The organism is Arenimonas sp. (assembly GCF_035721105.1).
Lineage (GTDB): Bacteria > Pseudomonadota > Gammaproteobacteria > Xanthomonadales > Xanthomonadaceae > Arenimonas.
The window spans coordinates 1-55,843 of sequence record NZ_DASTNG010000059.1 but is presented as its reverse complement, the minus strand read 5'-3'; the positions used below and the strand labels follow the sequence as shown (position 1 = coordinate 55,843).

50 protein-coding genes and 1 tRNA gene (1 of these 51 cut by a window edge) are annotated in these 55,843 nt (G+C 70.1%); 30 read left to right on the top strand and 21 right to left on the bottom strand.

The features are described from left to right. Together msrP and VFQ84_RS09650 are read left to right on the top strand one after the other, a co-directional pair. Positions 1–939, top strand: the 3' portion of a protein-coding gene (msrP, locus tag VFQ84_RS09655; RefSeq protein ID WP_414637026.1) for a protein-methionine-sulfoxide reductase catalytic subunit MsrP. The gene continues 54 nt to the left of window position 1, outside the view; only the last 939 of its 993 coding nucleotides appear in the window; its start codon lies beyond the left edge, outside the window; its stop codon occupies positions 937–939. Between the two features lie 11 nt (positions 940–950). Further along, positions 951–1,562, top strand: coding sequence for a sulfite oxidase heme-binding subunit YedZ (locus VFQ84_RS09650; protein ID WP_414637027.1), 612 nt, complete (start codon positions 951–953; stop codon positions 1,560–1,562). Here the strand turns inward: VFQ84_RS09650 and VFQ84_RS09645 are convergent. Beyond that, on the bottom strand, positions 1,538–2,407 hold the full coding sequence (locus tag VFQ84_RS09645) for an FHA domain-containing protein (protein WP_325131422.1): 870 nt from the start codon (positions 2,405–2,407) through the stop codon (positions 1,538–1,540). The genes VFQ84_RS09650 and VFQ84_RS09645 overlap by 25 nt on opposite strands. Before the next feature lie 98 nt (positions 2,408–2,505). Here VFQ84_RS09645 and VFQ84_RS09640 point away from each other — a divergent pair, with 98 nt between their 5' ends. Further along, positions 2,506–2,781, top strand: coding sequence for a polyhydroxyalkanoic acid system family protein (locus VFQ84_RS09640; RefSeq protein WP_325131421.1), 276 nt, complete (start codon positions 2,506–2,508; stop codon positions 2,779–2,781). Here VFQ84_RS09640 and VFQ84_RS09635 read toward each other — a convergent pair. After that, complete coding sequence (locus tag VFQ84_RS09635) at positions 2,726–3,496, bottom strand: FFLEELY motif protein (RefSeq protein WP_325131420.1); 771 nt, start codon at positions 3,494–3,496, stop codon at positions 2,726–2,728. The genes VFQ84_RS09640 and VFQ84_RS09635 overlap by 56 nt on opposite strands. A gap of 111 nt (positions 3,497–3,607) precedes the next feature. Between VFQ84_RS09635 and VFQ84_RS09630 the strand changes: the two genes are divergently transcribed. The 3 genes from VFQ84_RS09630 (at position 3,608) to VFQ84_RS09620 (ending at position 6,849) form a co-directional block, all read left to right on the top strand. Next, on the top strand, positions 3,608–4,873 hold the full coding sequence (locus tag VFQ84_RS09630) for a patatin-like phospholipase family protein (protein ID WP_325131419.1): 1,266 nt from the start codon (positions 3,608–3,610) through the stop codon (positions 4,871–4,873). Between the two features lie 110 nt (positions 4,874–4,983). Next, complete coding sequence (locus VFQ84_RS09625) at positions 4,984–5,619, top strand: phasin family protein (protein WP_325131418.1); 636 nt, start codon at positions 4,984–4,986, stop codon at positions 5,617–5,619. A 189-nt stretch (positions 5,620–5,808) separates the two neighbouring features. Beyond that, positions 5,809–6,849 carry a restriction endonuclease gene (locus tag VFQ84_RS09620; protein ID WP_325131417.1) on the top strand — a complete coding sequence of 347 codons (1,041 nt, stop codon included), beginning with the start codon at positions 5,809–5,811 and terminating at the stop codon, positions 6,847–6,849. Between the two features lie 51 nt (positions 6,850–6,900). Here the strand turns inward: VFQ84_RS09620 and VFQ84_RS09615 are convergent, their stop codons facing one another. Continuing rightward, positions 6,901–8,889 carry an SDR family oxidoreductase gene (locus VFQ84_RS09615; RefSeq protein ID WP_325131416.1) on the bottom strand — a complete coding sequence of 663 codons (1,989 nt, stop codon included), beginning with the start codon at positions 8,887–8,889 and terminating at the stop codon, positions 6,901–6,903. Positions 8,890–9,036: 147 nt separating this feature from the next. Between VFQ84_RS09615 and VFQ84_RS09610 the strand changes: the two genes are divergently transcribed. The 7 genes from VFQ84_RS09610 (at position 9,037) to VFQ84_RS09580 (ending at position 13,906) form a co-directional block, all read left to right on the top strand. Continuing rightward, entirely contained in the window at positions 9,037–9,294 is a 258-nt protein-coding gene (locus VFQ84_RS09610) for an acyl-CoA-binding protein (protein WP_325131415.1), read from the top strand. Positions 9,295–9,303: 9 nt separating this feature from the next. Next, positions 9,304–9,930: a TetR/AcrR family transcriptional regulator gene (locus VFQ84_RS09605; protein ID WP_034211078.1), complete on the top strand. Its 627-nt coding sequence runs from the start codon at positions 9,304–9,306 to the stop codon at positions 9,928–9,930. A gap of 217 nt (positions 9,931–10,147) precedes the next feature. Continuing rightward, a complete protein-coding gene (ykgO, locus tag VFQ84_RS09600; protein WP_005913193.1) occupies positions 10,148–10,273 on the top strand; it encodes a type B 50S ribosomal protein L36 in 126 nt (41 codons plus the stop codon). A 149-nt stretch (positions 10,274–10,422) separates the two neighbouring features. Beyond that, positions 10,423–10,752, top strand: coding sequence for a hypothetical protein (locus VFQ84_RS09595; protein WP_325131414.1), 330 nt, complete (start codon positions 10,423–10,425; stop codon positions 10,750–10,752). A gap of 9 nt (positions 10,753–10,761) precedes the next feature. Further along, positions 10,762–11,793, top strand: coding sequence for an agmatine deiminase family protein (locus VFQ84_RS09590; RefSeq protein WP_325131413.1), 1,032 nt, complete (start codon positions 10,762–10,764; stop codon positions 11,791–11,793). Then, positions 11,790–12,695, top strand: coding sequence for a carbon-nitrogen hydrolase (locus tag VFQ84_RS09585; RefSeq protein ID WP_325131412.1), 906 nt, complete (start codon positions 11,790–11,792; stop codon positions 12,693–12,695). The genes VFQ84_RS09590 and VFQ84_RS09585 overlap by 4 nt, the downstream gene beginning before the upstream one ends. Beyond that, complete coding sequence (locus VFQ84_RS09580; RefSeq protein WP_325131411.1) at positions 12,692–13,906, top strand: TraB/GumN family protein; 1,215 nt, start codon at positions 12,692–12,694, stop codon at positions 13,904–13,906. Before VFQ84_RS09585 ends, VFQ84_RS09580 begins: the two co-directional genes overlap by 4 nt. Positions 13,907–13,936: 30 nt before the next feature. On the opposite strand, the gene VFQ84_RS09575 is transcribed toward VFQ84_RS09580, so the two are convergent. Genes VFQ84_RS09575 through VFQ84_RS09565 form a run of 3 tightly spaced genes read right to left on the bottom strand, consistent with a single transcriptional unit; the run spans position 13,937 to position 21,635 of the window. Next, the gene (locus VFQ84_RS09575; protein ID WP_325131410.1) at positions 13,937–17,068 is read right to left on the bottom strand and encodes an efflux RND transporter permease subunit; all 3,132 of its coding nucleotides are present in this window, start codon (positions 17,066–17,068) and stop codon (positions 13,937–13,939) included. Next, entirely contained in the window at positions 17,065–20,496 is a 3,432-nt protein-coding gene (locus tag VFQ84_RS09570) for an efflux RND transporter permease subunit (protein ID WP_325131409.1), read from the bottom strand. The genes VFQ84_RS09575 and VFQ84_RS09570 overlap by 4 nt, the downstream gene beginning before the upstream one ends. Then, entirely contained in the window at positions 20,493–21,635 is a 1,143-nt protein-coding gene (locus VFQ84_RS09565; RefSeq protein WP_325131408.1) for an efflux RND transporter periplasmic adaptor subunit, read from the bottom strand. The genes VFQ84_RS09570 and VFQ84_RS09565 overlap by 4 nt, the downstream gene beginning before the upstream one ends. A 205-nt stretch (positions 21,636–21,840) precedes the next feature. Between VFQ84_RS09565 and VFQ84_RS09560 the strand changes: the two genes are divergently transcribed. Together VFQ84_RS09560 and VFQ84_RS09555 are read left to right on the top strand one after the other, a co-directional pair. Then, complete coding sequence (locus VFQ84_RS09560) at positions 21,841–22,167, top strand: cytochrome c (RefSeq protein ID WP_325131407.1); 327 nt, start codon at positions 21,841–21,843, stop codon at positions 22,165–22,167. An 11-nt stretch (positions 22,168–22,178) separates the two neighbouring features. Continuing rightward, the gene (locus tag VFQ84_RS09555; protein ID WP_325131406.1) at positions 22,179–22,529 is read left to right on the top strand and encodes a cytochrome c; all 351 of its coding nucleotides are present in this window, start codon (positions 22,179–22,181) and stop codon (positions 22,527–22,529) included. A gap of 105 nt (positions 22,530–22,634) precedes the next feature. Here the strand turns inward: VFQ84_RS09555 and VFQ84_RS09550 are convergent, their stop codons facing one another. After that, positions 22,635–24,233, bottom strand: coding sequence for a hypothetical protein (locus VFQ84_RS09550; protein ID WP_325131405.1), 1,599 nt, complete (start codon positions 24,231–24,233; stop codon positions 22,635–22,637). A gap of 89 nt (positions 24,234–24,322) precedes the next feature. After that, positions 24,323–24,910 carry an NfuA family Fe-S biogenesis protein gene (locus VFQ84_RS09545; RefSeq protein WP_325131404.1) on the bottom strand — a complete coding sequence of 196 codons (588 nt, stop codon included), beginning with the start codon at positions 24,908–24,910 and terminating at the stop codon, positions 24,323–24,325. 58 nt (positions 24,911–24,968) lie between these two features. Between VFQ84_RS09545 and VFQ84_RS09540 the strand changes: the two genes are divergently transcribed. Next, the gene (locus VFQ84_RS09540) at positions 24,969–25,307 is read left to right on the top strand and encodes a 4a-hydroxytetrahydrobiopterin dehydratase (RefSeq protein ID WP_325131403.1); all 339 of its coding nucleotides are present in this window, start codon (positions 24,969–24,971) and stop codon (positions 25,305–25,307) included. A 104-nt stretch (positions 25,308–25,411) separates the two neighbouring features. On the opposite strand, the gene VFQ84_RS09535 is transcribed toward VFQ84_RS09540, so the two are convergent. Continuing rightward, complete coding sequence (locus VFQ84_RS09535) at positions 25,412–26,371, bottom strand: RluA family pseudouridine synthase (RefSeq protein WP_325131402.1); 960 nt, start codon at positions 26,369–26,371, stop codon at positions 25,412–25,414. Positions 26,372–26,741: 370 nt separating this feature from the next. On the opposite strand from VFQ84_RS09535, the gene VFQ84_RS09530 reads away from it, so the two are divergent. Beyond that, complete coding sequence (locus tag VFQ84_RS09530; RefSeq protein ID WP_325131401.1) at positions 26,742–29,888, top strand: Rne/Rng family ribonuclease; 3,147 nt, start codon at positions 26,742–26,744, stop codon at positions 29,886–29,888. Positions 29,889–29,927: 39 nt separating this feature from the next. On the opposite strand, the gene VFQ84_RS09525 is transcribed toward VFQ84_RS09530, so the two are convergent. After that, a complete protein-coding gene (locus VFQ84_RS09525) occupies positions 29,928–30,572 on the bottom strand; it encodes a response regulator (RefSeq protein WP_325131400.1) in 645 nt (214 codons plus the stop codon). A gap of 237 nt (positions 30,573–30,809) precedes the next feature. Between VFQ84_RS09525 and VFQ84_RS09520 the strand changes: the two genes are divergently transcribed. Further along, the gene (locus VFQ84_RS09520; protein ID WP_325131399.1) at positions 30,810–31,748 is read left to right on the top strand and encodes a type II CAAX endopeptidase family protein; all 939 of its coding nucleotides are present in this window, start codon (positions 30,810–30,812) and stop codon (positions 31,746–31,748) included. A gap of 73 nt (positions 31,749–31,821) precedes the next feature. Here VFQ84_RS09520 and VFQ84_RS09515 read toward each other — a convergent pair whose 3' ends face one another. The 4 genes from VFQ84_RS09515 to serS all read right to left on the bottom strand — a co-directional run bounded on the left by VFQ84_RS09515 (position 31,822) and on the right by serS (position 35,006). Beyond that, a complete protein-coding gene (locus VFQ84_RS09515) occupies positions 31,822–32,400 on the bottom strand; it encodes a hypothetical protein (protein WP_325131398.1) in 579 nt (192 codons plus the stop codon). Positions 32,401–32,570: 170 nt separating this feature from the next. Further along, positions 32,571–32,660, bottom strand: a tRNA-Ser gene (locus tag VFQ84_RS09510). Between the two features lie 97 nt (positions 32,661–32,757). Continuing rightward, positions 32,758–33,726: a LysR substrate-binding domain-containing protein gene (locus tag VFQ84_RS09505; protein WP_414637025.1), complete on the bottom strand. Its 969-nt coding sequence runs from the start codon at positions 33,724–33,726 to the stop codon at positions 32,758–32,760. Beyond that, complete coding sequence (serS, locus tag VFQ84_RS09500) at positions 33,723–35,006, bottom strand: serine--tRNA ligase (protein WP_325131397.1); 1,284 nt, start codon at positions 35,004–35,006, stop codon at positions 33,723–33,725. The genes VFQ84_RS09505 and serS overlap by 4 nt, the downstream gene beginning before the upstream one ends. A 172-nt stretch (positions 35,007–35,178) precedes the next feature. Between serS and VFQ84_RS09495 the strand changes: the two genes are divergently transcribed. Next, on the top strand, positions 35,179–36,264 hold the full coding sequence (locus VFQ84_RS09495; protein WP_325131396.1) for a hypothetical protein: 1,086 nt from the start codon (positions 35,179–35,181) through the stop codon (positions 36,262–36,264). A gap of 40 nt (positions 36,265–36,304) precedes the next feature. Here the strand turns inward: VFQ84_RS09495 and crcB are convergent, their stop codons facing one another. Then, positions 36,305–36,694, bottom strand: a complete 390-nt coding sequence (gene crcB, locus VFQ84_RS09490) for a fluoride efflux transporter CrcB (RefSeq protein WP_325131395.1) — start codon at positions 36,692–36,694, stop codon at positions 36,305–36,307. A gap of 58 nt (positions 36,695–36,752) precedes the next feature. Here crcB and VFQ84_RS09485 point away from each other — a divergent pair, with 58 nt between their 5' ends. Continuing rightward, positions 36,753–38,504: a M14 family metallopeptidase gene (locus VFQ84_RS09485; protein ID WP_325131394.1), complete on the top strand. Its 1,752-nt coding sequence runs from the start codon at positions 36,753–36,755 to the stop codon at positions 38,502–38,504. Here VFQ84_RS09485 and VFQ84_RS09480 read toward each other — a convergent pair. The 4 genes from VFQ84_RS09480 to VFQ84_RS09465 all read right to left on the bottom strand — a co-directional run bounded on the left by VFQ84_RS09480 (position 38,468) and on the right by VFQ84_RS09465 (position 43,658). Continuing rightward, positions 38,468–39,190 (bottom strand): phytanoyl-CoA dioxygenase family protein, encoded by a 723-nt coding sequence (locus tag VFQ84_RS09480; RefSeq protein WP_325131393.1) that lies wholly within the window; start codon positions 39,188–39,190, stop codon positions 38,468–38,470. The genes VFQ84_RS09485 and VFQ84_RS09480 overlap by 37 nt on opposite strands. Next, positions 39,183–40,457 (bottom strand): replication-associated recombination protein A, encoded by a 1,275-nt coding sequence (locus VFQ84_RS09475; protein ID WP_325131433.1) that lies wholly within the window; start codon positions 40,455–40,457, stop codon positions 39,183–39,185. The genes VFQ84_RS09480 and VFQ84_RS09475 overlap by 8 nt, the downstream gene beginning before the upstream one ends. A gap of 134 nt (positions 40,458–40,591) precedes the next feature. Then, entirely contained in the window at positions 40,592–41,239 is a 648-nt protein-coding gene (gene lolA, locus VFQ84_RS09470) for an outer membrane lipoprotein chaperone LolA (protein ID WP_325131392.1), read from the bottom strand. A 100-nt stretch (positions 41,240–41,339) separates the two neighbouring features. After that, a complete protein-coding gene (locus tag VFQ84_RS09465; protein WP_414637024.1) occupies positions 41,340–43,658 on the bottom strand; it encodes a DNA translocase FtsK in 2,319 nt (772 codons plus the stop codon). 220 nt (positions 43,659–43,878) lie between these two features. Between VFQ84_RS09465 and trxB the strand changes: the two genes are divergently transcribed. The 5 genes from trxB to VFQ84_RS09440 all read left to right on the top strand — a co-directional run bounded on the left by trxB (position 43,879) and on the right by VFQ84_RS09440 (position 47,728). After that, on the top strand, positions 43,879–44,829 hold the full coding sequence (gene trxB, locus VFQ84_RS09460; RefSeq protein WP_325131391.1) for a thioredoxin-disulfide reductase: 951 nt from the start codon (positions 43,879–43,881) through the stop codon (positions 44,827–44,829). A gap of 74 nt (positions 44,830–44,903) precedes the next feature. After that, the gene (locus VFQ84_RS09455) at positions 44,904–46,055 is read left to right on the top strand and encodes a GNAT family N-acetyltransferase (RefSeq protein ID WP_325131390.1); all 1,152 of its coding nucleotides are present in this window, start codon (positions 44,904–44,906) and stop codon (positions 46,053–46,055) included. Next, complete coding sequence (aat, locus tag VFQ84_RS09450) at positions 46,024–46,770, top strand: leucyl/phenylalanyl-tRNA--protein transferase (protein WP_325131389.1); 747 nt, start codon at positions 46,024–46,026, stop codon at positions 46,768–46,770. Before VFQ84_RS09455 ends, aat begins: the two co-directional genes overlap by 32 nt. An 80-nt stretch (positions 46,771–46,850) precedes the next feature. Further along, positions 46,851–47,069 carry a translation initiation factor IF-1 gene (infA, locus tag VFQ84_RS09445; RefSeq protein WP_034211033.1) on the top strand — a complete coding sequence of 73 codons (219 nt, stop codon included), beginning with the start codon at positions 46,851–46,853 and terminating at the stop codon, positions 47,067–47,069. Between the two features lie 155 nt (positions 47,070–47,224). Then, entirely contained in the window at positions 47,225–47,728 is a 504-nt protein-coding gene (locus VFQ84_RS09440) for a hypothetical protein (RefSeq protein ID WP_325131388.1), read from the top strand. 105 nt (positions 47,729–47,833) lie between these two features. Here VFQ84_RS09440 and clpA read toward each other — a convergent pair whose 3' ends face one another. Next, complete coding sequence (gene clpA / locus VFQ84_RS09435; RefSeq protein ID WP_325131387.1) at positions 47,834–50,110, bottom strand: ATP-dependent Clp protease ATP-binding subunit ClpA; 2,277 nt, start codon at positions 50,108–50,110, stop codon at positions 47,834–47,836. 39 nt (positions 50,111–50,149) lie between these two features. Beyond that, positions 50,150–50,476 carry an ATP-dependent Clp protease adapter ClpS gene (gene clpS, locus VFQ84_RS09430; RefSeq protein ID WP_325131386.1) on the bottom strand — a complete coding sequence of 109 codons (327 nt, stop codon included), beginning with the start codon at positions 50,474–50,476 and terminating at the stop codon, positions 50,150–50,152. Between the two features lie 126 nt (positions 50,477–50,602). Here clpS and VFQ84_RS09425 point away from each other — a divergent pair, with 126 nt between their 5' ends. The 5 genes from VFQ84_RS09425 to acnA all read left to right on the top strand — a co-directional run. Next, positions 50,603–51,073 (top strand): hypothetical protein, encoded by a 471-nt coding sequence (locus tag VFQ84_RS09425; protein WP_325131385.1) that lies wholly within the window; start codon positions 50,603–50,605, stop codon positions 51,071–51,073. Further along, positions 51,070–51,534: an NUDIX hydrolase gene (locus VFQ84_RS09420; protein WP_325131384.1), complete on the top strand. Its 465-nt coding sequence runs from the start codon at positions 51,070–51,072 to the stop codon at positions 51,532–51,534. The genes VFQ84_RS09425 and VFQ84_RS09420 overlap by 4 nt, the downstream gene beginning before the upstream one ends. Then, positions 51,531–52,679, top strand: a complete 1,149-nt coding sequence (gene mnmA / locus VFQ84_RS09415) for a tRNA 2-thiouridine(34) synthase MnmA (RefSeq protein ID WP_325131383.1) — start codon at positions 51,531–51,533, stop codon at positions 52,677–52,679. Before VFQ84_RS09420 ends, mnmA begins: the two co-directional genes overlap by 4 nt. Beyond that, positions 52,676–53,287, top strand: coding sequence for a high frequency lysogenization protein HflD (gene hflD / locus VFQ84_RS09410; RefSeq protein WP_325131382.1), 612 nt, complete (start codon positions 52,676–52,678; stop codon positions 53,285–53,287). The genes mnmA and hflD overlap by 4 nt, the downstream gene beginning before the upstream one ends. A 108-nt stretch (positions 53,288–53,395) precedes the next feature. Then, positions 53,396–55,843, top strand: a 2,448-nt coding sequence (acnA, locus tag VFQ84_RS09405) for an aconitate hydratase AcnA (RefSeq protein WP_325131381.1), incomplete at its 3' end; no start/stop codon positions are given.

Sequence of the window (55,843 nt, the reverse complement as noted above, 5' to 3'; positions counted from 1 at the left end):
GCCTCCCAGATCACGCCCGAGCCCGTTTACCGGGCCCGCCGGCAGCTGATGGGCCTGGGCCTGGCCAGTCCGCTGCTGGCCCTGGCCGGCTGTGCCGGCGCCGACGACGGCGGTGATGCCGCGGCACCCGGCGCACCCGCCGGGGCCGGGGCAGCGGGCGGCGGCGCCGAGGAGCTGACCCGCTTCGAGGACGCCACCAGCTACAACAACTTCTACGAGTTCGGCACCGCCAAGACCGACCCCGCCCGCTATGCCAGCTCGCTCGAGCCCGCGCCCTGGTCGGTGGTGGTCGGCGGCGAAGCCGAACTCACGGGCACCTTCCCGCTCGAGGACCTGCTGGCGATCACCGCGGCCCAGGACCGCACCTACCGGCTGCGCTGCGTCGAGGGCTGGTCGATGGTGATTCCGTGGCAGGGCCTGCCGCTGGGCGAGGTGCTGCGCCACTTCAAGCCGACCTCGCGCGCGAAGTACGTCGCCTTCACCACGCTGGCCGACCCGCGGCAGATGCCCGGCCTGCGCTATCCGTCGATCAACTGGCCCTACCGCGAGGGGCTGCGCATCGACGAGGCCATGCACCCGCTGGCGCTGCTGGCGACCGGCATGTACGGCAAGCCGCTGCCGAACCAGAACGGCGCCCCGCTGCGCCTGGTCGTGCCTTGGAAGTACGGCTTCAAGAGCATCAAGTCGATCATCCGCATCGACTTCACCGAAGCGATGCCGCCGACCAGCTGGAACCAGCTGCAGCCCGAGGAATACGGCTTCTACTCCAACGTCAATCCCGACGTCGACCACCCGCGCTGGAGCCAGCGCAGCGAGCGCCGCATCGCCGGCACGGCCAGCAAGCTGTTCGCCGAGCGCATCCCCACCCTGCCCTTCAACGGCTATGGCGAACAGGTCGCCGGCCTGTACGCGGGCATGGACCTGCGCAAGTGGTTCTAACGCGCGGCGGCATCGACTGGCGCTGGGTGGGCCTGAAGGCGCTGGCGCATGCGCTGGCCCTGCTGCCGCTCGCGCTGCTGGTCCAGGGCGTGCTGCAGGACAGCCTGGGCGCCGACCCGGTAGCGGCGCTGACCCACGGCACCGGCGACTGGGCGCTGCGCCTGCTGCTGCTGGGCCTGGCACTGACGCCGCTGCGGCGCCTGACCGGCCAGTCCTGGCCGATCCGGTTCCGGCGCCTGGTCGGGCTGTACGCCTTCTTCTACGCCTGCCTGCACCTCACGGTGTTCCTGGTGCTGGACCTGGGCGGGTACTGGACCCAGATCTTCGAGGACATCGTCAAGCGGCCCTACATCACCGTCGGCTTCGCGGCCTGGCTGCTGCTGGTGCCGCTGGCGCTTACCTCCACCAAGGGCTGGATGCGCCGGCTCGGACGGCGCTGGGCCCGCCTGCACACCCTGGTGTACGCGATCGGCGTGCTGGGCGTGCTGCATTTCCTGTGGCTGGTGAAGTCGGACCTGCGCGAACCGCTGGTGTACGCCGGCGTGCTGGCGCTGCTGCTCGGCCTGCGGCTGTGGTGGCGCCTGCGGCGCCCGAGGCTTCAGGCGCCGGCGCGGGGCGCGTAGACCAGCAGCGCGGTCAGCGCCGCTGCCAGCACGGTGGCGGCGGCGATCAGCCACCACAGCGCACCCGGGTCCTTGCGCGGCAGCTCCGGCGCGACCGGCACGGCCGCCGGCGCCGGGTCGCGGGCGACCGGCACGCGCACCGCCTTCATGGTCTGGGTGTGGGTGGTGGCCACGGGCTTGGCGGCATCCATCTGGCCGCGCAGCGGCAGGCCGGGGGCCTCGAGCTGGAACCGATGCTGGTCGACCACGACCTGGTCGCCGGGCGAAAGCACCGCGTCGCGGACCGGCACGCCGTTGACCTGGCTGGCGTCGTTGCCCATGGCCCGCAGCACGACGCGGTCGCCGTGCAGTTCGACCACGGCGTGGCGTTCGGCCACGCCGGCATCGTCCAGGCGGATGTCGGCCGAGGCCGAGCGGCCGATCAGGCGCGGCTCGGTAAGGGTGTAGCTGCGGCCGTAGTGCAGGCCGGACAGGCCGCGGAGCACGACGCGGGCGGCGGCGACGCGCTGGGCCTCGCTCATGGCCGCGGGCGCGGCCGCGGGGATGCGGCGCTCGATCGCCGGCTCGTCGTCGGCGCGCACCACCACCCGCACCTTGTCCAGGCACACCAGGTCGCCGGGCCGAAGCTGGGCGAGGCGACGCACCGGACGCGCGTTCAAATGCACCCCGGGCACGCCCGCGGGCACCCGCAGCCACAGGCCGCGGCGGTCGCGCAGGAAACTGGCATGGTGCGGCGCCAGCCCCGAGGACGGCAGGCAGACCCGGCTGCCGCTGCGGCTGCCCACGATCACTTCCCCCCGAAGGGCCACGCTTTCATGCTCACCGTTGGGGAACGTCAACTGCATCCGGGATCCTCCGGCCGGGAATCTACCATGGCCGACCCGGGCCACACCCTTGGTGGATACGCCAAACCCAAGCAGAATAGGCCGCCGAGGAGGGCACCATGTCCAATATCGATATTCGCCGCAGCCATGCGCGGCCGCTGAAGGAAGCCCGCGCCGCGATCGAACGCGTCGCCGAACACATCGCCGAGAAATTCGACGTCGAATACGGCTGGAACGGCAACACGATGGAGTTCTCCCGCGGCGGCGTCGATGGCCACATCGCCGTGAGCGCCAAGGAAGTCCACGTCACCGCGACCCTGGGATTCCTGCTCGGCGCCATCAAGGGCCCGATCGAGCGCGAGATCCAGCGCTACCTCGACGAGGAGTTCGGCTGACCCCGATCGCGAACGGATCCGGGTCGCCGGCGAACAGCCGGGCCGAGGCCTCGCGCTCACGGTGCCCGATCGACTCGAGGAACTCGCCGGCGCCGTCGAGAGCCTCGAAGGCGCCGAAGCCGCGCTCGAGGAAACCCTGCAGCTCCGACAGCCCGGCCGCCCGCGCCGGCAGCCGCGACGCGCGCAGCAGCTTGAACACACCGCGCTGGTGCACCGAGGCGTCCAGGGTCCAGCCCACGCCCAGGATCAGTTCGATCTGCAGGCGCCGCAGCCGCGGCTGCCCCACCGCCCGGTACGCGACCCCGTAGTCGGCCAGGGAAATCGGCGCCGTGGGGTTGCGGCGCCGCGCCAGCTGTTCGGCCATGCGCAGGTCGAAGGCGTGGCTCAGCACCGCCAGTCCGATCGCGTCGGCCGCCGCCTCGAGCAGACTGTCGGGCAGCAGCCGCGACATCAGCGGCATGATCCGGGCCACGTCGCGGTCGCGGGCCGAGAAGTCCTTCTCGCCGTACAGGTCGCTGAGGAAGAACTCGGCCGCGGGCCGCATGCGGGCGTTGGCCAGGAAATCCTCGAAGCTGCCCGCCAGCCGCCGGGTCTGCCACGCCCGCAGCAGCGGCAGGGTCGGCAGCCGGTTGCGCGGATCGCGGGCCGCGTCGTGCACGTCGCGCTGCCAGGCCAGGCGCCGGGCCAGCTTCTGGCGCAGGGGCGTCGGGCTCATGACGGGCGCCGCGGCCCGTGAAGGGCGGGTAAGGAACTGCGATGGTTCACACTTGTCCGGGGTCTGGGGCGGGCTACAATCGCCGCGCCTTCGTTGGAGTTCCCCCATAGCATGCTAGTTCTGCAGCCCGCCCGGAAGCGTCGCCAAGCCAGTGAGGGCCGGATCGGCCTCGCCATCGCCGGCGGCGGGCCGATCGGCGGCATGTACGAGCTGGGCGCGCTGCGCGCGCTGGACGTCGCCATCGAGGGCCTGGACCTCACCAAGCTCGAGGTCTACGTGGGCGTGAGTTCGGGCGCCTTCCTGGCCGCGGGCCTGGCCAACCGGCTCGACACGGCCGAGATGTGCCGCATCTTCATCACCGGCGACAGCGACCAGGTGAAGTTCCGGCCCGAGATGTTCCTGCGGCCGGCCTTCCTGGAATACGCACGCCGCGCGGCATCCCTGCCCCGCCTGGCCTTCGACTGGTGGAAGGACGTGCTGACCGACCCGACCGGATCGCACCTGAGCGAGCTGATCAGCCGCTTCGGCGGCGTCATCCCGACCGGGCTGTTCGACAACCGCGGCATCGAGAGTTTCCTGCGCGAAGTCTTCACCATCCGCGGCCGTAGCAACGACTTCCGCGAGCTGGCGGCCAAGCTCTACGTCGTCGCCGTCGACCTCGACAGCGGCGAGGCCGTGCGCTTCGGCAGCCCGGGCTGGGATGACGTGAGCATCTCGCGCGCGGTCCAGGCCAGCTCCGCCCTCCCCGGCCTGTATTCGCCGGTGGACATCCGCGGCCATCATTTCGTCGACGGCGCGCTGCGCCGGACCATGCACGCCTCGGTGGTGCTCGACCACGGCATCGACCTGATGCTGGGCATCAACCCGTTCGTGCCCTTCAACGCCAGCCGCGGCGGCCGGCCGCCGGAAGGCATGGACAAGCTGGCGCAGGGCGGCCTGCCGGTGGTGCTGTCGCAGACCTTCCGCACCATCCTGCAGTCGCGCATGCAGGTGGGCCTGGCCAAGTATGCCCAGCAGTACCCGGACACCGACCAGATCGTGTTCGAGCCCAACGAGGACGACGGCGAGATGTTCTTCACCAACGTCTTCAGCTACTCCTCGCGCCAGCGCGTCTGCGAGCACGCCTTCCACTCGACCCTGTCCGACCTGCGCCGCCGCCGCGAGCAGTTGGCGCCGGTGCTGGCGCGCCACGGGCTGCGCCTGCGCGCGGACGTGCTGGACGACCCCGGCGTCTCGATCATGGATGGCCTGGGCATCGCGCCGACGCGCACCACCGACACCACCGCGCGGCTGCGGGTGGCGCTGGACGACGTCGAGTCGATCGTCAAGGCGCGCCGTCCGAACCGCCGCCGCGCCGCCGCCACGCGCCGGCGCTGATCCTGCCGCACGCGTTCGCGCGCAGTGGTGTGAATGCTCTAGACACGCGGCGCAAATTGGCGCCACTCGGGCGCCATGCCCACCCCTTTACCGAACGGAGTTCCAGCGCGATGGCCAAACTCAAGAAGACCGTGCGTGCCAAGAAGGCCGCCCCGAAGTCGAACGCCGACCTGCAGGCCAAGGCCGAGCAGATGTCGCGCTCGATCGTCGAATCGGCGCAGCAGATCTGGATGGCCGGCGTCGGCGCCTTCACCCGCGCCCAGGGCGAGGGTTCGAAGCTGTTCGAGGCCCTGGTCAAGGAAGGCATGACCATCGAGAAGACCACCCGCCAGCTGGCCACCGGCCGCGTCGACGCCGTGCGTGACGCTGTCGAGGACCGCGTGGGCGTGGTGCGCGAGCGCGCCGTCGACACCTGGGACCGCCTCGAGACCGTGTTCGAGACCCGCGTCCAGCGCGCCCTGAACCGCCTCGGCGTGCCGGCCCGCGAGGACCTGGCCGAGCTCAACGCCCGCGTCAACGAACTCAACGGCGAGCTGCGCAAGCTGGGCGCCAAGCCGGCCGCGAAGAAGGCCGCCAAGAAGGCCCCGGCCCGCAAGCCGGCCAAGGCCGCCAAGCCCGCGAAGGCCGCCAAGCCCGCCGCCCGCAAGGCCAAGCCGGCCGCCAAGCCGGTCGCCCGCAAGCCGCGCGCCGCCCGCAAGCCGGCCCTGCCGAAGGCCCCCAAGCCCGAGGCGCCGCAGGCCGCCTGATCCGGTTCATGTCCGCCAGCCAGTAACTTGAAGTCCGTTCGCTCCCTCCCCTTGCGGCTTCCGGCTGGCGGACATCTTTAGATCCAGGGAAAGGCCCGGCACACGCCGGGCCTTTTTCGTCGGGGTCCTGGCCCCGGGGCTTTCCGCGTTATCCTCTGGCACCCCAGCTATTGAGTTCGGAGCCCCCGGATGTTTGGTGTCAGCCCCTGGATCGCCGCTGCAGGCGCCACCGTTCTCTCGGTACTCGCCAGCACCTGGTGGTTCGGCATCCATCGCCGCCGCCTGGCCGAGAACAGCGCCGGCGTGCGCGCCCTGGCCGGCATGAAATGGCGCGAGTGCGCCGGCCTGGTGCTCCAGGCGATGGAAGACAAGGGCTACACCGAGCTGCCCTCCAGCCGCCAGCCGGGCGACGGCGGCGCCGAGTTCCTGCTGGTCAAGGAAAACGAGCGCTGCCTGCTCGGCTACAAGCACGGCACCGCCTATCGCCTGGGCGAGGCCAACGTCCGCGACTTCGCCAATGCGGTCCAGCTGCAGGGCGCCACCAGCGGCATGCTGGTCACCCTGGGCAGCGCCGAGGGCTTTGCGCGCGACCTGGCGCGCCGGTACGGCGTCGACCTGATCGACGGCCGCAGCCTGTGGCCGCAGGTGGAACCGTTCGCCCCGGCCAGCCTGGTCGAGGACATCCGCCACCAGGCCGCCAGCAGCATCCGTCGTGGCCAGCAGATGGGCCTGGCCGGCAGCGTGCTGCTGGGCCTGGTCGTGTTCGGCCTGGGCCAGCTGGGCGGCGAAGACCCGCCGATCGCCGTCGCGCCGATCGCCCCGGCCGCGCCGGTGGCCGGAACGCCGGCCCCGACGCCCGCCGTCACCCAGGCCGAGGCGATCACGCCCGCGGCGCCGGCCGAGCCGGAGTTCCAGGACGAGGCCTCCCGCCAGGCCAGCGATGCCATGAAGGAACTGGCGGCCGTGGCCCAGCTGACCGACGAAGAGCGCGCCCTGCGCCGCCGCCAGGCCGCGGCCCGGGTCGCGGACCTCAAGCAGGCCGACCGCGCCAACTGGTCCACCCAGTCGACCCTGGTGGTCGGACTGGCGCGCGAGGACGGCATCGACGCCGGCATCGTCAACGAGGCCTGCGCGATCCTGGTCGAGTACGAAGAGCTGCGCTACACCCGGCTGCAGCTCGAGCCACCGCAGGCCTCGAAGGTCCCGGTGCGCTGGAGGCAGTGCCAGTAAACCGTCCGGCACGCGCCTTCCCCGCTCGCGGGCGGGGAAGGCGCCACCCGCTTACCAGTGGACGCCGCGCATCAGCGCCGCGAACGCCACCTGTTCGTTGGTCGGCTTCTCGTCCTTGAGCGCCTTGCGGTCGCCCTTGGCCGCGGCCGAATCCGGGAACATCTCGAACGCCGTGTTCATGATCACCTCGTAGGCCTTCGGCGCCACCGCGTTGAGCGTGGCGGCGAAGATGCCCATGCGGGTGGCGACGCGGCTGGGCCGCTCGATGATGGCCTTGACGATCAGGTCGGCCGCCTCTTCCGGCGTCAGCGTCGGCACCGAGTCGTACATCTTGGTCGGGGCGATCATCGGCGTCTTCACCAGCGGCATGTTGACCGTGGTGAAGGCGATGTTCTTGCCGCTGAACTCGGCCTGGGCGCAGCGGCTGAAGGCATCAAGCGCCGCCTTCGAGGCCACGTAGGCCGAGAACCGGGCCGAGCTGGCCAGCACGCCGATCGAGCTGATGTTGATGACGTGGCCCTTGCGGCGCTGGGTCATGATCGGCAGGAAGCCCATGATCAGGCGCAGGCAGCCGAAGTAGTTGAGCTGCATGGTGCGCTCGTAGTCGTGGAAGCGGTCGTAGCTGAGTTCGACCGAGCGACGGATCGAGCGGCCGGCGTTGTTGACCAGGATGTCGACCACCTTGTGCTCGTCCAGCACCGTCTTGACCAGCGCGTCGCAGCTGGCCAGGTCGGTCAGGTCGCAGGTATAGGCCCAGCACTTGCCGCCGGCGGCGATGATCTCGTCGCGGGTCTTGAACAGCTCTTCCTCGCCGCGGGCGACGATGATGACCTTGGCGCCGGCCTCGGCGACCTTGATGGCCGAGGCGCGGCCGATGCCCGACGAGCCGCCGGTGATCACGACCACCTTGTTGGCGACGTGGCCGCGCAGGGTGCGGTCGACGAACAGGTCCGGGTCGAGGTGGCGCTCCCAGTAGTCCCAGATCCGCCAGGCATAGCCCTCGAGATCGGGCACGCTGATCTTGCTGCCCTTGAGCGCGCGCTCGGCGACGCGGGTGTCGAAGCGCGTCGGGTAGGTGATGAAGGACAGCGTCGCCGGCGGCAGCTTCAGGTCGCGCAGCAGCATGCTGGTGAAGCGCTTGATCGGCGGCAGGTTGGTGACCGCGCTGCGCACCGCGCCGGGCACCACGGCGAGCATGCGCGCGTCCAGGCGCATGGTCATCTCGGGCGCATGGGCGGCGCGGCAGAAGGTGTTCATCAGTTCGCCAAAGCGCATCGGCTCGGGGTCGACCAGGTGGAAGCACTGGCCGTCCAGGCCCTTCTTGTGGGCGATGTGGTCCATGGCGTCGGCGACGAAGTCGACCGGCACCACGTTGATGCGGCCGCCCTCGATGCCCAGCGTGGGCACCCACTGCGGCAGCGTCTGGCGCATCTTCTTGATCAGGGTGAACAGGTAGTAGGGGCCGTCGATCTTGTCCATCTCGCCGGTCTTGGAATGGCCGATGACCATCGACGGACGGTAGATGCGGAACGGCACCTTGCACTCGTTGCGCACGATGCCCTCGGATTCGTGCTTGGTGCGCAGGTACGGATCCTTGAGGCCCTCGGCCTCCTCGAACATGTCCTCGCGGAACACGCCCGGGTACAGGCCGGCGGCGGCGATCGAGCTGGTGTGGTGGAAGCAGCCGGCCTTGATGGCCGCCGCCAGCTCGATGGCGTGGCGGGTGCCGTCGATGTTGGCCACCTGCTGCGAGGCGGCGTCGGCGGACAGGTCGTAGATGGCCGCGAGGTGGAAGAAGTGCTGGACCTTGCCCGACAGCGCCTTCACCTGGGCCGCGCTCATGCCGAGCCTGGGCTTGGACAGGTCGCCCGGCACCGGCACGATGCGCTTGCGGTCCCAGCCCATCTTCAGCGCGATGGCTTCGAGTTTCTTCTCCGAGCCCTTGCGGACCAGGACATGCACGCTGCCCTTGCGCTTGAGCAGGTTGCTGACCAGATAGCGCCCGATGAACCCGGTGGCGCCGGTGACGAAATAGCTCATGACCTCTCCCTGCCCTGTACCCCGGACCGTCCGCATGGACGGCCTCCCTGCGCCTAACTTGCCAGACCGCCCGCGCGCCGGCAAACATCGCGTTGACCGTCCCCGGGGGCCGTGTTATCACCCGGGGCTCAACCCGGGGATCTAGCGATGGCAGACCTGAAAGAACAGTTCCAGAAAGCGGCGCAGGACGTGATGAACCTGGCCGAGCGGCCCGACAACGACACCATGCTCAGGCTCTACGGCCTGTACAAGCAGGGCGCGGAGGGCGACGTCAGCGGCCCCAAGCCCGGCTTCTTCGACTTCGTCGGCACGGCCAAGTACGAGGCCTGGGAAAAGCTGGCCGGCACCAAGCCCGAGGACGCGATGAAGAAATACGTCGACCTCGTGAAGAAACTGCGCGGCTGAGGCCGCCCCATGGCCCGCCAGACCCGCCAGCGGATCCTCGACACCGCCCTGCGCATGTTCAACCAGCAGGGCGAGCCTAACGTCACGACCAACCACATCGCCGACGAGCTGGAGATCAGCCCGGGCAACCTGTACTACCACTTCCGCAACAAGGACGACATCATCGAGCAGCTGTTCCAGCGCTACGAAGAGCGCATGGACACGGCCCTGGTGTCGCCCGACAGCCGGCTGCGGGACCTGGAGGACATCTGGCTGCAGCTGCACCTGGTGTTCGAGTGCATCTGGGAATACCGCTTCCTGTACCGGGACCTGGTGGACATCCTGAGCCGCAACCGGCGCCTGCGCCTGCGTTTCGCCCGGATCCTGAAACGGGCCGCGGACGGCGCCTCGTCGGGCATGAAGGGCCTGGTCCAGGCCGGCGTGATGCGGGCCTCGGCCGCCGAGGTCGAGGCCACGGCCACCAACATCCTGGTCATCGCCACCTTCTGGATGAACTACGCCAGCGTGCGCGGCGACAAGGACGAGGACGAGGCCATCCGCAGCGGCATCGTCCAGGTGATGATGCTGCTCTCGCCCCTGCTGCGGGACGCCGAGCGGGTCCACCTCAACACCCTCACCCAAGCCTACCTCCGCTAACCCCCCTTGTAGGAGCGCCTTCAGGCGCGAATCTTTAGGGCCTGACGGCGCCAAGTCCGTTTGAGGCGACAGCCCGCCGCAAGGCGGCGAAAGATTCGCGCCTGAAAGCGCTCCTACAAGGGGCGGGCGTGGGGGCAACGGGTTGTATTGCAAGCGGTTTTGGACTGGGCTATACTCCCGCTTCTTTATCGCCCCAACCCCATCCCAAGGAACTGCCATGAAAGTGCTCTCGTCCCTGAAGTCGGCGAAGACCCGCCATCGCGACTGCAAGGTCGTGCGCCGTCGCGGCAAGGTCTTCGTGATCTGCAAGTCCAACCCGCGTTTCAAGGCCCGCCAGCGCTAAGCGCAGGCCGCCAGGGTTGACCGAAGCGCCGGCGAAAGCCGGCGTTTTCGTTTCCTCGCCGCCGGGCCCGGCCGGACATGGCGCCATCGCGCGGGTTTTGCGATGATCCCGGGCCTACCCGTCATCCCGACGACCCGTGGAGGTGGACCATGAAGGCCCTGACCCTTTCCCTTGCCCTGACCGCCGGCCTGCTGCTGCAGGCGCCCGCCCAGGCCGACACCCTGCTGGTCGATCGCGTGCAGGCGGAATCGCAGCCGATGCCGGCCCGCGGCCAGACCATGGCCCAGGTCGAAGCCAAGTTCGGCGCCCCGCAGCAGAAGCACGCGCCGGTTGCCGGCCCGGGCGACCGCCAGCACAACCCGCCGATCACCCGATGGGACTACGCCGGCTACTCGGTCTATTTCGAGAACAGCCACGTGGTCGACGCCGTGGCCAAGCGCGCCACCCCGACCGAGGCCGGCCCCAAGCCCGTCCAGTAAAGACCGAAGATGTCCGATACCCTGCGTTTCCCGGCGGAATGGGAGCCCCAGTCCGCCGTCCTGCTCGCTTGGCCGCATGAAGGGACCGACTGGGCCGAGCGCCTGGACGGCGTCGAGAGGACCTACGTCGCCCTGGTGGCGGCCATCACCCGGTTCCAGCCGGCCCTGGTCTGCGTCGCCGATGGCGCCCTGAAGGCCCGCGCCGCCGCCCTGCTCGCCGCCGCCGGCGTCGATGCCGCGCGGCTGCGCTTCTTCGAAGTGCCCTACGACGACACCTGGCTGCGCGACTCCGGCCCGATCACCCTGCGCGAGGGTGGCGGTTTCCGGCTGCTCGACTTCCATTTCACCGCCTGGGGCGGCAAGTTCGAGGCCGGCCTGGACGACCAGCTGGTCGGCAAGCTGCACGCCTCGGGCCTGCTGGCGCCGGCGGCGCACCAGCGGATCGACTTCGCGCTCGAGGGCGGCGGCATCGAGACCGACGGCGCCGGCACCCTGCTCAGCACCTGGACCTGCCTGCACGAGCGGCACCCGGACAAGACGCGCGAGGACGTCACCGCCACGCTCGAGCAATCGCTGCGGCAGACGCGCACGCTCTGGCTCGACCACGGCTACCTCGAGGGCGACGACACCGACGCCCACATCGACACCCTGGCCCGCTTCGCGGCGCCGGACGCGATCGTGTTCCAGGCCTGCGACGATCCCGGCGACAACCACTTCACCGAACTGCAGGCGATGGCCGCCGAGATCGCCGCGCTGCGCCAGGCCAACGGCCAGCCCTACCGCCTGTTCCCGCTGCCCTGGGCCCAGCCCATCCTCGACGACGGGCGCCGCCTGGCGGCGTCCTACGCCAACTTCCTGATCGTCAACGGCGCCGTGCTGATGCCGGCCTACGGCGATGCCGCCGACACCGCGGCCGCCGCGGTGCTCGCCGCCGCCTTCCCCGGCCGCGAGATCGTCCCGATCGACTGCCGTCCGCTGATCTGGCAGAACGGCAGCCTGCACTGCGTCACCATGCAACTTCCCGAAGGCCTGCTGGCATGAACACGAAATCCCTGACCGTCGCCCTGGTGCAGGACCGCGACCACGGCAGCGTCGAGGCCAACCTCGCCAACATCGAAGCCCGCGTCGCCGAAGCCGCGGCGTGCGGTGCGAAGCTGGTGCTGCTGCAGGAACTGCACAACGGCGCCTATTTCTGCCAGCACGAGTCGACCGAGGAATTCGACCGCGCCGAGCCGATCCCCGGCCCCAGCACGCAGCGCCTGGGCGCGCTGGCGAAGAAGCACGGCGTGGTGCTCGTGTCCTCGCTGTTCGAGCGCCGCGCCGCCGGGCTGTACCACAACACCGCGGTGGTGTTCGAAGCCGACGGCTCGATCGCCGGCAAGTACCGCAAGATGCACATCCCCGACGACCCGGGCTTCTACGAGAAGTTCTACTTCACGCCGGGCGACCTGGGCTTCGAACCGATCAACACCTCGGTCGGCCGCCTGGGCGTGCTGGTGTGCTGGGACCAGTGGTATCCGGAAGCCGCGCGCCTGATGGCGCTGGCCGGCGCCGACCTGCTGCTCTACCCCACCGCCATCGGCTGGGACCCGGGCGATGCGCAGGACGAGAAGGATCGGCAGCGCGGCGCCTGGCTGCTCAGCCACCGCGGCCACGCGGTCGCCAACGGCCTGCCGGTACTCAGCTGCAACCGCATCGGCCACGAACCCTCCCCGCTTGCGTCCGAAAAGCCCGTTGGCGCGTCGGGCATCCGCTTCTGGGGCTCGAGCCACGTGCTCGGCCCGCAGGGTGAATTCATCGCCGAGGCCGGCACCGACGGCGCCGAGGTCCTGGTGGCCGAGGTCGACCTGGGCCGCAGCGAGCAGGTGCGCCGCATCTGGCCCTTCCTGCGCGACCGCCGCATCGATGCCTACCAGGACCTTCTGAGGCGGTACCGCGATTGAACATCTCCACGGAGGCCGGCTACGACGGCCTGCATGACCAGCCCCACGCCATCGTCGAACGCGAGGGCGTGCGCTACACCCTGCTGGGCACCGCCCACGTCTCGCGCGCCAGCGTCGATGCGGTGGAAGCCGCGCTCGCCACCGGCCGCTACGACACCATCGCGGTCGAGCTCGACGCCCAGCGCCACCGGGCGATGACCGATCCGGACGCGCTGTCGAAGCTGGACCTGTTCCAGATCCTGCGCGAGGGCAAGACCGGCCTGGTCGCCGGCAACCTGGCGCTGGCCGCCTACCAGCGCCGCCTGGCCGAGCAGCTGGGCGTGGAGCCCGGCGCCGAGCTCAAGGCCGCCGCCCAGGGCGCCGAGGCGCGGGGCCTGCGGCTGTCGCTGATCGATCGCGACGTCGGCACCACCCTCAAGCGCGCTTTCGCCGGCCTGGGCTTCTGGGGCCGCGCCAAGCTGATGGCCGGCCTGGGCGCCAGCCTGCTGGCCGACGACGAAGTCGACGCCGGCGAGATCGAGAAGCTCAAGCAGGGCGACTACCTGGAATCAAGCTTCGGCGAATTCGCAGCCGGCAGTCCGCCGCTGTACCGCGCGGTGATCGCCGAGCGCGACGTCTACATGGCCAACCGGCTGCGCCAGGTCGGCGCCGGGGGCGCCCGGGAGGTGCTGGCGGTGGTCGGCGCCGGCCACCTCAAGGGCCTCGAGCAGCACCTGCGCGAGGACGTCGGGTCGCCAGCCCCCTTGCTGTCCTCGCTCGACAGCGTGCCCGAAGGCAGCAAGATCCCCTGGTTCACGATCCTGCTGGTGGTGTTCCTGTTCGGCGGCTTCGCCTGGGGCTTCTGGCAGGGCGGCGCCGAACTGGGCGGCGAGCTGGTCCTGCAGTGGGCCCTGATCACCGGCATCGGCGGCGCCATCGGCTGCATCGCGGCCGGCGGCCATCCGCTGAGCGTGCTGGCCGCCTTCATCTCGTCGCCGCTGACGCCGCTGCACCCTGCCCTCGCCTCCGGCACCGTCAGTGCCGCGGTCGAGGCCTGGGTGCGCAAGCCCACCTACGCCGACTTCCTGCGGCTGCGGGACGACACCGGCAAACTGTCGGGCTGGTGGCGCAACCGCGTGGCGCGGGTGCTGGTGAACTTCTTCCTCACCAGCTTCGGCACCGCGATCGGCGTCTGGATCGCCGGCGCCAACATCATCGGCAAGCTGGGCTGAGGCCCGGGCCGGACGGCCCGGGCCCGCGCCTCATTCGGCCGCCGCGGACCGCGGCGCCAGCGGCGCCCAGCGCCAGCCGCGGCGCAGGGTGGCCGCCGTCCATTCGCGCATGTCGTCCATCACCGCGTAGATCGTCGGCAGGAACAGCAGGCTGACGATGGTCGAGAACACCAGGCCACCCGCGATCGCACGCGCCATCGGGTAGTAGGCCGGGCCGTCGCCGCCCAGCTGGGTGCCGCCGATGCACAGCGGCAGCATGGCCAGCACCGTGGTGCAGGTGGTCATCAGGATCGGGCGCAGGCGCTCCTTGCAGCCGTGCACCAGGGCCTCGGTGCGGCCCAGGCCGCTGCGCCGCTGCGCGTTGATGTGCTCGAACAGCACGATGCCGTTGTTGACCACCACGCCCATCAGCACCAGGCAGCCGATGAAGGCCATGATGGTGAAACTGGTCCCGGTGAAGGCGAACAGCCAGAACACGCCCAACGCCGAGAACAGGATCGAGCTGATGATCGCGGCCGGGAACAGCATCGACTCGAACACCGCCGCCATCACCAGGTAGACCATCACCAGCGCCAGCCCCAGGTTGAACATCATCTGCATGCCGGCGTCGGCTTCCTGCTGGAAGGAGCCGCCGAAGTTGAAGCGGTAGCCGGGCGGGAACTTCGTCGACGCCAGCACCTCCTCCATCGCCTTGCGGGCGTCGGGCACGGTGACGTCCTTGGCCAGGTTGGCCTCGATGGCCAGCGAGGTCTGGCGGCTCTCGCGGCTGATCTGCGAGGCGCCCTGGCGCACGTCCACGTCCACCACCGACAGCAGCGGCACGCTGGTTCCGTCGGCCCGGCGCAGGGTCAGCGAAGACATGTCCTGGACCCGGAAGTCCTGCGAGCCGGCGAAGCGCACCCAGACCGGCAGCTCGGCGTCGCCGGAGCGGAACTCGCGCAGCGGCGTGCCGCGCAGGGCGATGCCGAGGTAACTGGCCACTTCCTGGGCGCTGAAGCCCAGGGCGGCGGCGCGCTCGCGGTTCACGCTGACCTGCACCTCGCTGTTCTCGTCGCCGGTGTCCACGCGGACGTCGCGGAACTCCTTGCGCAGCGCCAGTATCGGCACCAGCTCGTCCGCCAGCTCGGCCAGCGTCGCCGAAGAGTCGCCCTGCAGGAACACGCGGACGCCCTGCTCGCCATCATTGCCACCGCCGCCGTCGCTGCCGCTGAAGCCGATCTCGGCGCGGGCGGTGCGCGGCAGGTCCTTGCGGATCATTTCCTGCACTTCCTCGGCCGACATCAGGCCGGGCTCCTGCTTGCGCAGCAGCAGCTTGTCCCAGAGGCTGGGGTTCGGGTCGACCAAGGTCACCTGCATGCCGGCCCAGCCGCGCTCGCTGAACCAGGAGTAGAGCTGCTTGATCTGGTACTTCTCGCGATTCTGGTCCAGGAACTGCTCGACCCGCAGCACTTCGTCGGAGACCTGCTCGAGGCTGTAGGCGCCCTTCCAGTCGAAGTACATCTCGATCCGGCGACCGACGTCGTTCTTGAAGAAGTCGAACTTGGTCATGCCGACCGGCACCAGGCTCACCAGCACCAGCAGCAGCATCGAGAGGATGGACTTGGCGCGATTGGCCAGCATCCAGCGCAGCAGCGAGGCATAGCCGCGGGTCAGGCGCGGCACGAAGCCGTGTTCGGCGGTGACCGCCGGCGGCGTGCGCAGGCGCGCCGAGATCATCGGGATCAGGCTGACCGCGACGATCCAGGACGCCAGCAGCGACATGGTGATCGTCATCGCCACCTGGCCCAGGTAGATCGAGATGAAGTTGCGCTCGCCGAACAGGTTCGGCATGAACACGATGATGCTGGTCAGGGTGCCGGCGCTGATCGCCACCTGCACGCCGCGCGTGCCCTCGATGGCGCAGCGCATCGGGTCGTTGGGGTACTTCTCGCGATACTGGTAGATGCTCTCGACCACCACCACGGCGTTGTCGACCAGCATGCCGACGCCGATCAGCAGGCCCATCATCGACAGGATGTTCAGGGTCATGCCAAAGAAGTACATCGCGCCCAGGGTCATCACGATGCAGATCGGGATCGCCAGCGTCACCATCAGCGTCGACGGCCAGTGGCGCAGGAAGTAGAACAGCACCAGCAGCGACAGCAGCGAACCGATCAGGCCGGCCTCGATCAGGCCATCGATGGAGCTGGTGACGCCGACGGCCTGGTCGTCGATGATGTTGAGCTGCAGGTCGCGGAACTCGGGCTCCTGGTTGATCAGGGCCAGCTCCGCCATCACCTGCCGGGATACGTCGACCAGGTTGGCATTGCGCTCGCGGAAGATGTCCAGGCCCACCGCCGGGCGACCGTCCAGGCGCCGCCCGTAGTCCACTTCCTGCGGCCGCTGGCGGATGACGGCGATGTCGCCCAGGCGCAGGCCGGTGTCGTTGAGCACCAGCTCCCGCATCTCCTGCAGGCTGGCGGTCTCGCCGATCGGCTGCACGCGCAGGCGCTGCCGGCCTTCGTTGATCTGGCCGGCCGAGACCGAGAAGTTGACGGCGCGCAGGCGTGCCGCCAGCTCGTTCAGGCCCAGGTTGTGCGCGCTGAGCCGCTCGGCGGAAATCGCGATCTCGACCTCGGGCGGCGAGGCGCCGGAGATGTCCACCCGCGCCACGCCCGGCACCCGCTCGAGGCGGCGCTGGAACTGCTGCTGGATCAGGGTGTACTCACCGGTGAAATCGCGGTCGCCGGCGAAGCGCACCCGGATCACCGGCTGGTCGCTGGGCGAGAACTTGAAGACGAAGTAGCGCTGCAGGTCGTCGGGCAGTTCGCCGCGGATGGCGTCGAGGCGATCACGCGCCTCGCTGGCCGTGATCTCGATGTCCCGGTTCCAGTCCGAGAACAGGATCTGGACGCTGGCGCCGTCCGGCCGGCTGCTCGAGCGCATGCGGCTGATGCCGGTCAGGGTCGCCAGCGCCTCTTCCGCCGGGCGGGTGATGGTCCGTTCGACCTCCTCCGGCGTCGACCCCGGGTAAGGCAGGTCGACGAAGATGAAAGGCACGTTGACGTCCGGGAACTGTTCCAGCGGCAGCCGGAAGGCGGCGATCAGGCCGATCACCACCAGCGAGACGTAGAACATCACCGCCGTCACCGGACGGCGCAGGCTCAGCTCCGCCAGGCTCATGTCGCGTCTCCCATCGCGGTCGCCGCGCGCAGCCGCTCCAGCGCACTGGCCCGCTGGCCGCGCTCGACGTAGGACGCGTCCGACTTGCGGTCCATCAGTTTGTACATCACCGGGATCACCACCAGGGTCAGCAGCGTCGACACGGCCAGGCCGCCGATCACGGTGATCGCCATCGGGGCGCGGACCTCGGCGCCTTCGCCGCCGAAGAACGCCAGCGGCGCGAAGCCGAACAGCGTGGTGGCCGTGGTCATGATGATCGGGCGCAGGCGCGAGTAGGCACCCTGCATGATCGCCTCGTCCTTGGCCACGCCCTGCTCGCGCAGCTGGTTGACCTTGTCGATCAGGATGATGGCGTTCTTGACCACGATGCCGACCAGCAGGATCAGGCCGATGAAGACCACCACCGACACCGGCGAGCCGCTCAGCCACAGCGCCATCACCGCGCCGACCATGGCCAGCGGGATGGTGAACATGATCACGAACGGATGCAGCAGCGACTCGAACTGCGAGGCCATCACCAGGTAGACCAGGAAGATGGCCAGCGACAGCGCGAAGATCAGCGAGCTGATCGAGGCGTCGAGCTCTTCGCCCTGGCCACCGATGTGCATGCGCACCTCGGCACCCAGCGGATCGGCCGCCACCATGTCGCGCACCTGCTGCACGGCCGTGCCCAGGTCGATGTCGCGCAGGTTGGCGGACACGATGGCGACGCGGATCTGGTCGACGCGGTTGATCTCGCTGGGCCCGACCGTGGCCACCACGTCGGCGACGGCGTCCAGGGTCACCGGGCGGTCGCTCTGCGGGTTGACGATGATCTTGCGGATGCTCTCCAGCGACTCGCGGTCGGCTTCCTGCGCCCGCACCAGCACGTCGATCTTGCGGTCACGGAAACTGTAGCGGGTGGCGACCTCGCCCCGGACCTTGCGCACCACCTGGTCCGCGATCTGGCGGCTGGTCAGCCCCAGCGCCGCGGCCCGTTCCTGGTCGAAGCGGATCTGGATCTCGGGGAAGCCCTGCTCCACCGTCGACTTGACGTCGGCGAAGCTGTCCGAGCCCTCCATCATCGCCGCCAGCTTGCGGCCGGCCTGCTCGACCGCGACCAGGTCCTGGCCGCGCAGCTCGATCTCGAGCGGCGTCGAGAAGCTGAACAGCTGCGGCCGGCCGAACTTCACCTGCACGTCGGGGTACTGCGCCATGGTGGCGCGCATCCGCTCGGTCTGGCGCGCCTCGGAATCGCGTCCGAAGTCGCCGCCCATCACCACCGTGAGCTTGGCGATGTTCTCGCCCGACTCGGTCGGATTGGCATCGAGCCGGGTGCCGCTGCCGCTGACGCCATACAGCGCCTGCACGCCCTCGTCCTCGCCGTGGACGAGCTGGACCTGCTTCACCAGCGCGTCGGTATCGCGCAGCTGGGTGCCCGGCGGCAGCTTGGCCGTCATCTCGAAGCGGTCCTGGGCGAACTGCGGGATCAGGTCGGTGCCCAGCGTGGAGGCCACGAACAGCGCCAGCCCGAACGCGATGCCGGCGCTGCCCAGCACCGGCAGCGGATTCGAAAGCGCCTTGGGCAGCAGGCGGTGGTAGCCGGCTTCGGCCCAGTCATACGGCTTGAGCACCCAGCCGCCGACCCAGCCCAGGCCGCGTCCACCGATCGCCAACACGCGCGCCACCAGCACCACCAGCCAGGACAGCGCCGACAGCGCCCAGGGCAGCAGGAAAGCGACCGGCACCGCCAGCAGGAGCAAGACCAGGCAGAACACCCAGACCACCGCCAGCACCAGGGCCACGAGGCTGGCGACGACACCGCGCAGGCCGCTGCGCCCAAAGGCCGCGCCGATCTTCTGGAAGGGCAGGAAGAACAGCTCTCGCACCTGAGCGAGCATCAGGCGCCAGGGCGGCGTGGCCGGCGAATCGCCACCCGGCGTCGCCGCGAAGGCCATCGGCGACTTGGCCTTGAGCGCCGACAGCATCGGGATCAGGGTGAGCGACACCACCAGGGAAATCACCAGCGCGATCGACACCGTCAGCGCCTGGTCCTTGAACAGCTGGCCCGCCACGCCCTGCACGAACACCAGCGGGAAGAACACCGCCACCGTCGTCAGCGTCGAGGCGACCACCGCCATGCTCACTTCCTGGGTGCCGACCACGGCCGCTTCGAGCACGCCCAGGCCGCGTTCGCGCGCCTTGGCGATGCTCTCGAGCACCACGATCGAGTCGTCCACCACCATGCCGGTGGCCAGCGCCAGGCCGGCCAGCGACATCACGTTGAGGTTCAGGCCGAACTGGCCCATGAAGAAGAAGGTGGCGATGATCGACACCGGCAGCGACAGGCCGATCACGAAGGTGCTCCAGCCGTCGCGCAGGAAGAAGAAGATGAGCAGGATGGCGAACACGCCGCCCATCAGCGCTTCCTTCTTGACCTCGGACAGCGCCGCCTCGATGAAGACCGACTGGTCCTCGATCGTGGTCAGCGTGGAGCCTGCGGGCAGTTCGTCCCTCAGGCGTTCGAGCGCAGCCTTGATCGCGTCGGCCACGGCGACGGTGTTGGCGTCGCCCTCCTTGTAGATCGCCAGCTCGACGGCTTCACCACCGCCCAGGCGGATGATGGCCTCGCGCTCCTTGTAGCCCTGGGTGACCGTGGCCACGTCGCGCAGGCGCACCGGCACGCCGTCGACGTTGGCGACCAGCAGCTCGCGCATCTGGTCCAGGCCGGTGAACTGGTTCACCGTGCGCACCAGGTAACGCTGCGAGCCTTCCTCGATGCGGCCGCCGGAGATGTTGACGTTCTCCAGGCGCAGGCGCTCAATCACGGTGTTGACGTCGAGGTTGAGCTGGGCCAGGCGGTCCTGGTCGATCAGCACCTGCACCTCGTCTTCCAGGCCGCCGGCGACCTTGACCGCGGCGACGCCGGACACGGGCTCCAGGCGTTTCTTGAGCTCTTCCTCGGCGTGGCGGCGCAGGCGCATCAGCCCGGCCTGCTCGCTGCCCGGGGTGGTCTCGGTGGAGGCCAGCACGAGGCGCATCACCGGCTCGGTGGAGGGATTGAAGCGCAGCAGCACCGGCTGCTTGGCCTCCAGCGGCAGGCGCAGGACCTCGAGTTTGTCGCGCACCTCCAGGCTGGCCTGGTCCATGTCGGTGCCCCAGGCGAACTCGAGCACCACGTCGCTCTGGCCGGTGCGCGAGACCGAACGCAGCTTGCGCAGGTTCTTGACCACGCCCACGGCCTCTTCGACCGGCTCGCTGATCAGGGTCTCGATCTCCATCGGTGCCGCGCCGGTGTACTCGGTGCGGACCGTGAGCGTCGGATAGCTCAGGTCGGGCAGCAGGTTGACCTTGAGGTTGAACAGCGCGATCACGCCGAAGATCACGAAGGTAACCGTGACCATCGCCACCGTGACCCGCCGGCGGGTGGAGAACTCGACCAGGCTCATTCGGAGACGGCCTGCGCGACGGCGGTTTCGGCGGCGGCCGGAGCGGCCGGATTGATGACCTCGACCTCGGAGCCATCGCGGATCGCCACCTTGCCGGCGGTGACCACGTCCTCGCCTTCCTTCAGGCCCGCGCGCACTTCGGCCAGCTCTCCGTTGACGTAGCCCAGCTCCACCGGCACGCGCACGGCCTTGTTCTCGCGGACCACGAACACGGCCGGCTCGCCCTCATCCTCGAGCAAGGCCACGCGCGGCATCGTCAGCGCATCCACGCGCTCGTCGTAGACCACCTCGATGCGGCCGAACATGCCCGGGCGCAGCGTGCCGCCGCCTTCGAAGGCGCAGACCACGCGGAAGGTGCCGCTGCCGGAGTCGACCACGGGGCTGATGCGATCAACCCGTCCCTCGAACACCTGGCCGGGCACCGCGTCGACCACCATGCGCAGCGGCATGCCGGGGCGCAGGGTGGCCAGCTCGCGCTCGGGCACGTTCAGCACGCCCTCGAGCTGGGAAATGTCCACGACCCGGAAGGCCGGCATGTTCAGGCCGATCAGGTTGCCGACCTTGACCATGCGCTGGGCGACCACGCCGGTGATCGGCGCGACGATGTTGGTGTTGGACAGTTCGAGCTGGGCGAGCTCGTAGCTGGCCTTGGCCGATTCGAGGTCGAAGCGGATCTGCTCGACCGACTCCGCGCTGACCAGCTTCGAGGCCAGCAGCTCCTGGGCGCGGCGGAAATTGTTCTCGAGCTTGCGCACCGTGGCGCGCGAGCGCTCCATCTCCAGGCGCGGACGATCGGGATCGATGCGCGCCAACACCTGGCCGGCGCTGACCTGGTCACCCTCTTCCACCAGCACCTGCAGGACCACGCCCGAGGACTTGGCCACGACCTGCGCCTCGGCCGGCGCCTCCAGGCTGGCGGTGCCGCTGTAGCTGGCCGAGATCACCTGCTTGGTCACGCGGGCGACCTCCACCGGCACGGCCGGGGCCTTCTTTTCCTCGGGCTTGCCGTCGGCACCCACGGTCGTGGCGGCCTGCCCCTCGGGCGTCGTGCCGCCCGAGCAGCCCGCCAGGGCCAGGGCGATGGCGAGGGCCAGGACGGCCGTCGTGCGGGCCAGCGGGGTCTTGCGGGAAGTCTTCATAGTCGGGGCTTCTGGCGGGGGTGTTGTAGTTGAATAGAACAGTACAGTAGGGGCGTGAAGACCCGCATATGCCGGAAGTCTGGATGCCCACCGGTGACGGTCGCATGCGCGTCCATGCATTGCCCCCTGTCTGGCTTGGGATGCGCAGGCTATAATTTCCGTTTAGTGCGCCCCGCCCGACCCTTCGAGCCGGAAAAAAAGACCGATGAAGCGAAACCTGTTGCCCGCCGCCAGCCTCGTGCTCGCCCTCGCCACCGCGCCCGCGTTCGCCAAGGGCGATCCGGAAAAGGGCAAGGCCCTGTTCTACACCTGCACCGGCTGCCACGGCATCGCCGACTACAAGAACGCCTACCCGACCTACCGCGTGCCCAAGGTCGGCGGCCAGAACGAGGCCTACCTGGTCGCGGCCCTCACCGGCTACAAGACCGGCGATCGCTCGCACCCGACCATGCAGGCCCAGGCCCAGAGCTTCTCCGACCAGGAGATCGCCGACATCGCCGCCTATCTCTCCAGCCTCAAGCCGGCCAAGTGAGGACCGACCCCATGACCCTTCGCCTGCTCGCCGCCTCCACCCTCCTCGCCCTGGCTGCGCCGGCCTTCGCCGCCGGCCCGGTCGGCAATGTCGCCGCCGGCCAGGAGAAGTCCAAGACCTGCGCGTCCTGCCACGGCGCCAACGGCAATGAAACGCTGGACGAAACCTATCCGAAGCTGGCCGGCCAGCATCCCGAGTACCTGGCCCGTGCCCTGCACGAGTACAAGTCCGGCCAGCGCAAGAACGCCATCATGGCCGGCTTCGCCGGTGGCCTCAGCGACGAGGACATCGACGACCTCGCCGCCTTCTATGCCAGCCAGGCCGGCGACCTGCACGACCTGAGCAAGATCGACGAGCGCTGATCGCGCCCGCGGTCCACGAAAAAAGCCCGGCCTGCGCCGGGCTTTTTTTTCATCCCCCGTCGCCGGCATGGCGACCGCGGCCATGGACGGGATGCGCCGGGAAATTCAGCCGGCTTTCGGCACCGGGACCTCGGTGGGCTTGGCCAGGGGCTTGCGGCAGTGGAAGTCGTACAGCTCGCGCGTGTTCTTCCAGGCGGTCTGGCTGCCGGTGCTGGTGATCTGGTCCCACCAGGCGGCGCACTGCGCGGCTTCCTGCGGGTTGAGCGTATCGGGATCGTCGAGTTCGACCACGTAGCCGTCGTTGTTGTGGCGAATGCCGCAGGCGCCGCCCGCGGCGAGCACGGACACCGTGCACACCAGCTTCGACCCCGGCTTGCCGGGCACCGGGATCTCGACCGTGCCGGTGGTGGCCTCGACCGCCTTCTCCAGCACCTGCGTCAGGATGTTCTTCTCGGGGATCCAGTACTCGTCGAAGCGCGTCGGCTCGTACACCAGGGCCGGCTGCCGCCGCATGAAGCTGCCCGAATCGAGCAACCCCGGCTGCTGGAAACTGAACTCGCGGCTGTCGTCGGTGGCGCCCTTGAGCTGGTCGCGCAGTTCGTCCGGCAGGTCGATGGAGCCGTCGGGGTTGTACAGCTGCAGTGAGCCGCCGGCCGGCGCCAGGTCGATGGCCTGCATCGCGCCCGGCGCGCCGCCCGGCGCGGCACCGGGCGGCGGAGCCAGGAAGTCATCAGCCCGCGCCGGCGCGGCCGCGGGCGACGTGGTCGTCGCGACCGAATCCGGGACCGGCGCGGTGGCCACGGGCGCCGGGGCCGCTTCGTCCTCGGCGGCGACCAGGGGCAATTCGCCGAAATCGATGTCCGGCGCCGGCTGGGTAACGCGCTGCGGCTCGGGGCGCAACGCGTCAACCGTCGGTGCGGCCGGGCGCTCGACCGACACTGCCACCGGATCGAGCACCGGCGCCAGCGACGGGCCGGCGACTTCGATGCGGCCCGGCGCCGGCGGCGCGTCGGGCGTCGGTTCGGACACCGGCATCCGCTCGCGCGCCACCGCCACTTCGGGCAGCGGTTCGACGGCGATCTCGCGCGACGCCGGCAGCTCGCGCTCGGCGAGCGGCGCCGGCTCGGGGTCTTCCACGGGCACGAACACCAGGGTCGAGTCGATCTGCGGCTCGACGTCCGAGGGCAGGTCGACCTCCTCGGACGGATTGGGGTCGGTGGCGGGCTCGACCGCGGGCTCGGGGTCGGGTAGCGGCTCGGGCGTGGGTTCCGGCTCCGGAAGCGGCTCGGGTTCGGGCTCGGGAACCGGTTCCGGCACGGGCTCGGGTTCCGGCACGGGCTCGGGTTCGGGCAAGGGTTCGGGGGCCGGCGCCGGGGCGGGCGCGGGCTGCGGTTCGGGCGCCGGGTCCGGCTCGGGCGTTGGCCGGATGATGATTTCCGGCTCGGGCTCCGGCCGGATGATGATCTCGGGCTCCGGCTCCGGGAAGATCAGGATCGTGGTGACCTGGCGATCCGGTTCGGGGCCGACCACGAAGCTGCTGCTGTCGAACACCCAGAACACCACGGCATGCCCGACCGTGATCAGGCCCAGCAGCACCAGGCGAAGCCCCACCGGCATGTCTTCCGGCGCACGCGGCGGCCGCCAGCGATGTCCGGACGCGTTGAGTGCCTCTGCGGGATCGAAGGTCTCGCGGGGATCGGTCACGGGCACCGCGTCGTCGGGAAGGGCCGGGCGAGATTAACCGCCGGCCCCGGGAAAATTCGGTTAAGCGGCGCGGGCGCGGCGCGCACCATTCAGCCGCGGGCTATGTACGGCGCACTGCCGGTGCTGTGGTCGGTGGCATCGCGCACCGCCGTCACTTCCGGGATCTTCGCCATCATCGACTTCTCGATGCCCTGCTTCAAGGTCACGTCGACCATGCCGCAGCCGTGGCAGCCGCCGCCGAAGCGCAGGTAGACCACGCCGTCGGCGTCGATCGAATCGAGCGCGACACGGCCCTTGTGCGAGGCCAGCTGCGGATTCACTTCCGAGTCGATCAGCCACTGCACGCGCTCGACCAGCGAGGCGTCGCCGGCCGGCTGGTCGCCCTTGATGCGCGGCGCCTTGATCGTGAGCTGGCCGCCGGTGGCGTTGGCCGAGTAGTCGATGTCGGCCGAGTCCAGGAACGGCGCGCTGGGTGCATCGACGTAAAGCGTGAAGCCCGCGCACTCGATCGCCCACTCGTCGCCCAGCAGGTCGCCGTGCTCGCAGAACTCCAGGCGCGCATCGGCGCGCGGCGTGCCGGGATTGACGGCCGAGAGGCGGATCCCGATGGCGTCGCCACCCTGGGACTGCAGCAGGCGCTGGAAATAGGCTTGGGCGGATTCGGTGATGTTGATCATGGGCCGCATTGTAAACCCGCCGGCCTATACTTCGGCCCAACCGCCCAGGAACACTGACATGACCAAGATCAATGAACTCGCCGGCCGCCACTGCACCCCGCTCAAGGGCGAACAGCACCGGCTGCCGCCCGCCGACGTGAAGGCCCTCCTCACGTCCCTGCCCGGCTGGGAGCTGGTCGAGGACGGCATCGCGATCCGCAAGACCTTCAAGTTCCCGGACTACTACAGGACGATGGCCTTCGTGAACGCGCTCGCCTACGTGGCCCACGCCCAGGACCACCACCCGGACCTCGGCGTGCACTACGACCGGGCCGTCGTGCGCTTCTCCACCCACGACGTGGGCGGCCTGAGCACGAACGACTTCATCTGCGCCGCCAAGGCCGAACAGCTGGCTTGAGCAGGAAAAGCGGTACCAGGTTCATTTATCCGGAGAGGGTTCCGCCATGGCGCGGACGACCCTCTCCGGATAAATGAACCTGGTACCGCTTTCCCTGGCGACGCTCAGCCGAGGCGGTCGAGGACCGCGGCCAGCTCCTCGCTCAGGGGCGCATTGATCAGGTAGGGCGTCTTGCCCTGCTCGAGCGAGAACTCGATCGAGGCCGCGTGCAGGAACAGGCGCTTGAGGCCAACCTGCTGGGCCAGGCGCTTGTTCACCTCGGGATCGCCGTACTTGTCGTCGCCGGCGATCGGGTGGCCCAGGTGCGCGGCATGGACGCGGATCTGGTGGGTGCGGCCGGTCTCGATGCGCACTTCGCAGTAGCTGTGGCCGCCGCGGCGCTCGAGCACCTTGAAGTGGCTGACCGAGGGCTTGCCTGCCGGGTCCACCCGCACCTGCCGCTCGCCGCCCTGCATCACCGACTTCTGCAGCGGCGCGTCCACGGTCAGCGTGCCGTTCGGGACCCGCCCGACCAGCAGCGCCAGGTAGCGCTTGCCCGGGCCCTCGTCGTCCTCGCCGGCGCGCATCAGGGCCTGCAGCTCCAGCAGGGCCGAGCGCTTCTTGGCGATGATGATCACGCCCGAGGTGTCCCGGTCGAGCCGGTGCACCAGCTCCAGCGGCTCGCCCGGGCGCAGCGCCCGCAGCGACTCGATCAGGCCGTGGCTGATGCCGCTGCCGCCGTGGGTGGCCAGGCCGCTGGGCTTGTTCACGGCCAGGATGGCCTTGTCCTCGAACACGATGCTGGCCGCCAGCCGGTCCAGCAGCCCCTTGGGCACCGGCCGGGCCTCCCCCGCCTCGTTCAGCTTCACGGGCGGGATGCGGACCTCGTCGCCCCCGGCCAGGCGGCTGTCGGCCTTGGCCCGCTTGCCGTTGATCCGGACCTGGCCGCTGCGCACGAGCTTGTAGACCAGGCTCCGGGGCGCCCCCTTGAGCTGCAGCAGCAGGAAATTGTCCAGCCGCTGGCCGTCCCGGTCCTCGGGGACCTTGACCATCTTCACGCCCGTCGAGACTTCATTTGCCGCCATGGGGGTTACACCTATACAATCGCTTCGCGAGATAACGTCCTGATTTCCCTGGGGTGCCGGCCGAAAGCCGATCCCAGTTGAATCCTGAGGAACCGCTACCACACCCCACGGGGGTGACCATGTTAGCCGGTCCCGAAGGCGGACGGATATCGCCGTACACCTTACAAGTGCACGACAGACCGGAAAACGCTCGGCGGTTTCCGGCCCCAATGACCGAACACAAGTACAACAAGCGCTCCCGCGGGTTCGCCCAAGGTTCGTAGCGCTGGAAGTTCCTGCCAGGCCCGGGTGCGCGGTGCGCCCCTAGCCGGAAACATCGGGCGCGGACCCCGGCGTTCCTCGCGGTAAGAGCGCGTGAGGACACCAGACAATGAAGCGTATGTTGATCAATGCCACGCAGGCCGAAGAGCTGCGCGTGGCGATCGTCGATGGCCAGAACCTGTACGACATCGACATCGAGCAACCCTCGAAGGAACAGAAGAAGTCCAACATCTACAAGGGCCGCATCGTGCGGCTGGAACCGTCCCTCGAGGCGGCCTTCGTGGAGTACGGCGGTGAACGCCACGGCTTCCTTCCGCTCAAGGAAATCTCCCGCGACTACTTCGTCCCCGGCGTCGACCCGAACAAGGCCGGCCTGAAGGAATTCCTGCGCGAAGGCCAGGAAGTGGTGGTGCAGGTCGACAAGGAAGAGCGCGGCAACAAGGGCGCTGCCCTGACCACGTTCATCTCGCTGGCCGGCCGCTACATGGTGCTGATGCCGAACTCGCCCACCGCCGGCGGCGTCTCGCGCCGGGTCGAGGGCGACGACCGCCAGGCCCTGAAAGAGGCCATGGACGCGCTGACCATCCCCGACGACATGGGCGTGATCATCCGCACCGCCGGCGTCGGCCGCGCCGCCGACGAGCTGCAGTGGGACCTGGACTACCTGCTCCAGGTCTGGAAGTCGATCACCGATGCCGCCCTGGCCAAGCCCTCGCCCTTCCTGATCTACCAGGAATCGCGCCTGATCATCCGCGCCCTGCGCGACTACCTGCGCGCCGACATCGGCGAGATCCTGGTCGACACCCGCGAGATGTACGACGAGTCGCGCGAGTTCATGGCCTCGGTGATGCCGCAGAACCTGCGCAAGCTCAAGTTCTACGAAGACCCGACGCCGCTGTTCAACCGCTACCAGATCGAGTCCCAGATCGAGGGCGCGTACGAGCGCCAGGTGCGCCTGCCCTCGGGCGGCAGCATCGTGGTCGACCAGACCGAAGCGCTGACCGCCATCGACGTCAACTCCTCGCGCGCCACCAAGGGCAGCGACATCGAGGAAACCGCGTTCAACACCAACCTCGAGGCCGCCGACGAAGTGGCCCGCCAGATGCGCCTGCGCGACCTGGGCGGCCTGGTGGTCATCGACTTCATCGACATGAGCTCGGGCAAGCACCAGCGCATGGTCGAAGAGCGCCTGCAGAATGCGCTCAAGCAGGACCGCGCCCGGGTGCAGATCGGCCGCATCTCGCGCTTCGGCCTGCTGGAAATGAGCCGCCAGCGCCTGCGTCCGTCGCTGGGCGAGTCCAGCCAGATCGTCTGCCCGCGCTGCGAGGGCCACGGCCGCATGCGCAGCGTCGAATCGCTGTCGCTGAGCATCCTGCGCCTGGCCGAAGAGCACGCGATGAAGGAGAACACCGGACAGGTGCTGGTTCAGGCCCCGCCGGAAATCGCCAACTACCTGCTCAACGAGAAGCGCCGCGCCCTGATCGAGATCGAGCAGCGCCACGACGCGCCGGTGGTCATCGTCGCCGACGACCAGCTCGAGACGCCGCACTTCAACATCAGCCGCCTGCGCGACAACGAGCTGGGCGAAGAGTCCGGCAAGCCCAGCTACCACCGCACCACCCCGCGCAAGCTGGCGGTGCACTCGCTGACCAAGGCGCACATCAACGTGCCCGACCTGCCGGCCGTCACCGCCGTGCGCCCGCCGAACCCGGCGCCCGCGCGCGAGGAAGTCGAGCAGGAAGTCGCGCCGGCGCCGGTGTTCTCGAACAAGGTCGCCGAGCCCAAGCGCGGCTTCTTCGCGCGCGTCGCGGCGTTCTTCACCGGCGGCGAGTCCTCCGGTGAGGCCGCCCCGGCCAAGCAGGCCCGCGCCGAGCGTGCCGACCGCGGTGATCGCGGCGGCGAGCGCGGTTCGCGCAACGGCGGGGGCGACGGTCGTCGCGACCGCAGCGGCCGTGGCCGCGACCGCGGCGAGCGCGGTTCACGCGGTGGCGAGCGCGGCGAGCGTGGCGAGAAGTCGCCGAACGCCGCCAAGCCGCAGGCCGCGGCCCAGGCGCCCCGCCCGCCCAAGGCCGAGCGCACCGAGGAACAGAAGAAGCAGGACGAGCAGCGTCGCCTGGAGGGCCAGCAGCGCCGCGAGGAAAACCAGAAGAAGGAAGCCGAACGCCGCGAACAGCAGCGCCAGGAAAACCTGAAGCGCGAAGCCGAGCGTCGCGAAGCCCGCGCCGCCAAGCTGGCCGCCCAGGCTGCCGCCGGTGGTGTCGCCGTGGCCGAGGATGACGCCGCGGTCCCCGCCGAAGCCATCGAAGGCCAGGTCGCGCCGGGCGTCGAGAACCCCGAGGCCGCCGGCGATGCCGCTGGCGCCGAGGGCACCGGCCGCCGTCGCCGTGGCCGTCGCGGCGGTCGCCGCCGTCGTCGTCCGGAAGATGCCGCGAACGAGGGCAACGCCCAGGACGGCTCGCAGGACAGCGAGTCCGATTTCGATGACGAAGAGTCCGGCCAGGACGCCGGCGCCCGCCCGGCCGCGACGGCAGCCACGGTCAGCGCCGCCGAGTCCGACTTCGACGACCTGGGTCCCGCACCGACCCCGGCGCCGCGCCCCGTGCCGGTGTCTGCGCCGGTCGCGGCGATGGCGTCGGCACCGGTCGTCGTGGCGGCGCCTGCGCCGGCCGCGGCGCCCCAGGCCGAGCCGGTGCCTGCGGCCGCCTCGTCGGAAGCGCGTGAGGTCCCGACGCCGGCCGTTGCTCCGATCGCCGCGGCTCCCGCGGCGGAAGCGCCGGTCGCCGCCGAAGCGGCCCCGATCGTCGCCGCGCCTGCGGCGGTGGTGGCGCCGGTGAGCGCGCCGACGCCGGTCGCGCCGGTCATCGTGGCCGAGCCGACGCCGGTCGCCGAGCCGGTGGCGCCTGCGCCGACCCGCCCGGCGCCGGTGCAGGCCAGCCTGATCCCGGCCGAGCCCGCCCCGGCGGCGCCGACCCCGGTCGCGGCCGCGCCCGAAGTCGCGCCGACGCCCGCGGCCCCGGCCTCGAGCGCCGCGCCGGTCAATCCCTTCCTGCGCACCCAGCCGGCCGTGTTCGACGCGCCGCCGGTGGCGGAAGCCAAGCCGGTGCTGGCCGAGAACCTGCCCGAGCCGGTCGCGACGCCCGCCGATGCAGCGGCCGACGCCCCGGAAAGCGACGAGGCACCGCCTGCGCTGCCGCCGGCGCCGAACTGGTCGCTGGAAGAGCCGGGTGAGACCAAGCCCGGCGGCAATCCGAACTAAGGAAAAGGGCGCCGCAAGGCGCCCTTCTTCTTTGCGGCCTCAGATCGCGTAGATCGGATCGGACACACCGTGCTGCCCGGCCATCCGCGCCAGCGCCACCGTGTCCTTGATGCCCAGCTTGTCGTAGAGCCGGTACTTGTGGGTGGCCACGGTCTTGCCGCTCAGGCTGAGCCGGCGTCCGATCTCTTCCATGCGCAGGCCCTGGCACAGCATGCGCGCGACCTCGAGCTCGCGCGGCGACAGCAGGTCGAAGGGCGACTCGTCGCCGCCAAGGCGCGAGAGCGCCATCCGCTGCGCCACGTGGCTGGCCAGGTAGCGCCGGCCGCGCGCCACTTCGCGCAGGGCACGCAGCAGTTCGTGCGCGTCGCAGCCCTTGCCCAGGTAGCCGCTGGCGCCGGCCTCGATCAGGCGGCGCGGCATCGGCCCGTCCTCCTGCACCGAAACGATGAGCACGCGCGTGCCGTATTCGCCGCGGACGATGCGCTCGGTGATGTCCAGGCCGCTGATGCCCGGCAGGTGCAGGTCGCAGATCACGACGTGCGGCTTGAGGCTGCGGATGGCCGGCAGGCCCTCTTCGCCGCTGCCCGCCTCGCCCACCACCTGGAACTCGGCCTCGCGCTCCAGGATCAGCCGGTAGCCGGTGCGGACCAGGGCATGGTCGTCCAACAGGAATACTCGGATCATCGCGCTCTCCCCAGGGCGTTTTGTCCAACCTACGCCGGCCGGCCGCGGCGGCGGCATCGCCATCCGCCACGACGGCTGGTAGGAAATCAACTCGTGCAGGGAAAACTAGCGGAGCCCCGCGCGCTTTTGCAGATCGGCGGCAATTACGCCCCGAATCACTAACCAGGTAAGAAGTCCGGGCGCGCGCCGCGCCGCTATCCTTCCCTCGCACCGGGGAGGTGCGAACCGGGAGCGCGCATGACCCTGCCTCGCCGCACGCTGCTGCTGGTCCTGGCGCTTTGCCTGCCGCTGGTCTACGCCGTCGCGCTGCGCGGCTTCATGCTGGCCGAGATGCGTACCGCCGGCGCCGATCGCGCCCTGGTCTGGGTGGAAGGCACGCCCGCGCAGCTAAACGCCCTGGCCGAGCAGGTCGACGCCCGCCACGGCCGCGTGCCCGCCGGCCGCGTGCGCGAGGCCAGCGCCACCCTGCCCCCGCCCAGGCCCTGCGGCCCACAGGCGCGCGAGTATTCGATCGGCGCGCTCAACCACGACCAGAACCACCCGGCCCGGAAACTGCTGGAACAGCTCGCCGCCGAAACCGGCGCCACGGTCTGCCGCAGCAACATGTTCGTCTTCAACGAACTGCACGTGCCCGCCGAACGCAGCCCCGGGGAAATCGCCGCCTCGATCGGCATGCAGTCGCTGCTGCTGCCGGCGGGCTTCGTCATCGCTGGCTACTGGGCCTTCGCCCGCCAGCTGTCGCTGCCGGCACCCGGCGCCGGCCTGCTGCCGCGCGGGAAAGCCGTGGCCTGCGGCCTGGCCGTGGCGCTCGTGCTCTGGTGCGGCCTGAAACTGCTGGGCCTGTGGATTCCCGACGCCGGCATCGACAGCGGCTACCGCGTCGCCGCCATCGGGCTCCCGATCGCGGTTTCGCTGGTCCTGTTCGAACCGCTGATGCAGGAACTGTCGCTGCGGCTGTGGCTGGTCACCCTCGCCGAGCGCGCCGTCGGCACCTGGCCGGCCGTGCTGATGTCCGGCCTGGCGATGGTTCCGATGTACTACTCGCTGGGCTGGGCCACCAGCCTGTCTTCCGCGGCCGTGGGCTGCGCGCTCGCGGCGCTGTACGCCCGCACCCGCTCGCTGTGGGCCACGCTCGCCGCGAATTCGGCGCTGGGCTTTGCGCTGTTCCTGCCGTGAAGCGGCCCTGGCGACCAACCGGCGCCGCGCACCTGCCGGAGGCGGCGCCGCTCCCCGCGATACCCCTTGGCCGTCAGCGTCGGCTTCCGGGGAAGGTGTTGGGCTCGTTGTCCCATGAGAAGTTGTTCACCCAGTCCATCAAGCCCGCCGGCGCCACGTCGCTGCAGGCTCGCTCGCGGCTGTAGTCCGGCCGCCAGTAGGCCACGCCCATGCGCAGCGACTGCGATTCGGCGCCCAACCCATGGACCACGGCGGAGATGTGGGACTCGCCCGCCGGCAGGGTGTAGTTGCCCGGCTCCGGCGCCTGGATCCTGTCGTACTGCTGGCCCGGCTCGAAGGCGTACACGGTCCGGACGCAATACTCGATGCCGCTCAGGTTGCGGAGCAGTGCGACGAAGCCGCCGTAGCCTGTCCCCGGCGCCTCGCCATCGGCGATGTCCATCTCAAGACCATTCCATGGCTCGCCCGTCGCCGGATCGCGGACGAAGAAACGGCCGTCCGAGTTGTAGACCATCCTGGACCCATGGCCGCTCGACTGCACGATGGTCCGATAGAACTGCTCTGCCGTTTGCTGCGCCATCGCCCCGGGGGACGTGAGCGATCCCCAGGCGAGGGCCAGGCACGCGATCAGCATCGTGCTGTGTTTCTTCACGACGAACTCCTCCAGATAACCCGTTCTGACTTCGCCCGCGCGGGGCGTCCCCTTGGCCGGGACCCGGTCAGGCCCGACCGCCGAAGAGTGCCGTCGGCCGGCGTAGAAGGCACGTGAATACAGACGTCGGCCTGGCCGCCGGCGTGGATCGTGTGGAGAGGGTCCGCGGGTGGCGGAGAGAGTGGGATTCGAACCCACGGAAGGTTTGACCCTTCGGCGGTTTTCAAGACCGCTGCCTTAAACCACTCGGCCATCTCTCCGTATTTTGGAGGCGTGTTGCGAAAAGATTCGCGGCTGAAGCCGCTCCTACATTAGGGGGCGCCGCCGTCGGGCATCAAGGGGCGCCACGGCCGGGCATCAAGGGGCGCCGCCCGGGGGGCATGGGACGCCGCCCTTGGTGCCGCATTTGAGGCGGCTGTCCTCGATGATGCCGGGCAGGCGCTCGGCGAGGAAGTCGATGAACACGCGCACGGCCGGCAGCAGGCCGCGGCGGCTGGGGTAGATGGCGTGGCAGATGCCCTGGGGCAGGCTCCATTGCGGCAGCACGACCTCGAGTTCGCCGCGGCGGATGGCTTCGGCGCAGGTCAGTTCGGGCAGCAGCACCACGCCCAGGCCGTCGCGGGCGGCGGCCATCAGCAGCGGGAAATCGTGGGCCATCAGCAGCGGCTGCAGCTCGACCTTCTGCACCTGGCCCTCGGGGCCGTGCAGGGTCCAGCGCTGGCGGCTGTCGTCCTCGCTCATGCTCAGCGTGGTGTGGCCGGCCAGGTCGGACGGCTGCGCGGGGCGGCCGATGCGGTCGAGGTACTTCGGGCTGGCCACCAGCAGCTCGCGCAGCTGGCCGAAGCTGCGGGCGACCATCTCACCGTCGTCGGTGAGCTGGCTGCGCACGCGGACGGCGACGTCGAAGCCTTCCTGGATCACGTCCACCCGGCGGTTGCTGACGTGCAGCTGCAGGCGCACCTGCGGATGCTTCTTCATGAACTCGGGGAGGATGGGGCCCAGCACTTCCTGGGCGATCGACACCGGGCAGCTGACCTTGATGCTGCCGCGCGGCGCGGCGCTGACGCGGTCGACCGCCTCGCGCGCGGCCTGGGCCTCGGCCAGCATGGTCTGGGCGTGGCGGTACACGCTCTGGCCGACGTCGGTGACGGCGAACTTGCGGGTGCTTCGCTGCAGCAGGCGCACGCCCAGTTCGTTCTCGAGCTGGGCGATGCGGCGGCTCAGGCGACTCTTGGGGATGCCCAGCGCGCGCTCGGCCGCGGCGAAGCCGCCGTGCTCGACCACCATGGCGTAGAACTGCAGGTCGTTCAGATCCGGGTGGTTCATGCGCCGATCCTTTCCAGTCCGCCCAGGTAGGGCCGCAGCGCCTCGGGCACGGTGATGCTGCCGTCGGCCTGCTGGTAGTTTTCCATCACCGCGATCAGGCAGCGGCCCACGGCCACGCCCGAACCGTTGAGCGTGTGCACCGGCTCGGGCTTGCCCGTGGCCGGGTTGCGCCAGCGCGCCTGCATGCGCCGGGCCTGGAAATCGCCGCAGTTCGAGCAGCTGCTGATCTCGCGGTAGGTGTCCTGGCTGGGCAGCCAGACCTCCAGGTCGTAGGTCTTGATGGCGCCGAAGCCCATGTCGCCGGTGCACAGCAGCACCTTGCGGTACGGCAGCCCCAGCGTCTCCAGGACGACTTCCGCACAGCGGGTCATCCGCTCGTGCTCTTCCGCGGATTCGTGCGGCCGGGCGATGGAGACCAGCTCCACCTTTTCGAACTGGTGCTGGCGGATCATGCCGCGGGTGTCGCGGCCGTGGCTGCCGGCCTCGGCGCGGAAGCACAGCGAGTGCGCGGCCATGCGCAGCGGCAGCTGGGCGTCGTCGACGATCACGTCGCGCACGATGTTGGTCAGCGGCACTTCGCTGGTGGGGATCAGGTAGCGCTTGCTGTCGCCGAAATCGGTGGCGAACAGGTCCTCCTCGAACTTCGGCAGCTGGCCGGTGCCGCGCAGGCTGTCGGCATTGACGATCAGCGGCACGTTCACTTCCAGGTAGCCGTGCTGCTGCGTGTGCAGGTCCAGCATGAACTGCGCCAGCGCCCGGTGCAGGCGGGCCAGTTGGCCGCGCAGCACGGTGAAGCGCGCGCCGCTGAGCTTGGCGGCGGTGTCGCCGTCCAGCCAGCCGTCGCGGGCGCCCAGCTCCACGTGATCCTTCACCGGGAAGTCGAACGCGCGCGGCACGCCGAAGCGGCGCACTTCCTGGTTGTCGTGCTCGTCCTTGCCGGCCGGCACGCTGGCGTCGGGCAGGTTTGGCACGGCCAGGGCGATGGCGTCGATCTCGGCGCGGATGGTTTCCAGCCGCGCTTCACCGGCCTTGAGCTCGTCGGCGATGCCGGCGACCTCGGCCATGAGGGCGCGGGTGTCCTCGCCCTTCCCCTTCGCCATGCCGATCGCCTTGGACCGGGTGTTGCGCAGGTTCTGCAGCTCTTGCGTGCGGGTCTGGATCTGCTTGCGCTCGGCCTCCAGGCGCTCCAGCGCGGCCACGTCCAGGGCGAACCCCCGGGTGGCCTGCAGGCGCGCGGCGGTGTCGGCGAGCTGGCCGCGCAGCAGGGTCGGGTCGAGCATGGGTCATTCCAATAATGAAACGGGTCGCCGGATTATCCTCCGCCGACCTCCAGCGGCGCAACGATTTGCTGCGGCCGGGCGGCCGTCGGTCCGGACTGGCCGTGCCGCTCGCCCCGACGCGTTCATCCGGCTGCGTGCCATCCGGCCCGCCGACCTCCCGGAGCTTCCCCGTATGTCCAGCCGAATCCGCTTCTTCGTTCCTCTCGCGAGCGCCCTGTTGATCGGACTGGGCGGCGCCGCCGCCGCGGCCCCCCGGGCGCCGGGCGCCCCCCAGGCACCGGCCGGCCTGCTGGCGCCGGCGGACACTTCGCCGCTGACGCCCGCCGAGCGCGGCGAACTCGCGCGCCAGCTGGTGCTCAAGTGGGGTTACTACGTCCAGCGCGTGCACGGCGTGCCGATCGACGCCTGGGCCGAGCGCATGGTGCCCAGCCTGATCCAGGCCGATCCCGCCAATTTCCGCGCCGCCCTGCAGCGCGACACCTTCGAGGGTGCGATGGCGGAGCTGGGCGGCGTCGGGCAGCGGCTAGACGACGACGCGGTGATCACGAAACTGGCCCTGGCCGACGGTGACGGCACCCAGGCCCTGGGCGCGCTGGCCAACGACCTGGTCTATACGCCGGTCGCCCCGTGCCGGATCCTCGACACCCGCAGCACGGCCGCCGGTGCGATCAGCGGCAACAGCACGCGCAACTTCATCGCCATCAATGCGTCCAACTTCACCTCGCAGGGCGGCAGCGCGACCAACTGCGGCACGCTGGGCCTGAACGCGACGGCGGTGGCGGTCAACCTCACCGCGGTCACCCCCGACGGCGCGGGCTACGCCACGGCCTATCCCTTCGGCACCGCGCAGCCGGTGGCGGCCAGCATCAACTACACCGGCGGCGCCATCGTCAACAACGCCCTGATCGTCCAGATCCCGAACCCGCTGTCGTCGTTCGACTTCACCGTCTACACGTTCGCGCGCTCGCACTTCGTCGCGGACATCGTCGGCTACTTCGCGCCGCCGCTGGCCACCGCCGTGCAGTGCGTGGACACGGCCAACACCACGGTGAGCGGCATCCCGGCCGGCGGCACGGCCAATGCCAGTGCGCCGGCCTGCCCGGCCGGCTACACCGCCACCGCGACCAACTGCGAGGCCTCGGACTGGCAGGTGCCGTTCGTGTTCTTCCACGCGGGCACGTGCTCGGCGCGCAACAACAGCGCCAGCCCGCAGGATATCCGCGCCTCCCGGACCTGCTGCCGCGTCCCCGGCCGCTGATCGCCGGCCCGTCGGGGCCGGGCGTCGTTGACGCCCGGCCTCAGGCGGCGCGCAGTGCCTCGGCCAGGCGCGCGCCGGCCCACACCAGCGCAAAACCGGCGACCAGGGTGGTGCCGAGGTAAACCATGAGCATGCCGGGTCGCCCGCTTCGCGCGTACAGCAGGCACTCGAGCATCAGCGCGGAATACGTGGTCAGGCCGCCCAACACGCCGACGATGAGGAAGGCGCGCAGGTAAAGCGCGCCCGGCCCGCGCCCTTCCAGCCAGGCCAGCAGGAAACCGGCGGCGAAGCTGCCCAGCAGGTTCACTGCCAGCGTGCCCCAGGGCAGGCCGTCCCCGGCCTGGCGAAGCAGCCAGCCGCCGAGCAGGTGGCGACCGCCGGCCCCCAGGGCGCCGCCGGCCATCACCAGCCAAAGCAGGGTCCAGTTCATGGCGGAAGCCTAACCGAAACTTGTAGGCTTCGGCTTTCCATGCCGCCCCGAGAGTGCCATGCGCCTGCTGATCCCGCTGCTCCTCGCCGCCCTGCCCGTCCTTGCGGCGCCACCCCTCGTCACTGTTTCCGAACAGTCCGGCTTCACCCGCACCGGCCGCTACCAGGAGGTGGTGGAACTTTGCGATGCCTTCGCTGCCCGCTACCCGAAGGCGGTGCGCTGCCTGGACTTCGGCACCACGCCGCAGGGCCGGCCGATGAAGGCGCTGGTGGCCTCCACGTCGGGCGCCCTCGATCCCGCGTCGGCCCGCCAGCGCGGGCTGCCGGTGGTGCTGGTGCAGGGCGGCATCCATGCCGGCGAGATCGACGGCAAGGACGCCGGCTTCCTGGCCCTGCGCCAGGTCCTCGAGGGCGAGGCCGCCGTGGCTGCGCTGGACAAGCTGGTGCTGGTGTTCGTGCCGGTCTTCAACGTCGACGGCCACGAGCGCTTCGGCGCCTGGAACCGCCCCAACCAGCGCGGCCCGGTGGAAATGGGCTGGCGCACCACGGCGCAGAACTACAACCTCAACCGCGATTACCTCAAGGCGGACGCGCCCGAGATGCAGGCCATGCTGGCCCTGGTGAACGCCTGGGATCCGCTGGCCGTGGTCGACCTGCATGCCACCGACGGCGCCCAGTTCGAGCACGACATCGCCATCCAGGTCGAACCGGTGCATGCCGGCCCGGCCGCGCTGCGCGCGATCGGCAAGCAGTGGCGCGACGGCGTGATCGCCGACCTGGCCGAACAGGGCTCGCTGCCCCTGCCCTTCTACCCGTCCTTCGTCGTCGACGACGATCCGAGCTCGGGCTTCGCCGACTCGGTGGCGCCGCCGCGCTTTTCCACCGGCTATTTCTGGCTGCGCAACCGGCTGTCGATGCTGGTCGAGACGCACTCCTGGCGCCCCTACCCGGAGCGCGTGCGCAGCACCCGCAACACGGTCGTGTCGGTGCTCGAGCACCTCGCCGAACACGGCCAGGACTGGCAGCGCATCGTCCGCGACGCGGACGTGGCGGCCAGCCAGCCCGACACCGCCCCGGTGCCGCTGGCCTTCGCGCCCGGCGACGCGGTGCGCATGATCGAATTCCGCGGCTACGCCTACACGCGCGAGCCCTCGGACGTCTCCGGCGCACTGATGACCCGCTACGACGAATCCACCCCGCAGGTCTGGACCGTGCCGATGCGCGACGACGTGCAGCCTTCGCTGTCGGTGCCGATGCCCGGCGCAGGCTACCTGGTGCCGGCCGAACACGCGGCTGGCGTCGCCGCGAAGCTGCGCGTGCACGGCGTGGCGTTCCGCGAGCTGGCCGACCCGGGCGAGTTCGACGTCCAAGCCTTCCGCGCCGACAGCCAGGCGCTTTCGGCCGGTTCGGTCGAGGGCCACCAGACGCTGGCGGTCAACGGCACCTGGGCGCCGGAGCGGCGCACGCTGGGTGCGGGCGCGCTGTTCGTGCCCATCCGCCAGCCCAAGTCGCGCCTGGTGATGGCCATGCTGGAGCCGCAGGCGCCGGATTCGCTGCTGGCCTGGGGCGCGTTCAACAACCAGTTCGAGCGCAAGGAATACATGGAGGCCTACGTGGCCGAGGACGTGGCGCGCGACATGCTGGCCAAGGATCCGGCGCTCCGGGCCGAGTTCCAGCGGCGGCTGGCCGACGATGCGGCCTTCGCGGCCAACCCGTCCGCGCGGCTGGAGTTCTTCTACCGCCGGCATCCGTCCTGGGACGCGCAGCTGGGGCTTTACCCGGTGCTGCGGGTGGATACCGCGCCACGCTGACCGGCGCCCGGCGGCGGCTCGAACCAGGCCGCCGGCATGCGGATGTTGCGCAGGTGCGCGGTGGCCAGGTGCGACGCGTGGACCGGTTCGGCGAAAAAGCTCATCAGCAGGCTCCGGCGCCGGCCGCCGGTGACGTTCAGGCTGCCGGCGTGCACGAGGTCGGCGGTGAACACCAGGATGTCGCCCGCGCGACCTTCCAGCTGCACGGCCGCGGAGGTGTCGGCGAAGTCGAAGGACGCCAGGCGGTGGCTGCCCGGCACGACCCGGGTGGCGCCGTTGCCGGGGCCGTAGTCGTCCAGGAACGCGATCGCCAGCGCCGTATCGTCCGGCCGGTACGCCGAGAAATCGCGGTGCAGCCCCTGGTGGCCACCGCCGGGCAGCGGCTCGCGTCCCTCGACCTGGGCCAGGAAGAAGCGCTCGCCGATCAGCGCGCCCGCCGCCGCCAGCACCTCGGGCAGCCGGCAAACGGCCTGCACGCGCGGCGAGTCATCCAGCCAGGCATGGCGCCAGTCCGCCCCGCGCGGCACCGGCCACTGCGCGTTGGGCAGCACCGCGGCATCGAAGCCCGCCCGCAGCGCTTCGCACCAGTCCGCCGGGATCACGCCCCGCAGCAGCACGAAACCGTCGGCCTGCAGCTGCCCGGCGCGGTCGAAGCCGGCGACCGCGGTGGCCTCGCGCTCAGTCAAGGGATGGCCTCGCGGCGGCGCGCGCTGCGCGCAGGCGATCGAGCTTGTCCTTGAGCTTGATTTCCAGTCCCCGGTCGACGGGCTGGTAGTACACGCGTTCGCCCATCGCCTCCGGGAACGCGGTCTGGTCGAGCGCGATGCCGTCGGGGGCGTCGTGGTCGTATTGGTAGCCGCTGCCGTAGCCGAGCTGCTTCATGAGCCGGGTGGGCGCATTGCGCAGGTGGATCGGCACCTCCTGGGTGCCGCCCTCGTGCACGTCGGCCTGGGCCGCCTTGAACGCCACGTAGGCGGCGTTCGACTTGGCGCAGCTGGCGAGGTAGATCACCACCTGCGCCAGCGCCAGGTCGCCTTCGGGGCTGCCCAGGCGCTCGTAGGCGTCCCAGGCTTCGATCGCCATCTGAAGGGCGCGCGGGTCGGCCAGGCCGACGTCCTCGACCGCCATCCGGGTCAGGCGCCGCGCCAGGTAGACCGGGTCGCAGCCGCCGTCGAGCATGCGCGCGAACCAGTACAGCGCGCCGTCCGGGTTCGAGCTGCGGACCGATTTGTGCAGGGCCGAGATCTGGTCGTAGAACTGCTCGCCCTGCTTGTCGAAACGACGCCTGCGGTCGGCCAGCACCTGCACCAGGGTGGCCTCGGTGATGCGGCCGCCTTCGTCGGCGGCCAGTTCGGCGGCGATCTCGAGCAGGGTCAGCGCGCGCCGGACGTCGCCGTCGGCGGCCCCGGCGATCTCGCGCAGGCGCTCGTCGTCGACCGCGATGCCCTGCCCGCCCAGGCCGCGGACCGCGTCGGCGAGGGCGCGGCGCAGGGCCTCGGCGATGTCGTCGGGCGACACCGCCTCGAGCACGTGCACGCGGCAGCGCGAGAGCAGCGCGGAGTTGAGTTCGAAGCTGGGGTTCTCGGTGGTGGCGCCGACGAACAGGATGCTGCCGCGCTCGATGTGCGGCAGGAAGGCGTCCTGCTGGGTCTTGTTGAAGCGGTGCACCTCGTCCACGAACAGCACCGTGCGGCGGCCCTCCGCGAAGCGCTGCTCGGCCGCGGCCAGCACCTCGCGCACCTGCGGCAGGCCCGACAGCACGGCGGAAATGGCGACGAACTCGGCCTCGGCGTAGCGCGCCAGCAGCAGCGCCAGCGTGGTCTTGCCGCAGCCGGGCGGGCCCCAGAGGATCATCGAATGCACGCGGCCCGATTCCACCGCACGGCGCAGCGCGGAGCCCGGCGCCAGCAGCCGGCGCTGGCCCACCATGTCGTCCAGCGCGGCCGGCCGCATGCGTTCGGCCAGCGGCTTCAGGCCTTCCGGGGGCTGGAACAGCGGGTCACTGGCGGGCTTGGCCTTGCGCACCCGGCCATTCTACGAGAACGGGGCCCCGGGTCGCCGCAGGCGGGCGCGCGCCGGGCCGGACCTCAGTCCCGGAGCGGGATGACCTCGGCCGACTCGGCGACTTCGCCGATCTGGTCGACGCCCTCGGGCTTGACGAACACGAAGGTGCCCGCCGCGAAGGCCGGGTTGCGCTTCCAGGCCGAGAAGCCCATCACCGTGCGCTGGCCCAGGCCGTCGAACATCTCCATCCGCACCAGCCCGGCCGGGCCAAAGCCCAGGCGGGCGCGGTCGAACGGCGCCTCCTCGGGCTTGCGCGGCGCCAGCTCCAGCCACGACAGGCCCTGGCCCTGGCCGCCCTCGGTGACCTTGAACTGCCGCTCCATCTGGCCGATGTCGATCAGCATCGCCAGCGGGCTGTTCTGCTCTTCCAGGCTCTGCTGGCGGACGGTGACCTGCTCCATGTCCGGGTCGTAGATCCAGATGTGGTCGCCGTCGGCCACGATCAGCTGCGGATAGGGCTTGAGGTATTCCCAGCGGAACTGCCGCGGCGCCTGCAGCTGCACCGTGCCCGACGAGGTTTCCCGGAGCGCGCCGCCGGCGTCGTAGACGCGCTGCTCGAAGGTCGCCGCGAGGCCCTGCACGCCGTTGCTGAAGACATCGAGCTGCTCGCGCGCGCCGGCGTGGGCGATGCCCGCGACGAGGACCAGGGACAGGACGAGGAGCTTGCGCATGGCGGGGTTCACCGGAAGGTCGTTGCAGGGAGTCTGGCGCCCGCCAGCTGAACGGAACGGGACGCGGCCGGGCCGACCGGCCCGCGCCGTTTCCCGCGGTTCAGCGGGGCGGCGGCGGGGCGATGACGGTGCGGTCGCCGTTGTGCTCGGGGCCGGAGACGATGCCGGCCGCCTCCATCGCCTCGATCAGGCGGGCGGCGCGGTTGTAGCCGATCTTGAGGCGGCGCTGCACGCCGGAAATGGACGCGCGCCGGGTCTCGGTGACCACCTTCACCGCCTCGTCGTACAGCGGATCGGACTCGTCGCCCGAACTGCTGGCCTCGGGCAGGCCGCCGGGGCCGACCACGACGCCGTCGCCCATGGTCTGCACTTCCTCCAGCACGCCCTCGATGTAGTCGGGGCCGCCGCCGTTGGCGCGCAGGTGCGCCACCACGCGGTGCACCTCGTCGTCGCTGACGAAGGCGCCGTGCACGCGCTCGGGCATGGCGGTGCCGGGCGGCAGGTACAGCATGTCGCCGTTGCCGAGCAGTGTTTCGGCGCCGGACTGGTCCAGGATCGTGCGCGAGTCGATCTTGCTCGAGACCTGGAAGGCGATGCGGGTCGGGATGTTGGCCTTGATCAGGCCGGTGATCACGTCCACCGAGGGGCGCTGCGTGGCCAGGATCAGGTGGATGCCGGCGGCGCGGGCCTTCTGCGCCAGGCGGGCGATCAGCTCCTCCACCTTCTTGCCGACGATCATCATCATGTCGGCGAATTCGTCGATGAAGACGACGATGAAGGGCAGCTCCTCGAGCACCCGCGGCGCCTCGCCCAGGTCCGGGTTCGGGCGGAACAGCGGATCCATCAGCGGCTGGCCGGCGTCGCGGGCGTCCTTGACCTTGCGGTTGAAGCCGGCCAGGTTGCGCACGCCGACCGCGCTCATCAGCTTGTAGCGGCGCTCCATCTCGGCCACGCACCAGCGCAGGCCGTTGGCGGCCTCCTTCATGTCGGTGACCACCGGCGCCAGCAGGTGCGGGATGTTCTGGTAGACCGAGAGCTCGAGCATCTTCGGGTCGATCATCAGCATCCGCACTTCCTTGGCGGTGGCCTTGTACAGCAGGCTCAGCACCATGGCGTTCACGCCCACCGACTTGCCCGAGCCCGTGGTGCCGGCCACCAGCAGGTGCGGCATGCGCGCCAGGTCGACCACGATCGGCCGGCCGGCGATGTCCTTGCCCAGGGCCATCGCCAGCGGCGAGGCGACCTTGTCGTATTCCTTCGAGCGCAGGATCTCGCTGAGGTAGATGGTTTCACGGTGCGAGTTCGGGATCTCCAGGCCGACCACCGACTTGCCCGGGATCACGTCGACCACGCGCACCGACTTCACGCTCAGGCCGCGGGCGATGTCCTTGTCCAGCGAGCTGATCTGGCTGCCCTTGACGCCCGGCGCCGGCTCCATCTCGAAGCGGGTGATCACCGGGCCCGGGTAGGCACCGACCACCTGCACTTCGACGCGGAAGTCCTTGAGCTTGAACTCGATCTGGCGCGACAGCGTTTCCAGCGTTTCCTCGGAATAGCCCTTGGGCTGCTCCTTCGGGTCGTCGAGCAGGGACAGCGGCGGCAGGCCTTCGCCGCCGCCGGCGTTGAACAGCGGGATCTGCTGCTCGCGCTGGGCGCGCTCGGACTTCTCGATGACGGGCTTGGGCGGCGGCTCGATGTAGACCGGCTCGCGCTTGGCGCGCTTGACGGTCTCGACCTTGCGCACTTCCTCGCGCTCCTCGCGCATGACCCGGGCGCGCTGCCACTCGGCGGCCTGGCGGGTGCCCTTGCCCAGGCGCGACGCCAGCGCCAGCACCTTGCCGCCGATCCAGTCCATCAGCGCGAACCAGCTCAGGCCGGTGGCCAGGGTGACCGACATCAGCACCAGCGACAGCAGGAACAGGTTGCCCCCCATTACGCCGAACACGCTGCGCATGGACGCGCCCACCACCTCGCCGAGCACGCCGCCGGAGCCGGCGGGCAGGTTCGGCATGGGGCCGCCGAGGTTGTGGACCAGGCCGCAGGCGCTGACCAGGAAGCCGACGATGCCGATCAGCCGGAGCGCCGGACCGAAGTCCACCCGTCCGTCGCCGTCGGAGTCGAGCCCGAACAGCGCGATCCAGGCGACGCCGCCCAGCACCAGCGGGACGGTGTAGGACACGTAGCCGAAGAAACCGAAGGCCAGGTCCGCGAGCTTGGCGCCCACGAAGCCGCCGAAATTGTTGATCTGGCCGGTGACGCTGCCGGTGGTGGACCAGCCCGGATCGTCCGAGTGGTAGCTGAGCAGGCTGGCCAGCAGGTACAGCAGCAGCGGGGAAATCGCGACCAGCGCGAGCTCGCGCCAGAGTTTCTGGCGGCGGTCGAGGCCGGCGGTGGTGCTACGGTCTGGAGTTCGCGCCACTGAGAGAAAAGACCTCAGGAAACCTTTATAGACGGCTGTTTATACAGCAATTCACACCAACAAGCCCGTTTCTTCACGGACCCCGCCCGCAACACAGCGACCGGCCGGCCCGCCTTGATTTGGCCTGCCCCGCCCGCCAAGCTAGCCCCCTCCGCGACACGCCCCGGACCCTTTGCCGGCCGGTGCCCGCGCGCCCCCTTCAACGGACGAAGAATCATACATGACCGCCCCCAAGCACTGCCGCCTGCTCATCCTCGGCTCCGGCCCCGCCGGCTATTCGGCCGCCGTCTACGCCGCCCGCGCCAACCTCAAGCCGGTGCTGGTGACCGGCCTGCAGCAGGGCGGCCAGCTGATGACCACCACCGAGGTCGACAACTGGCCCGGTGACGCCCACGGCCTTATGGGCCCGGACCTGATGGCGCGGATGCAGGCCCACGCCGAGCGCTTCGAGACCGAGATCATCTTCGACCACATCCATACCGTGGAGCTGGGCCGCCGGCCCTTCCGCCTGGTCGGCGACAGCGGCGAGTACACGGCCGACGGCCTGATCATCGCCACCGGCGCCAGCGCCAAGTACCTGGGCCTGGCTTCCGAGCAGCGGTTCATGGGCAAGGGCGTGTCGGCCTGCGCCACCTGCGACGGTTTCTTCTTCCGCGACCAGGACGTGGCGGTGATCGGCGGCGGCAACACGGCCGTCGAAGAAGCGCTGTACCTGTCCAACATCGCCCGCAAGGTCTACCTGGTGCACCGCCGCGACAAGCTGCGCTCGGAGAAGATCCTGCAGGACAAGCTGTTCGCCAAGGCCCAGGCCGGCAAGGTCGAGATCATCTGGGACCATAGCGTCGACGAAGTGCTGGGCGACGATTCCGGCGTGACCGGCATGCGCATCCGCTCGACCAAGGACGAATCCACCCGCGAGATCGCGGTGCAGGGCTTCTTCGTGGCCATCGGCCACACCCCGAACACCTCGCTGTTCGAGGGCCAGCTGGACATGCGCAACGGTTACCTGACCATCAAGTCGGGCCTGGACGGCAACGCCACCGCCACCTCGGTGCCGGGCGTGTTCGCCGCCGGCGACGTGGCCGACCAGGTCTACCGCCAGGCCATCACCTCGGCCGGCTTCGGCTGCATGGCGGCGCTGGACGCCGAGAAGTTCCTCGACAAGGAATAAGCCCGGCACGTTCTGCGCGGGGCCCCGGGCCACTCCCACGGCCCCGTCACGAACGCGTCGCGTAAGCTGGCGGCATGACCGAACTGCGCCTGCACGCCGCCCTCGATGAACTGCCTGCGGCGGCCTGGGACGCCCTGCACGACCGCCGCCATCCCTTCCTCGCGCACGCCTTCCTGGCCGGCCTGGAGCGCGAGGGCTGCCTGCGCCCGCGCTGGGGCTGGACGCCGCGGCATGCCTCGCTCTGGCGCGACGGCGAACTGGTGGCCGCCGCGCCGGCCTACCTCAAGACCAATTCGCACGGCGAGTTCGTGTTCGACCACGCCTGGGCCAACGCCTACGCCCGCTTCGGCCGCGACTATTTCCCGAAGTGGCTGGTCGGCGTGCCCTACACCCCGGTCACCGGCCCCCGGCTGCTGGCCCGCGACGCTGCGGACCGGCACGCGCTGCTGGCGGCGATGGCCGACCGGGCGCGGCGGGACGGGCTGTCCTCGATCCACGTCAACTTCCACCCCGGGGACGAGGCGCCGGCCTTCGGCGCCGACTGGCTGGCGCGCGAGGACGTGCAGTTCCACTGGCACAACCGCGGCTGGGCCGGCTTCGACGACTTCCTGGCGGCGCTGCAGCCCAAGAAGCGAAAGAACCTGCGCCAGGAGCGCGACAAGGTCCGCCGCGCCGGCTACGGCTTCCGCACCGTGCACGGCGACGAGGCCACCGAGGACGAGCTCGCGGCCATGCACTTCTTCTACTGCCGCACCTTCGCCGACTACGGCAACCATCCGGCGCTGACGCTGGAGTTCTTCCGGCACCTGGCGACGGCGATGCCGCGGCAGCTGGTGCTGTTCCTGGCCGACCGGGACGGCGAGACGGTGGCCGGCGCCCTGTGCCTGCGCGGCGGCGACACGCTTTACGGCCGCTACTGGGGCAGCAGCGAACCGGAGCCGTCGCCGGGCCTGCACTTCGAGACCTGCTACTACCAAGGCATCGACTACTGCCTGCGCGAAGGCCTGCGGGTGTTCGAGCCCGGCGCCCAGGGCGAGCACAAGATCGCCCGCGGCTTCCTGCCGGTCGCCACCCACAGCCACCACTGGCTGGCCGACCCGGAATTCGCGCGGGCCATCGACGGCTGGTGCGCACAGGAGCGCGCCGGCACGGCAAGCTATCGGCAGTCCGTCCTGGCGCACAGCCCCTATCGCGATGCCGATCCGCCTGCCCCTGCTGCCGGCTGACCCCGAGGCGCCGTTCCCGCCGGCGGCGCGCGCGCACCCGGACCCGAACGGCCTGCTCGCCATGGGCGGCGACCTGTCGCCGACGCGGCTGCTCAATGCCTACCGGCACGGCATCTTCCCGTGGTTTTCCGAGGGCGACCCGATCCTGTGGTGGTGCCCGGACCCGCGCATGGTGTTCGACACGGCCGGGTTCCGGCTGCCGTCGCGGTTCCGGCGCAGCCTGCGCGGCAGCGGGTGGCAGGTCCGGGCCGACACGGCGTTCGACCGGGTGGTGCTGGCCTGCGCGCTGCAGCCCCGGCCCGGGCAGGACGGCACCTGGATCACGCAGGACATGATGGACGCCTATGGCGCGCTGCACCGGCTGGGCCATGCGCATTCGGTCGAGGTGTACGACGGCCGGCGCCTGGTCGGCGGCATCTACGGCGTGGGCATCGGCCGGATGTTCTTCGGCGAAAGCATGTTCAGCGGCGTCTCGGGCGGCTCGAAGGCGGCGCTGGCCGGCCTGTGCCGGATCCTGGCCGGCGCCGGCTGCCCCCTGCTCGACGCCCAGGTCGAGAATGCACACCTGGCCTCGCTGGGCGGACAGCGCCTGCCCCGCCCCGACTTCCTGGCCCAAGTGGCCCGCCTGGCCGCAGCGCCCGCCCCGCCGGGCCTCTGGGCCCCCGATCGCACGGATTTCCAGGCGGCACGCCTGGCCGGCCCCGCCGGCGATTAACCAAATTTTTGCAAGCCCGGCAGGGACATGGCAGAATGCGCGGCTTCCAAGGCCGGCTTCCCCGTCCAGCGAAACCAAGAATGTCCAAAGACGATTCCATCGAATTCGAAGGCACGGTGCTCGAGACCCTCCCGAACACCATGTTCCGGGTCAAGCTCGAGAACGGCCACGTCATCACCGCCCACATCTCCGGTCGCATGCGCAAGAACTACATCCGCATCCTCACCGGCGACAAGGTCAAGGTCGAGATGACGCCCTACGACCTCACCAAGGGCCGCATCACCTACCGCATGAAGTAATGCGGGGGTTCTGGCAACAAGAACGGCGGCCCAGGGCCGCCGTTTTGTTTGGCCTGGCGCCCGGCCGGTCCCCGGGCCGCAGCCGCACCGTATTGTGCCGCCCGCGGCCTCCCGCCTAGACTCCCGGCTCTTCATTCGATGACCAGGGGATGGGCATGGCGACTTGCGCGTGCTGCGGCACCACCGTTTTCTTCGGCAAGCGCGCCGGGCCCGACCAGTACTGCAATGACAATTGCCTCGGGCGCGGGCCGATCCTCAGCGTCGGCAAGACGGTGCCGGACTACCTGGTCCAGGCCGAGGCCGAAAAGATCTTCAAGGCCCCCTGCCCCGTCTGCCGCGGCGCCGGCCCCACCGACGTGCATACGTCCCACACGATCTGGTCCGCCGTGCTGGTCACGTCCTGGAACAGCAAGTCGCAGTTTTCCTGCAAGCCCTGCGGGGTGAAGCGCCAGTTGCTGGCGACCCTGCAGTCGGGACTGCTGGGCTGGTGGGGATTCCCCTGGGGCATCCTGGGTACGCCGGTCACCATCATGCGCAACCTCTTCGGCATGGGCACCAAGATCGGCGCGGCCCGGCCGTCCAGCGACCTGCTCAGCCAGACCCGGTCGCTGATCGCGATGCAAAGCATCGAGCAGTCGCGCCGCACGCCGGCGGCCTGACCCCGCGCGCAGGTCCGTGGCGCGCTGCCTGCCGACGGGCCAGGCCTGGATGCGAAATGCCCGCCTCGACGGCGGGCATTTCGCTGGACACGCCGAGGCCGGTGATCAGACCGTGGCGGGCAGCAGCTTCTCGGGCTCGGCCTGGGTGACCACGACCAGCTCGCCGTCCTTGACGTCGACCAGGACCCGGCCGCCATGGGCGAGGTCGCCGAACAGCAGCGCGTCGGCCAGCGGGCGCTTGATCTTGTCCTGCAGCAGGCGCGACATCGGGCGGGCACCCATCTGCGGGTCGAAGCCGTGTTCGGCCAGCCACTGCCGCGCCTCGGCCGTCGCCGACAGGCTGACGTGCTTCTCGTGCAGCTGCGCCTCGAGCTCGATCAGGAACTTGTCCACCACCCGCAGGATGTGGTCGATGCCCAGCGCGCCGAACTGGATGATGGCGTCCAGGCGGTTGCGGAACTCCGGCGTGAAGGCCTTGCGGATCACTTCCATCGCGTCGCTGGTGTGGTTCTGCTCGACGAAGCCCATGGTGCGGCGGGCCGCCTGCGAAGCGCCGGCATTGGTGGTCATCACCAGCACGACGTTGCGGAAGTTCGCCTCGCGGCCGTTGGTGTCGGTCAGCACGCCGCGGTCCATGACCTGCAGCAGGATGTTGAACACGTCCGGATGCGCCTTCTCGATCTCGTCGAGCAGCAGCACGCAGTGCGGGGTCTTGACGATCTTCTCGGTCAGCAGGCCGCCCTGGTCGAAGCCGACGTAGCCCGGGGGCGCGCCGATCAGGCGGCTGACCGAATGCGACTCCATGTACTCGGACATGTCGAAGCGCACCAGCTCGATGCCCAGCTGCATCGCCAGCTGCTTGGTGACCTCGGTCTTGCCCACGCCGGTGGGGCCGGCGAACAGGAAGTTGCCGATCGGCTTGTCCGGGTTGGACAGGCCCGAGCGCGCCAGCTTGATCGCCGACACCAGCGTCTCGATGGACGGGTCCTGGCCGAAGATGACCATCTTGAGGTTGCGCTCGAGGTTCTTGAGCACGTCCTTGTCGGAGGCGCTGACCTGCTTGGCCGGGATGCGCGCCATCTTCGAGACGATCAGCTCGATTTCCTCGACGTCGACCACCTTCTTGCGCTTGTCCTCGTCGAGCAGGCGCTGGCGGGCGCCGGCCTCGTCGATGACGTCGATGGCCTTGTCGGGCAGCAGGCGGTCGTTGATGTGCTTGACCGAGAGGTCGACCGCGGCCTGGAGGGCGTCGGAGGCGTACTCCACGTCGTGGTGGGCCTCGAACCGGGTCTTGAGGCCGTTGAGGATGGCCACCGCCTCGGCGATGGTCGGCTCGACCACGTCGATCTTCTGGAAGCGACGGGCCAGCGCGCGGTCCTTCTCGAACACGCCGCGGTACTCCTGGAACGTGGTCGAGCCGATGCAGCGCAGCTCGCCGTTCTGGAGCACCGGCTTGATCAGGTTGGAGGCGTCCATGGTGCCGCCCGAGGCCGAGCCGGCGCCGATGATGGTGTGGATCTCGTCCACGAACAGGATCGCACCCGGCTCCTTCTTGATCTGCTGGATGACGGCCTTGAGCCGCTTCTCGAAGTCGCCGCGGTACTTGGTGCCGGCCACCAGCGCGCCCAGGTCGAGCGAGTAGATCACGGCGTCCTTGAGCACGGCCGGCACCCGGCCCTCGACGATGCGCCAGGCCAGGCCCTCGGCCAGCGCGGTCTTGCCCACGCCGGCTTCGCCGACGTAGAGCGGATTGTTCTTGCGGCGGCGGCAGAGCACCTGGATGGTGCGCTCGACTTCGTCCTCGCGGCCGATCAGCGGGTCGATCTTGCCTTCCTTCGCCAGCTCGTTGAGGTTGGCGGCGAACTCCTGCAGCGGGTTGCCCTTCGGCTCGCCTCCCTCCTCGCCTTCGGGCTTGGCCTCGGGCGCGGGCTTGTCCTCGGGGCCGTCGCCGATCTTGGCGATGCCGTGCGAGAGGTAATTGACGACGTCGAGCCGGGTGATCTCCTGCTGGTTGAGGAAATACACCGCGTGCGAGTCTTTCTCGCCGAAGATCGCCACCAGCACGTTGGCGCCGGTCACTTCCTTCTTGCCCGAGGACTGCACGTGGTAGACGGCGCGCTGGAGCACGCGCTGGAAGCCCAGCGTGGGCTGGGTGTCGCGCGGGTCGTCGGCCGGCAGCACCGGCACGGTGTCGGCGATGATCTGGCGCAAGCCCGTGGCCAGCTTGGGCTGGTCGGCGCCGCAGGCCTTGAGCACGCCGGCCGCCGAGGGGTTGTCCAGCAGGGCCAGCAGCAGGTGCTCGACCGTCATGAACTCATGCCGGGCTTCGCGGGCCTGCTTGTAGCACTGGCCGATGGTGTACTCGAGATCCTTGCTGAACATTTGGCGTCTCCGGAACGTTTGCTCCGTTATGGGGCCAGCCTAGGTCTTTTCCATGGTGCACAACAGGGGGTGCTGGTGTTCGCGGGAAAAGTCGTTGACCTGCGTCACCTTCGATTCAGCCACCTCGCGCGTGTAGACGCCGCAAACGCCCTTGCCCCGGGTGTGGACCTGGAGCATGACCTGGGTGGCTTTCTCGCGGTTCATGGCAAAGAAGGTCTGCAGGACCTCGACCACGAAGTCCATGGGCGTGAAGTCGTCGTTCAGCAGCAGCACCTGGTAGAGCGGCGGGCGCACCACTTCGGGCCGCGAGGCTTCGACGGCCAGGCCGCGGTCGTGTTCGAATTCGGGATGGGGGTCTTGGGGCATGCCGGCAGTATAAATCGGGGCGGGCGACGGCGTTGGCAAGACCACGCGACGGCGTGGACGCCGCGCGGGCTTTGCGCCGACAATGCCCGGGCCGGACCGCCGGCGCCCACGCCCCGAGGAATCCCCATGATCCTGCGCCCCGCCCTGCTCGTCCTCGCCCTGCTCGCGCTGTCCTTCACGGCCGCCGCGGCCGAGCCCGACCCGGTCGTGAAGGCCCAGCTCGAAAGCAAGGGCACCCCGTTCGAGATCGACGACGACGGCGACTTCCAGATCGTGGTGCGGCTCGATGACGACCGCACCCAGCTGGTCTGGGTCCGCACCGTCACCAGCGAGACCACGCACCACAAGGTCCGCGAGATCTGGTCGCCCGGCTACCAGTCGGCCACCGACAACTTCCCAGCCTCGGTCGCCAACGACCTGCTGGCGCGCAGCCAGGAGATGATCCTGGGCGCCTGGGTGAAGCAGGACCGGGTGGCCATGTTCGTCACCAAGATCGACGCCGATGCCGACGCCGATACGCTGGACGAGGCGATCGACCTCACCGCGCTGGCCGCCGACGAGGTCGAGAAGGACCTGACCGGCAAGGACGACCTTTGAGCTATCGCAGCGGACGCTTCTGGCAGCCCGACGTCACCGTCGCCACCGTCGTGGTGCGCGACGGCCGGCTGCTGATGGTGGAAGAGCAGGTGCGCGGCGAGCGGGTGATCAACCAGCCCGCCGGCCACCTCGAGCCCGACGAGACCCTGCTGGAAGCCGCCCGCCGCGAAACGCTCGAGGAAACCGGCTGGGACGTGACGCTGACCGCCTTCATCGGCGCCTACCAGTGGAAGGCGCCGGCGGATGGCCGCCATTTCCTGCGCATGGCCTTCGCCGCCGAGCCCCTGCGCCACCATCCCGACCGCGCCCTGGACGAGGGCATCCTGCAGGCCCTGTGGCTGACGCCGGCCGAGCTGTCCGCGGAAGCCGCCCGGCACCGCAGCCCGCTGGTCTGGCAGGTGGTCGAGGATTTCCTTGGCGGCCGCCGCTTCCCGCTCCAGGCCATGAACCACACGGCATGAGCCCGGCGCGCGTCATCGTCGGGATGTCCGGCGGCGTCGATTCCTCGGTCGCCGCCCTGCTGCTGCAGCGGCAGGGCGAGTCGATCGCCGGACTGTTCATGCAGAACTGGGACGACGACGCCCCGGGCGGTGCCGACGGACGCGCGCCCGGTGCGACCAGCGACTGCCGCGCCGAGGACGACCGCCGCGATGCCCTGGGCATCTGCGGCCGCCTCGGCATCCCCTTCCACGCCCGCAACTTCGCCCGCGAGTACTGGGCCGGCGTGTTCGAACACTTCCTGGCCGAGTACCGCGCCGGCCGCACGCCCAACCCCGACGTGCTGTGCAACCGCGAGATCAAGTTCAAGACCTTCTTGGACGAGGCGCGGGCGCTGGGCGCCGAGAAGATCGCCACCGGCCACTACGCCCGCGTCGCCCATCGCGACGGCCGCTGGCAGCTGCTGCGCGGCGTCGACCAGGACAAGGACCAGAGCTATTTCCTGCACCAGCTGGGCCAGGCGCAGCTGGCCGCCACCCTGTTCCCGGTCGGCGACCTGCCCAAGGCCGAGGTCCGCCGGCTGGCGGCCGAGGCCGGGCTGCCGACCGCGACCAAGAAGGACTCCACCGGCATCTGCTTCATCGGCGAGCGCGACTTCCGCGAATTCCTGGGCCAGTACCTGCCGGCCCAGCCGGGCGAGATCCGCAGCGTCGACGGCGCCGTGGTGGGCCGCCACGCCGGCGTCTGGTACTACACGCTGGGCCAGCGCGAAGGCCTGCAGGTCGGCGGCGTGCGCGGCCGGCCGGCGGCGCCCTGGTTCGTGGTGGGCAAGGACGTCGCCCGCAACCTGCTGTTCGTCGACCAGGGCAGCGACAGTCCCTGGCTGCTGTCCGACCGGCTGCAGACCGAGCCCGCGCACTGGATCGCCGGCGCGCCGCCCGCCGCGGCCTTCGCCTGCACCGCCAAGACCCGCTACCGGCAGCCCGACCAGGCCTGCGAGGTCCGGGTGGACGCCGACGGCTCGCTTTCCGTAGCCTTCGCGGTCCCGCAGCGCGCGGTCACCCCCGGCCAGTCCCTGGTCCTGTACCGTGGCGACGAATGCCTGGGCGGTGCCGTGATCGCCCGCACCAACGCCCCCACGATCGAATTGAAGACCCCCGACGCATGAAGGATCGCGCCCTCGCCCTCGCCGGCCTGCTCCAGGCCGTGCAGCTCGTCCAGCAGATGGCCCAGAACGGCCAGGCCGAAACGCAGCCGCTGTCGGCCTGCATCGAAAGCCTGTTCCGGTTCGACGCCGAATCGCCCGAGGCGGTGTTCGACGGCGCCGGCAAGCTCGGCCCCGGCCTGCGCCGCCTGGTCGGCCAGCTCGAGGGCGGCGCCGGCCGCGACCCGGCCATCACCCGCATGGCGATGACCGTGCTGCACCTCGAGCGCAGCTTCATCCGCCACCGCAGCGCGCCGCAGGCGGTGCACGACGGGCTGGAGGACATCGCCCGCCAGCGCGAGCACTTCGGCCCGACCCACGCCACCGTGCTGGGCCGCCTGGGCGAGCTGTACGCCCGCGAAGTCAGCCCGGTCGGGCCGCGCGTGCTGGTGCAGGGCAACCCGGTCTACCTGGGGCAGCCGGCGCTGGTCGGCGAAGTCCGCGCCACCCTGCTCGCCGCGCTGCGCGCGGCGGTGCTGTGGCGCCAGCTGGGCGGCAGCTACTGGGACTTCCTGTTCGGCCGCCGCGCGATGGTGCAAGCGGCCCGGGACTGGCTCGACGCGACGCACTGAGCGGGCGCCGCGAGCGGACGGCGGGGTATGGTTTGGGGCATAATACGGGGCTGACGCGGCCGCCCTGCGCGCCTCCCAGCCCCCTCTTCCAAAGCCCGGAGCCTGTCCATGAGCGACTCCTTCGCCACCCGCGACCAACTGGTCGTCAACGGCACGTCCTACACCTACTTCAGCCTGGCCAAGCTGGGCCAGCGCTTCGACCTGGCGCGCCTGCCGTACTCGATGAAGATCCTGCTCGAGAACCTGCTGCGCTGCGAGGACGGCGGCATGACCGTCGGCAAGGAGCACATCGAAGCGGTCGCGACCTGGAACGCCAAGGCCGAGCCCGACACCGAGATCGCCTTCATGCCGGCGCGCGTCGTGCTGCAGGACTTCACCGGCGTGCCCTGCGTGGTCGACCTGGCCGCGATGCGCGACGCCGTGGTCAAGCTCGGCGGCAACGCCGACCAGATCAACCCGCTGATCCCCTCCGAGCTGGTCATCGACCACTCGGTGCAGGTCGACGTGTTCGGCAAGCCCGAGGCCCTCGACCTCAACGGCAAGATCGAGTTCGAGCGCAACCAGGAGCGCTATAGCTTCCTGCGCTGGGGCCAGAAGGCCTTCGACAACTTCAAGGTGGTGCCGCCCAACACCGGCATCGTCCACCAGGTCAACCTCGAGCACCTGGCCCGCGTGGTGATGGCGCGCGACATCGACGGCGTCAAGTACGCCTTCCCGGACACCGTGTTCGGCACCGACTCGCACACCACCATGATCAACGGCATCGGCGTGCTGGGCTGGGGCGTCGGCGGCATCGAGGCCGAGGCCGCGATGCTCGGCCAGCCGAGCTCGATGCTGATCCCGCAGGTCGTCGGCTTCAGGCTGACCGGCAAGCTGCCCGAGGGCGCCACCGCCACCGACCTGGTGCTCACCGTCACCCAGATGCTGCGCAAGCACGGCGTGGTCGGCAAGTTCGTCGAGTTCTTCGGCGAGGGCCTGGACCACCTGCCGCTGGCCGACCGCGCCACCATCGCCAACATGGCCCCGGAATACGGCGCCACCTGCGGCATCTTCCCGATCGATGCCGAGTCGCTGAACTACCTGCGCCTGTCGGGCCGCGACGACGGCCAGATCGCCCTGGTCGAAGCCTACGCCAAGGCCCAGGGCCTGTGGCGCGACCCGTCGGTCGAAGCCGAGTACAGCGCCGTGCTGTCGCTGGACATGGGCGAAGTGAAGCCCTCGCTGGCCGGCCCGAAGCGTCCGCAGGACCGCGTGCTGCTGAGCGACATGAAGGCCAACTTCAACGCCAACCTCGGCGCACTCACCGCCAACCGCAAGCAGAAGAACGGCGACGTGGCGCGCATGGACGCCGAAGGCGGCCACCAGCCGCAGGCCGGCCACCTGGCCGCCAAGCCGAAGTCGAAGATCCGCATCAAGGACCAGGACGCGCACCTCACCGACGGCTCGGTCGTCATCGCCGCCATCACGTCCTGCACCAACACCTCCAACCCGGCGGTGATGCTGGGCGCCGGCCTGCTGGCGCGCAACGCCGTGGCCAAGGGCCTCACCGCCGCGCCGTGGGTCAAGACCTCGCTCGGCCCGGGCTCGCTGGTGGTCACCGACTACCTCAAGAAGGCCGGCGTGCTCGACGACCTCGAGCAGCTCGGCTTCCACGTGGTCGGCTACGGCTGCACCACCTGCATCGGCAACTCCGGCCCGCTGCCCGAGGAAGTGTCCAAGGGCATCGCCGAGAACGACCTGGTCGTGACCTCGGTGCTCTCGGGCAACCGCAACTTCGAAGGCCGCGTGCACGCCGAAGTGAAGATGAACTACCTGGCCTCGCCGCCGCTGGTGGTCGCCTACGCCATCGCCGGCACCACCGACATCGACCTGTCGACCGAGCCGCTGGGCACGGGCAAGGACGGCCAGCCGGTGTACCTCAAGGACGTCTGGCCGACCAACAAGGAAATCGGCGACTTCATCGCCAGGACCGTTGGTCCGGAGATGTTCAAGGCCAACTACGCCAACGTCTTCGGCGGCGACACCCGCTGGAACCAGATCGCCTCGCCCGACGGCGCCAAGTTCGCCTGGGACGATGCCTCCACCTACATCAAGAACCCGCCCTACTTCGACGGCATGAAGATGTCGGTCGGCCACATCGAGGACATCAACGGCGCGCGCGTGATGGGCGTGTTCGGCGACTCGATCACCACCGACCACATCAGCCCGGCCGGCAACATCAAGGCCAGCTCGCCCGCGGGCAAGTTCCTGCAGGCGCGCGGCGTGCAGCCGGCCGACTTCAACTCGTATGGCTCGCGCCGCGGCAACGACGACGTGATGGTGCGCGGCACCTTCGCCAACATCCGCATCAAGAACCTGATGCTGGGCGGCGAGGAAGGCGGCAACACCATCCACTACCCGTCGGGCGACAAGCTCGCGATCTACGACGCGGCCATGAAGTACAAGGCCGAGGGCGTGCCGCTGGTGGTCTTCGCCGGCAAGGAATACGGCACCGGCTCCTCGCGTGACTGGGCCGCCAAGGGCACCAACCTGCTGGGCGTGAAGGCGGTCGTGGCC

Excerpts from the sequence above, each read along its gene's own strand:
- VFQ84_RS09645 (WP_325131422.1), bottom strand. The coding sequence starts at position 2,407 with ATGCAGTTGACGTTCCCCAACGGTGAGCATGAAAGCGTGGCCCTTCGG.
- VFQ84_RS09640 (WP_325131421.1), top strand. The coding sequence starts at position 2,506 with ATGTCCAATATCGATATTCGCCGCAGCCATGCGCGGCCGCTGAAGGAA.
- VFQ84_RS09635 (WP_325131420.1), bottom strand. The coding sequence starts at position 3,496 with ATGAGCCCGACGCCCCTGCGCCAGAAGCTGGCCCGGCGCCTGGCCTGG.
- VFQ84_RS09630 (WP_325131419.1), top strand. The coding sequence starts at position 3,608 with ATGCTAGTTCTGCAGCCCGCCCGGAAGCGTCGCCAAGCCAGTGAGGGC.
- VFQ84_RS09625 (WP_325131418.1), top strand. The coding sequence starts at position 4,984 with ATGGCCAAACTCAAGAAGACCGTGCGTGCCAAGAAGGCCGCCCCGAAG.
- VFQ84_RS09620 (WP_325131417.1), top strand. The coding sequence starts at position 5,809 with ATGTTTGGTGTCAGCCCCTGGATCGCCGCTGCAGGCGCCACCGTTCTC.
- VFQ84_RS09615 (WP_325131416.1), bottom strand. The coding sequence starts at position 8,889 with ATGAGCTATTTCGTCACCGGCGCCACCGGGTTCATCGGGCGCTATCTG.
- VFQ84_RS09610 (WP_325131415.1), top strand. The coding sequence starts at position 9,037 with ATGGCAGACCTGAAAGAACAGTTCCAGAAAGCGGCGCAGGACGTGATG.
- VFQ84_RS09605 (WP_034211078.1), top strand. The coding sequence starts at position 9,304 with ATGGCCCGCCAGACCCGCCAGCGGATCCTCGACACCGCCCTGCGCATG.
- ykgO (WP_005913193.1), top strand. The coding sequence starts at position 10,148 with ATGAAAGTGCTCTCGTCCCTGAAGTCGGCGAAGACCCGCCATCGCGAC.
- VFQ84_RS09595 (WP_325131414.1), top strand. The coding sequence starts at position 10,423 with ATGAAGGCCCTGACCCTTTCCCTTGCCCTGACCGCCGGCCTGCTGCTG.
- VFQ84_RS09590 (WP_325131413.1), top strand. The coding sequence starts at position 10,762 with ATGTCCGATACCCTGCGTTTCCCGGCGGAATGGGAGCCCCAGTCCGCC.
- VFQ84_RS09585 (WP_325131412.1), top strand. The coding sequence starts at position 11,790 with ATGAACACGAAATCCCTGACCGTCGCCCTGGTGCAGGACCGCGACCAC.
- VFQ84_RS09575 (WP_325131410.1), bottom strand. The coding sequence starts at position 17,068 with ATGAGCCTGGCGGAGCTGAGCCTGCGCCGTCCGGTGACGGCGGTGATG.
- VFQ84_RS09570 (WP_325131409.1), bottom strand. The coding sequence starts at position 20,496 with ATGAGCCTGGTCGAGTTCTCCACCCGCCGGCGGGTCACGGTGGCGATG.
- VFQ84_RS09565 (WP_325131408.1), bottom strand. The coding sequence starts at position 21,635 with ATGAAGACTTCCCGCAAGACCCCGCTGGCCCGCACGACGGCCGTCCTG.
- VFQ84_RS09560 (WP_325131407.1), top strand. The coding sequence starts at position 21,841 with ATGAAGCGAAACCTGTTGCCCGCCGCCAGCCTCGTGCTCGCCCTCGCC.
- VFQ84_RS09555 (WP_325131406.1), top strand. The coding sequence starts at position 22,179 with ATGACCCTTCGCCTGCTCGCCGCCTCCACCCTCCTCGCCCTGGCTGCG.
- VFQ84_RS09545 (WP_325131404.1), bottom strand. The coding sequence starts at position 24,910 with ATGATCAACATCACCGAATCCGCCCAAGCCTATTTCCAGCGCCTGCTG.
- VFQ84_RS09540 (WP_325131403.1), top strand. The coding sequence starts at position 24,969 with ATGACCAAGATCAATGAACTCGCCGGCCGCCACTGCACCCCGCTCAAG.
- VFQ84_RS09535 (WP_325131402.1), bottom strand. The coding sequence starts at position 26,371 with ATGGCGGCAAATGAAGTCTCGACGGGCGTGAAGATGGTCAAGGTCCCC.
- VFQ84_RS09530 (WP_325131401.1), top strand. The coding sequence starts at position 26,742 with ATGAAGCGTATGTTGATCAATGCCACGCAGGCCGAAGAGCTGCGCGTG.
- VFQ84_RS09525 (WP_325131400.1), bottom strand. The coding sequence starts at position 30,572 with ATGATCCGAGTATTCCTGTTGGACGACCATGCCCTGGTCCGCACCGGC.
- VFQ84_RS09520 (WP_325131399.1), top strand. The coding sequence starts at position 30,810 with ATGACCCTGCCTCGCCGCACGCTGCTGCTGGTCCTGGCGCTTTGCCTG.
- VFQ84_RS09505 (WP_414637025.1), bottom strand. The coding sequence starts at position 33,726 with ATGAACCACCCGGATCTGAACGACCTGCAGTTCTACGCCATGGTGGTC.
- serS (WP_325131397.1), bottom strand. The coding sequence starts at position 35,006 with ATGCTCGACCCGACCCTGCTGCGCGGCCAGCTCGCCGACACCGCCGCG.
- VFQ84_RS09495 (WP_325131396.1), top strand. The coding sequence starts at position 35,179 with ATGTCCAGCCGAATCCGCTTCTTCGTTCCTCTCGCGAGCGCCCTGTTG.
- crcB (WP_325131395.1), bottom strand. The coding sequence starts at position 36,694 with ATGAACTGGACCCTGCTTTGGCTGGTGATGGCCGGCGGCGCCCTGGGG.
- VFQ84_RS09485 (WP_325131394.1), top strand. The coding sequence starts at position 36,753 with ATGCGCCTGCTGATCCCGCTGCTCCTCGCCGCCCTGCCCGTCCTTGCG.
- VFQ84_RS09475 (WP_325131433.1), bottom strand. The coding sequence starts at position 40,457 with ATGCGGCCGGCCGCGCTGGACGACATGGTGGGCCAGCGCCGGCTGCTG.
- lolA (WP_325131392.1), bottom strand. The coding sequence starts at position 41,239 with ATGCGCAAGCTCCTCGTCCTGTCCCTGGTCCTCGTCGCGGGCATCGCC.
- trxB (WP_325131391.1), top strand. The coding sequence starts at position 43,879 with ATGACCGCCCCCAAGCACTGCCGCCTGCTCATCCTCGGCTCCGGCCCC.
- VFQ84_RS09455 (WP_325131390.1), top strand. The coding sequence starts at position 44,904 with ATGACCGAACTGCGCCTGCACGCCGCCCTCGATGAACTGCCTGCGGCG.
- aat (WP_325131389.1), top strand. The coding sequence starts at position 46,024 with ATGCCGATCCGCCTGCCCCTGCTGCCGGCTGACCCCGAGGCGCCGTTC.
- infA (WP_034211033.1), top strand. The coding sequence starts at position 46,851 with ATGTCCAAAGACGATTCCATCGAATTCGAAGGCACGGTGCTCGAGACC.
- VFQ84_RS09440 (WP_325131388.1), top strand. The coding sequence starts at position 47,225 with ATGGCGACTTGCGCGTGCTGCGGCACCACCGTTTTCTTCGGCAAGCGC.
- clpA (WP_325131387.1), bottom strand. The coding sequence starts at position 50,110 with ATGTTCAGCAAGGATCTCGAGTACACCATCGGCCAGTGCTACAAGCAG.
- clpS (WP_325131386.1), bottom strand. The coding sequence starts at position 50,476 with ATGCCCCAAGACCCCCATCCCGAATTCGAACACGACCGCGGCCTGGCC.
- VFQ84_RS09425 (WP_325131385.1), top strand. The coding sequence starts at position 50,603 with ATGATCCTGCGCCCCGCCCTGCTCGTCCTCGCCCTGCTCGCGCTGTCC.
- mnmA (WP_325131383.1), top strand. The coding sequence starts at position 51,531 with ATGAGCCCGGCGCGCGTCATCGTCGGGATGTCCGGCGGCGTCGATTCC.
- hflD (WP_325131382.1), top strand. The coding sequence starts at position 52,676 with ATGAAGGATCGCGCCCTCGCCCTCGCCGGCCTGCTCCAGGCCGTGCAG.